At 67.3% G+C, this 57,671-nt stretch carries 45 protein-coding genes, 2 pseudogenes and 1 riboswitch (1 of these 48 running past the window's edge); of the genes and pseudogenes, 22 read left to right on the forward strand and 25 right to left on the reverse strand.

Annotated elements, in window-relative coordinates; translation table 11 throughout:
* Window positions 1–742: DUF1707 SHOCT-like domain-containing protein (locus tag Amac_RS33730; RefSeq protein WP_155358478.1), on the reverse strand; the 742-nt coding region annotated here is incomplete at its 3' end.
* Window positions 743–852: 110 nt separating this feature from the next.
* Between Amac_RS33730 and Amac_RS33735 the strand changes: the two genes are divergently transcribed.
* The 4 genes from Amac_RS33735 to Amac_RS33750 all read left to right on the forward strand — a co-directional run bounded on the left by Amac_RS33735 (window position 853) and on the right by Amac_RS33750 (window position 5,512).
* The gene (locus tag Amac_RS33735; RefSeq protein WP_170322795.1) at window positions 853–2,520 is read left to right on the forward strand and encodes an ankyrin repeat domain-containing protein; all 1,668 of its coding nucleotides are present in this window, start codon (window positions 853–855) and stop codon (window positions 2,518–2,520) included.
* Window positions 2,521–2,787: 267 nt separating this feature from the next.
* Window positions 2,788–3,078, forward strand: a complete 291-nt coding sequence (locus Amac_RS33740) for a hypothetical protein (RefSeq protein ID WP_218041448.1) — start codon at window positions 2,788–2,790, stop codon at window positions 3,076–3,078.
* Window positions 3,079–3,151: 73 nt separating this feature from the next.
* A complete protein-coding gene (locus tag Amac_RS33745; protein WP_155358480.1) occupies window positions 3,152–3,547 on the forward strand; it encodes a hypothetical protein in 396 nt (131 codons plus the stop codon).
* A gap of 438 nt (window positions 3,548–3,985) precedes the next feature.
* Complete coding sequence (locus tag Amac_RS33750) at window positions 3,986–5,512, forward strand: outer membrane protein assembly factor BamB family protein (protein WP_170322796.1); 1,527 nt, start codon at window positions 3,986–3,988, stop codon at window positions 5,510–5,512.
* Window positions 5,513–5,569: 57 nt separating this feature from the next.
* Here Amac_RS33750 and Amac_RS33755 read toward each other — a convergent pair whose 3' ends face one another.
* The 4 genes from Amac_RS33755 to Amac_RS33770 all read right to left on the reverse strand — a co-directional run bounded on the left by Amac_RS33755 (window position 5,570) and on the right by Amac_RS33770 (window position 8,327).
* Complete coding sequence (locus Amac_RS33755; RefSeq protein ID WP_155358482.1) at window positions 5,570–6,229, reverse strand: SRPBCC family protein; 660 nt, start codon at window positions 6,227–6,229, stop codon at window positions 5,570–5,572.
* Window positions 6,226–6,807, reverse strand: a complete 582-nt coding sequence (locus Amac_RS33760) for an ArsR/SmtB family transcription factor (protein ID WP_218041449.1) — start codon at window positions 6,805–6,807, stop codon at window positions 6,226–6,228. Before Amac_RS33760 ends, Amac_RS33755 begins: the two co-directional genes overlap by 4 nt.
* A 73-nt stretch (window positions 6,808–6,880) precedes the next feature.
* Complete coding sequence (locus tag Amac_RS33765; protein WP_170322797.1) at window positions 6,881–7,765, reverse strand: maleylpyruvate isomerase N-terminal domain-containing protein; 885 nt, start codon at window positions 7,763–7,765, stop codon at window positions 6,881–6,883.
* 10 nt (window positions 7,766–7,775) lie between these two features.
* Window positions 7,776–8,327 (reverse strand): sigma-70 family RNA polymerase sigma factor, encoded by a 552-nt coding sequence (locus Amac_RS33770; RefSeq protein ID WP_218041450.1) that lies wholly within the window; start codon window positions 8,325–8,327, stop codon window positions 7,776–7,778.
* Between the two features lie 139 nt (window positions 8,328–8,466).
* Between Amac_RS33770 and Amac_RS33775 the strand changes: the two genes are divergently transcribed.
* Window positions 8,467–10,041 (forward strand): isovaleryl-CoA dehydrogenase, encoded by a 1,575-nt coding sequence (locus tag Amac_RS33775; protein ID WP_246268896.1) that lies wholly within the window; start codon window positions 8,467–8,469, stop codon window positions 10,039–10,041.
* A 36-nt stretch (window positions 10,042–10,077) separates the two neighbouring features.
* Here Amac_RS33775 and Amac_RS33780 read toward each other — a convergent pair whose 3' ends face one another.
* The 7 genes and pseudogenes from Amac_RS33780 to Amac_RS33805 all read right to left on the reverse strand — a co-directional run bounded on the left by Amac_RS33780 (window position 10,078) and on the right by Amac_RS33805 (window position 25,377).
* A complete protein-coding gene (locus Amac_RS33780) occupies window positions 10,078–10,473 on the reverse strand; it encodes a hypothetical protein (RefSeq protein ID WP_155358486.1) in 396 nt (131 codons plus the stop codon).
* Window positions 10,474–11,141: 668 nt separating this feature from the next.
* Window positions 11,142–11,624, reverse strand: a complete 483-nt coding sequence (locus Amac_RS33785) for a hypothetical protein (protein ID WP_155358487.1) — start codon at window positions 11,622–11,624, stop codon at window positions 11,142–11,144.
* A 457-nt stretch (window positions 11,625–12,081) separates the two neighbouring features.
* Window positions 12,082–12,531, reverse strand: coding sequence for a hypothetical protein (locus tag Amac_RS33790; protein WP_155358488.1), 450 nt, complete (start codon window positions 12,529–12,531; stop codon window positions 12,082–12,084).
* A gap of 15 nt (window positions 12,532–12,546) precedes the next feature.
* A pseudogene (locus Amac_RS58415) lies at window positions 12,547–12,900 on the reverse strand (golvesin C-terminal-like domain-containing protein); the annotation flags it as partial.
* Window positions 12,861–13,013 (reverse strand): annotated as a pseudogene (locus Amac_RS58420) (RHS repeat-associated core domain-containing protein); the annotation flags it as partial. The pseudogenes Amac_RS58420 and Amac_RS58415, both read right to left, overlap by 40 nt.
* Before the next feature lie 33 nt (window positions 13,014–13,046).
* On the reverse strand, window positions 13,047–13,595 hold the full coding sequence (locus Amac_RS33800; RefSeq protein ID WP_155358490.1) for a hypothetical protein: 549 nt from the start codon (window positions 13,593–13,595) through the stop codon (window positions 13,047–13,049).
* A 76-nt stretch (window positions 13,596–13,671) separates the two neighbouring features.
* Entirely contained in the window at window positions 13,672–25,377 is an 11,706-nt protein-coding gene (locus Amac_RS33805; RefSeq protein WP_155358491.1) for a DNRLRE domain-containing protein, read from the reverse strand.
* 368 nt (window positions 25,378–25,745) lie between these two features.
* Here Amac_RS33805 and Amac_RS33810 point away from each other — a divergent pair, with 368 nt between their 5' ends.
* Window positions 25,746–26,840: a trypsin-like serine peptidase gene (locus Amac_RS33810; protein ID WP_155358492.1), complete on the forward strand. Its 1,095-nt coding sequence runs from the start codon at window positions 25,746–25,748 to the stop codon at window positions 26,838–26,840.
* 198 nt (window positions 26,841–27,038) lie between these two features.
* Here Amac_RS33810 and Amac_RS33815 read toward each other — a convergent pair whose 3' ends face one another.
* The 3 genes from Amac_RS33815 to Amac_RS33825 all read right to left on the reverse strand — a co-directional run bounded on the left by Amac_RS33815 (window position 27,039) and on the right by Amac_RS33825 (window position 30,606).
* Complete coding sequence (locus tag Amac_RS33815; RefSeq protein ID WP_155358493.1) at window positions 27,039–28,484, reverse strand: ATP-binding protein; 1,446 nt, start codon at window positions 28,482–28,484, stop codon at window positions 27,039–27,041.
* A 99-nt stretch (window positions 28,485–28,583) separates the two neighbouring features.
* A complete protein-coding gene (locus Amac_RS33820) occupies window positions 28,584–30,053 on the reverse strand; it encodes a DUF2207 family protein (RefSeq protein WP_155358494.1) in 1,470 nt (489 codons plus the stop codon).
* A 1-nt stretch (window position 30,054) separates the two neighbouring features.
* Complete coding sequence (locus Amac_RS33825; RefSeq protein WP_155358495.1) at window positions 30,055–30,606, reverse strand: LemA family protein; 552 nt, start codon at window positions 30,604–30,606, stop codon at window positions 30,055–30,057.
* Window positions 30,607–30,789: 183 nt separating this feature from the next.
* A riboswitch (guanidine-I (ykkC/yxkD leader) is annotated at window positions 30,790–30,901 on the forward strand.
* A 50-nt stretch (window positions 30,902–30,951) separates the two neighbouring features.
* On the opposite strand from Amac_RS33825, the gene Amac_RS33830 reads away from it, so the two are divergent.
* Genes Amac_RS33830 through Amac_RS33850 form a run of 5 tightly spaced genes read left to right on the forward strand, consistent with a single transcriptional unit; the run spans window position 30,952 to window position 35,213 of the window.
* On the forward strand, window positions 30,952–32,073 hold the full coding sequence (locus tag Amac_RS33830) for an agmatinase family protein (RefSeq protein WP_218041451.1): 1,122 nt from the start codon (window positions 30,952–30,954) through the stop codon (window positions 32,071–32,073).
* The gene (locus Amac_RS33835) at window positions 32,073–33,062 is read left to right on the forward strand and encodes an ABC transporter substrate-binding protein (RefSeq protein WP_155358496.1); all 990 of its coding nucleotides are present in this window, start codon (window positions 32,073–32,075) and stop codon (window positions 33,060–33,062) included. Before Amac_RS33830 ends, Amac_RS33835 begins: the two co-directional genes overlap by 1 nt.
* Before the next feature lie 49 nt (window positions 33,063–33,111).
* Entirely contained in the window at window positions 33,112–33,936 is an 825-nt protein-coding gene (locus Amac_RS33840; RefSeq protein ID WP_155358497.1) for an ABC transporter permease, read from the forward strand.
* Window positions 33,933–34,724 (forward strand): ABC transporter ATP-binding protein, encoded by a 792-nt coding sequence (locus Amac_RS33845; RefSeq protein ID WP_155358498.1) that lies wholly within the window; start codon window positions 33,933–33,935, stop codon window positions 34,722–34,724. Before Amac_RS33840 ends, Amac_RS33845 begins: the two co-directional genes overlap by 4 nt.
* A gap of 60 nt (window positions 34,725–34,784) precedes the next feature.
* The gene (locus Amac_RS33850) at window positions 34,785–35,213 is read left to right on the forward strand and encodes an OsmC family peroxiredoxin (RefSeq protein ID WP_155349790.1); all 429 of its coding nucleotides are present in this window, start codon (window positions 34,785–34,787) and stop codon (window positions 35,211–35,213) included.
* 44 nt (window positions 35,214–35,257) lie between these two features.
* Here the strand turns inward: Amac_RS33850 and Amac_RS33855 are convergent, their stop codons facing one another.
* Window positions 35,258–36,364 (reverse strand): ATP-dependent DNA ligase, encoded by a 1,107-nt coding sequence (locus Amac_RS33855; RefSeq protein WP_246268888.1) that lies wholly within the window; start codon window positions 36,362–36,364, stop codon window positions 35,258–35,260.
* Window positions 36,361–37,065 (reverse strand): pyrimidine reductase family protein, encoded by a 705-nt coding sequence (locus Amac_RS33860; RefSeq protein WP_246268889.1) that lies wholly within the window; start codon window positions 37,063–37,065, stop codon window positions 36,361–36,363. Before Amac_RS33860 ends, Amac_RS33855 begins: the two co-directional genes overlap by 4 nt.
* Before the next feature lie 173 nt (window positions 37,066–37,238).
* Here Amac_RS33860 and Amac_RS33865 point away from each other — a divergent pair, with 173 nt between their 5' ends.
* Window positions 37,239–37,643 (forward strand): hypothetical protein, encoded by a 405-nt coding sequence (locus Amac_RS33865; RefSeq protein ID WP_155358500.1) that lies wholly within the window; start codon window positions 37,239–37,241, stop codon window positions 37,641–37,643.
* Here Amac_RS33865 and glgX read toward each other — a convergent pair.
* On the reverse strand, window positions 37,640–39,754 hold the full coding sequence (gene glgX / locus Amac_RS33870) for a glycogen debranching protein GlgX (RefSeq protein ID WP_155358501.1): 2,115 nt from the start codon (window positions 39,752–39,754) through the stop codon (window positions 37,640–37,642). The two genes, Amac_RS33865 and glgX, sit on opposite strands and share 4 nt — an antisense overlap.
* Window positions 39,755–39,882: 128 nt before the next feature.
* Between glgX and Amac_RS33875 the strand changes: the two genes are divergently transcribed.
* Window positions 39,883–40,479, forward strand: a complete 597-nt coding sequence (locus Amac_RS33875; RefSeq protein ID WP_170322798.1) for a DUF333 domain-containing protein — start codon at window positions 39,883–39,885, stop codon at window positions 40,477–40,479.
* A 5-nt stretch (window positions 40,480–40,484) separates the two neighbouring features.
* On the opposite strand, the gene Amac_RS33880 is transcribed toward Amac_RS33875, so the two are convergent.
* Both Amac_RS33880 and ligD read right to left on the reverse strand, forming a co-directional pair.
* Window positions 40,485–43,007: a tetratricopeptide repeat protein gene (locus Amac_RS33880; RefSeq protein WP_170322799.1), complete on the reverse strand. Its 2,523-nt coding sequence runs from the start codon at window positions 43,005–43,007 to the stop codon at window positions 40,485–40,487.
* A gap of 149 nt (window positions 43,008–43,156) precedes the next feature.
* Window positions 43,157–44,155, reverse strand: coding sequence for a non-homologous end-joining DNA ligase (gene ligD, locus Amac_RS33885; protein WP_174900254.1), 999 nt, complete (start codon window positions 44,153–44,155; stop codon window positions 43,157–43,159).
* 137 nt (window positions 44,156–44,292) lie between these two features.
* On the opposite strand from ligD, the gene msrB reads away from it, so the two are divergent.
* The gene (gene msrB, locus Amac_RS33890) at window positions 44,293–44,691 is read left to right on the forward strand and encodes a peptide-methionine (R)-S-oxide reductase MsrB (RefSeq protein WP_155358504.1); all 399 of its coding nucleotides are present in this window, start codon (window positions 44,293–44,295) and stop codon (window positions 44,689–44,691) included.
* A 190-nt stretch (window positions 44,692–44,881) separates the two neighbouring features.
* On the opposite strand, the gene Amac_RS33895 is transcribed toward msrB, so the two are convergent.
* Entirely contained in the window at window positions 44,882–45,421 is a 540-nt protein-coding gene (locus tag Amac_RS33895) for a hypothetical protein (RefSeq protein ID WP_155358505.1), read from the reverse strand.
* A gap of 163 nt (window positions 45,422–45,584) precedes the next feature.
* Here Amac_RS33895 and Amac_RS33900 point away from each other — a divergent pair, with 163 nt between their 5' ends.
* The 4 genes from Amac_RS33900 (at window position 45,585) to Amac_RS33910 (ending at window position 49,033) form a co-directional block, all read left to right on the forward strand.
* Window positions 45,585–47,447, forward strand: coding sequence for a sensor histidine kinase (locus Amac_RS33900; RefSeq protein ID WP_155358506.1), 1,863 nt, complete (start codon window positions 45,585–45,587; stop codon window positions 47,445–47,447).
* A complete protein-coding gene (locus Amac_RS57470; RefSeq protein ID WP_281356374.1) occupies window positions 47,444–47,566 on the forward strand; it encodes a hypothetical protein in 123 nt (40 codons plus the stop codon). Before Amac_RS33900 ends, Amac_RS57470 begins: the two co-directional genes overlap by 4 nt.
* Window positions 47,567–47,696: 130 nt before the next feature.
* Window positions 47,697–48,347, forward strand: coding sequence for a response regulator transcription factor (locus Amac_RS33905; RefSeq protein WP_155358507.1), 651 nt, complete (start codon window positions 47,697–47,699; stop codon window positions 48,345–48,347).
* Window positions 48,348–48,538: 191 nt separating this feature from the next.
* Complete coding sequence (locus tag Amac_RS33910; RefSeq protein ID WP_155358508.1) at window positions 48,539–49,033, forward strand: hypothetical protein; 495 nt, start codon at window positions 48,539–48,541, stop codon at window positions 49,031–49,033.
* A 108-nt stretch (window positions 49,034–49,141) separates the two neighbouring features.
* Here Amac_RS33910 and hemQ read toward each other — a convergent pair whose 3' ends face one another.
* Genes hemQ through tnpB form a run of 3 tightly spaced genes read right to left on the reverse strand, consistent with a single transcriptional unit; the run spans window position 49,142 to window position 53,003 of the window.
* Window positions 49,142–49,855 carry a hydrogen peroxide-dependent heme synthase gene (gene hemQ, locus Amac_RS33915; RefSeq protein WP_155358509.1) on the reverse strand — a complete coding sequence of 238 codons (714 nt, stop codon included), beginning with the start codon at window positions 49,853–49,855 and terminating at the stop codon, window positions 49,142–49,144.
* Complete coding sequence (gene hemG, locus Amac_RS56595; RefSeq protein ID WP_246268891.1) at window positions 49,809–51,587, reverse strand: protoporphyrinogen oxidase; 1,779 nt, start codon at window positions 51,585–51,587, stop codon at window positions 49,809–49,811. Before hemG ends, hemQ begins: the two co-directional genes overlap by 47 nt.
* Before the next feature lie 36 nt (window positions 51,588–51,623).
* Window positions 51,624–53,003, reverse strand: a complete 1,380-nt coding sequence (gene tnpB / locus Amac_RS33930) for an IS607 family element RNA-guided endonuclease TnpB (protein WP_218041452.1) — start codon at window positions 53,001–53,003, stop codon at window positions 51,624–51,626.
* Window positions 53,004–53,487: 484 nt separating this feature from the next.
* Here tnpB and Amac_RS33935 point away from each other — a divergent pair, with 484 nt between their 5' ends.
* Window positions 53,488–54,567 (forward strand): DUF4349 domain-containing protein, encoded by a 1,080-nt coding sequence (locus Amac_RS33935; protein WP_155358511.1) that lies wholly within the window; start codon window positions 53,488–53,490, stop codon window positions 54,565–54,567.
* 425 nt (window positions 54,568–54,992) lie between these two features.
* Here Amac_RS33935 and hemE read toward each other — a convergent pair whose 3' ends face one another.
* Window positions 54,993–56,030 carry a uroporphyrinogen decarboxylase gene (gene hemE / locus Amac_RS33940; protein WP_155358512.1) on the reverse strand — a complete coding sequence of 346 codons (1,038 nt, stop codon included), beginning with the start codon at window positions 56,028–56,030 and terminating at the stop codon, window positions 54,993–54,995.
* A 247-nt stretch (window positions 56,031–56,277) separates the two neighbouring features.
* Here hemE and Amac_RS33945 point away from each other — a divergent pair, with 247 nt between their 5' ends.
* From Amac_RS33945 to Amac_RS33955, 3 genes are all read left to right on the forward strand, one after another.
* Window positions 56,278–56,472: a hypothetical protein gene (locus tag Amac_RS33945; RefSeq protein WP_155358513.1), complete on the forward strand. Its 195-nt coding sequence runs from the start codon at window positions 56,278–56,280 to the stop codon at window positions 56,470–56,472.
* Window positions 56,473–56,541: 69 nt separating this feature from the next.
* Window positions 56,542–57,132 (forward strand): DUF3000 domain-containing protein, encoded by a 591-nt coding sequence (locus Amac_RS33950; protein ID WP_155358514.1) that lies wholly within the window; start codon window positions 56,542–56,544, stop codon window positions 57,130–57,132.
* Between the two features lie 181 nt (window positions 57,133–57,313).
* Window positions 57,314–57,671, forward strand: partial view of a ribonuclease D gene (locus Amac_RS33955; RefSeq protein ID WP_155358515.1) — the start only. The gene runs 869 nt beyond the window's last position; 358 of the gene's 1,227 nt are visible here — the first part of the coding sequence; the start codon lies at window positions 57,314–57,316; its stop codon lies off the right edge, out of view.

Consider the following 57,671-nt stretch of genomic DNA (forward strand, 5'->3'; position numbering starts at 1 on the left):
GTGGGGGTGGGGAGGGGGGTGGGGGTGTGCCGCGGTGGAGTTGGCGCCAGGCGGCGTGGGCGTCGCGGAGGGCGCCGTGGGCGGGGTTGCCGAGTTCGTCGTCGGCCTGGCGGCGGCGGTCCAGCCACCATTCGCTCCAGGCGGCCCAGGTGCGTTTGATGGGCTCGGCCCGGGAGTCTCCGATGATCTTGATGTCGCCCATGATGGCGTAGCCGCGGACGCGGACGACGGGGACGTTCTGGCCGGGAGGCGCTTCGACGACCTTGACCTTCTTGTCGCCCATGATGGACATGCCGCTGAGCTCGACGTCCACCCCGTCCGGGACGATGATCTTGATGTCGCCCATCACGCTGGTGGCGACGATGTCGACCTCGTTGGTCCTGACCTCGGCCTCACGCAGATCGAGCACGACGTCGCCCATCACGCAGACGACCCCGATCTCCTGATCGATCCGCCACTTGCCGCGACGCTTGGTGTCGCCCATGACGGCGACGAACCACTTCCTGGCCTTGCCCTTCGACCTGGACACGGCCGGAAAGGCGGGAGCGGGCCGGTCCATGCCAGCGGGAAGGTCCGCGGTGATCTGCGCCAGTTCGGCGTGCGTCTGGGCGAGATAGGCCGCCTCGGTGCGTTCGGTCAGCTCGGCGAGCGTCAGCCGCCCCTCCACCGACGCGTCCCGCAGCCGCTCGACAACGGCTTCGCGCTCCGCGTCCGACGCGCGCATTCCGCCTGGCTCGTTCATACCCTCGAATCTAGCCTCCCGGCGTCCCTCTCTCGATCCTCCGCAGGGACGATTCCGGCGTCACCCCGCCCGTGGCCTGAGGAGGTTCGCGACTGTGTGACGATGGAATGGTGACAGGCAGTGAGCTGATGGCCGCGGTGGCGGAGGACGACCTGGAACGGGCGCGCGAGCTCCTCCGTCCGGGCATGGACCTGAACCCGGCCCGCGGCACGACCCCGCTCTACGAAGCGGCCGTGCACGGCAACGGCGAGATGATCCGCCTGCTGCTGGAATATGGCGCGGATCCCGACCTGCCCAGTCACGGCGAGGACGAGGGCCTCCCGCTGTGCGCCGCCGCCTGCTGGGACCACGACGAAGCCGTCCGCGCCCTGCTGGACGGCGGCGCGAACCCGGACACTGCCGAGGACGGCGGCTGGACGGCGCTGCTCTGGGCCGCGAGTCTCGGCCATCTGGCCACCGCCGACGTCCTGCTGGACGGCGGCGCCACCCCCGACGCGGGCTGCCCGCACACCCCCCTCACCGCCGCCGCCCGATTCGGTGCGTACGGCATCGTCTGGTCCCTCCTCGAACACGGCGCCGACCCCGCCAAACCAGACGAAAGCGGAGCCAGAGCCCTGGAAATCGCCCTAGAGCTATCAGAAGCCGACATCGAGGCCCTACTGACCTCCCAGATCGACACGGGCTCCACGTCCAGCGAGACCCGGAACGAATCCAGCAAGATCGGTGTCAGTGAAGGTGCTCCGGCTGAGCGCGTGCAGCGTGAGGGCGCTCAAGGTGAGCGTGTTCAGCGCGGGCGCATTCACGGTGAGCGCGTTCAGGGTAAGGGCGATCAAGGTGAGCACATTCACGGTGAGCGCGCTCGGGGCGAGAGCGATTCGCGTGGCGTGATCCTTGTGGTCAGCCGGTCGCACGCTGCCGATGGGACCGAGTTGGTAGAGGTGGAGGCCAACGGGACACGATTGGCCATGCAGCGAGGGCATGCCGCGGTGGCCACGATTCTGGAGGATGCGCTGGGCATCCGGACTCCGGTCGCCGAGTTGGTCGCGCGGGCCTTGCCGTACCGGGATCGGGACGCGGATGGGGAGACGTGGTGGGCGGCCGTGCATTCGGTGCAGAACCGGCACGACGATGAGACCTTCAGGGCGGCGGTCGAGTTGTGTGCCTCGTCTGACCCGATGACCAGGGATTTCGGGGTCAATGTGCTGTCGCAGTTCGGCTTCACCGCCGATTCGCGGCCGTATCTGGAGCGCACGCTGCCAACCCTGCAACGGCTGGCCGAGCGTGAGCAGGATCCCCGTGTCGTGGAATCGGTGTTGAGCGCGCTGGGACAGCAGGGCGATCCGCGCGCGCTCCCCGAGGTCCTGGCCATCATCGGCAGACCTGGCCGCGAGCAGTCCGTCCGCGACCCAATCGCCCTGTCCGCAGTCCTGCCGCCCGGCCACGCCGAGGGCCTGGCCACCCTCATCGTGCTCTCCCAGCACCCCTCCCCCGAGATCCGCGACTACGCCACCAACGGCCTTGCCGCACTGAACAGCGACGACTTCGACGACTCGCAGATCCTCGAAGCCCTCTCCGCCCGCCTCACCGATCCCGACCTGAGCACCACCGCCGAGGCCGCAGCGGCCCTGGCCGCCCGCCACGACCGCCGCGCCATCGACGCCATCCACCGAATCCTCTGCGAAACCGACCCCGACGACCCCGACGACGACTACATCCGCGACCTGGCCCTGGAAGCCGCCGCCCACCTCAACCTCGACCTCTCCGACCTGACCCACTAGGACTTCGCGAAGGCCGCGAATACCAGGTCGCTGCGTTGGCGAAACATGGGTTCGGTTGACCTGTCCCGGGGCCTCGCGGATGGCGGTGCTGCTCACCGACCTGGTCAGCTCGGACGGTTCGCGATAGCGGGCAGTGGGCAGGCGACGCCGGTCACCACCGGCCGGACAGCGTGTCCAGATCGACACCACGCCCCTGGACGTGCTCGCGTTGTTCGATGACGGGGGCACGCACGCCGGGTTGAACTGACCGCTGCGGTCGACGTCGCGATGCGCACGATCTGCGCCGCGATCCTTCGGCCAGCGGGCACCAAAGCCGTCGATGCATCGCTGCTGCTGGCCCGGATGCTGGTGCCCGAACCGATGCGGCCAGGATGGGCCGAGGTGCTGCGCATGTCCGCCTCAGTCCTGCCCCACCGCCAACTCGCCGATATCGACGCACGGATCGCCGATGTAGCGGCCAAGCCGGTGGTGGTGCCCGAGACGATCGTGTGTGATCGCGGCAGGGTCTGCGTCTCTCAGCCCCGATCCACCGAGCCGAATCTGATGCGAATGCCTTGAATGAGGGAGAGGGCCCTCCGGCCTGGGATGATCTTCACGCTTCCATCGCCTCGCCCGAGAGGGCATCTCGCAAATGCGATTATTTCATGCCTCCGCCAAGACTCATGCGATCTCCAACGAGGAGCATGTGATCGCCTACGCCGGGCTGGAGCCGGTGATGCGGCTGGCCGAGCGCTGCGGGTTGGCCGCCCTGGTGGCCGGCCACGTAGCCATCGCCGACCCGCTCGGAATGAACGCGCCCGCGAAAATCGGCTCGATCGTGGCCGGGATGGTCGCCGGGGCCGACAGCATCCAGGACCTGGACGCGTTGCGGCACGGCGGGATGGACAAGCTCTTTGAGGGGACCCGCGCCCCGTCCACGCTCGGCCCGTTCCTGCGCTCGTTCGCCTGGGGGAACGTGCGGCACTTCATCTCACCTCACCGGCACCCGGCTGGCCCCACACGCTGCGCGCCATCCGCAGTTGACTGAGCCCCTCCATCACGCTTACACGCGCATGGAGAGCCTGGTCACAGCGCCCCCGCCCGCTGAACTCCACACCCTGATCAACGCCGTCAGCGCAGATCACGGCCTACACCTCTACCTCCCACCTTTATCCAACAAACTTCGCTAGCAGCACTGTATTGAGACACCAAAAAAATACGACACGGTGATATGCGTGAATAAATCGGACTGTGTCGACCGGCGTTATCAAAAAAGCGATAGGTGGCCAGGCAAAAGTCACCGGACTTCGTTTGCTGCTCTGATTGCGTGGCAACTAATGCGATGCAAGATATCCGCAACCGGCGGTCATAGTCGGCATTTTCTGGTCAATTTTGGATATGTCAGACATCCGGGCGGAATTCCTTTCAATGGAGGATTAAGTTGCCTAAACGCAGCAACCTGTTCGGGGTCTTGACCATCGCTACCGTGTTGACCACAGGGGCCATAGACCTGGGCGTCGCCGCCACTTCCGCCAGCGCTGCTACCGACAATGACCAGCAGAATTCTACCGACTGGACATCGGCGGGCCAGAACGCTTACAACACCCGTAATGCCGCCGCTGAGCACATCCTGAACAGCCGGAATGTGAAGAACTTGAAGCCGCGTTGGGTCTACACTGCGGCGGGTTTCATCTCGGCGACGCCGACCGTGGTCCGCGGGATGGTCTACGTGCCGGACTGGGGCGGAAAACTATCGGCCGTGAGCGCCGCCACAGGAAAGGCGCTGTGGTCGAACCCGGTCAGTATGTACAGCAGCGTCGCCGGGGACATTTCGCGGACCAGCCCCGCGTACGCGCGTGGCAGGCTGGTGTTCGGTTCAGGCGTGATAACCACCTCCAGCGTCGAGGGCGCCTACATAATGGCCGCCGAGGCCGCGACCGGCGCCCCGTTGTGGCGCACCAAGGTCGACCAGCACCCGGACGCGATCATCACCAGTTCGCCGGTGATCGACAGAAGGAGCGGCGTCGCCTACGTGGGCGTGTCCTCCAAGGCCGAGCTCCACGAGCCGCCGTACACATTCCGCGGCAGCATCGTCGCGCTGCGCGTGAGCGACGGACAAGTGCTGTGGAAGACCCCTACCATCGCGGCCAACCTGCCCGCCGGCTACACCGGTGGCGCGGTGTGGTCCAGCACCCCGGTGGTGGACCGCCAGACCGGGCTGCTGTACGTCTCCACGGGCAACAACTACACGGTGCCGGACGGTGTCTGCACAAGCCCGGACGAGACCGGGTGCACTCCGCCGTCGCCGGACAACCACGTGGACGCGATCCTGGCTCTCAACCTGAGGACCGGCCGGATCGTCTGGTCCCGTCACACCCTGAGTGCCGACTCCTGGACGCTGCCGATCCCGGATGGACCCGACTACGACTTCGGCTCGGGACCGAACCTCTACACCACCGTCGTCAAGGGCAGGCGCACCCGGCTGCTCGGGGCCGGGCAGAAGAGCGGCGTGTACTGGGCGCTGGACCCGGCCACGGGCAAGGTCGTGTGGCAAACGCAGGTTGGTCCGGGCAGCATCCTGGGCGGCATCCAGTGGGGCTCCGCGACGGACGGCAAGCGCGTCTACGTGGCGATCACCAACCTCGACCGCAAGCCCACCGTCATCACCTCGGTCACCGGCAAGAAGACGACCGTCACGAGCGGTTTCTTCTCTGCGCTCGACGCGGCCACCGGGAAGATCCTCTGGCAGACCGCGGACCCCAGGAACAACCTGGACATGGGCTTCGTCTCCAGCGCCAACGGTGTGGTCTACGCCGGCTCCGTGTCCGGCGACATGTACGCCCTGGACGGCGCCACCGGCATCGTTAAGTGGAGCTTCGCCAGCGGCGGGTCGGTGGTCGGTGGCGCCGCCGTCGTAAACGGTTCGGTCTACTGGGGCTCCGGCTACTACCCTCCCGCTCTCCCCAACAACAAGCTCTACGCCTTCTCTCTCGAAAGAGACTGTACGGATTGATGATGCAGCCGCGCTCCGGCCCGTTGGGGTTCTCGCTACGGGCCGGATCTAGAAGCATCACACGGTGAGCAGGGTGGTCCAGTGGGATTCGAGGGCGGCGAAGGTGTCGTCGTCGAGGTTGTAGGTGGTGAGGACGAGCATCGAGTTGTCGCCGCTGCCCCGGCCGGCGACCAGGAGGCCGTCGCCCCATTCGGCGACGGTTACGCCGATCTGGTTGGGTGAGCGGTACCAGATCTCGCCGGTCAGGCCATTCGCCGCGTACGGAGTGCCCGGCGGGAGGTCGGCGACGGCGGTGAGGCCGGCCAGGCCGAAGATGTCGGCGGAAGCCGTACCAGAGGTGAAGATGGTGCGGCGGTCGGCGGAGGGGTGGCGTTCGAGGGCGAACTTGAGCTGGTGGATGAAGGTGGTCCAGCCCTCGTTGATGTCGTCGTAGTAGGCGTCCCAGTCGGGGTTGCCGCCTTTGGGGGCGCGGGTCAGCCTGAGGCGGGTCGTGTCGCCGAGGTCGGTGAGCTCGAAGCGGTCGTTGCCCAGGTCCAGCCAGCGCTCCTCGGCCGATTCGACCGCGTTCTCCTGATAGATGACCTCGATCTCCTTGTCGAGGCCGTCGAAATGCCAGCCGTGCCAGCGCCGGATCTCCTCCGGCTCGCGCAGCGCCCGCCATACGGCGTCCACCGGCGCGGCGATGGTGACTTCTACGATGAATCCTTCTTCGCTCATTTCTGATCCTCGGGTCGATGCGGCGCCGGATGACCCCCGGCAACCAACCGGTACGGACGCCCGCCGGCGTGGTCGAAACGGGCGACCACTTGCGCCATGGCCGCGGCGAGCTGGTCGGTGAACTCGTGTACGTCGCCCGGTTCGGCGAACCGGACCTCGGCTTCCAGGGTGAAGGTGAGCAACCGTACGCCCTGCCGTTCGGCGTTGGCGTTCATCCGGGCCACATCCCGGACGGTTCCGGCGGCCACCTCGACGAGGTGCTCGGCGGCGTGCCGGTCGGCGATCGCGGTGAACGTGTCCTGGATGAGCATGCCCGGGTCGACCAGGAGGGCGCTGGCGGCGACCTGCATGATCCGCTCCACGCAGCCGCGCCGGGAACGCTCCACGACGAGCTCGATCAGCCCGGCCCGCTCCAGCATCCGGAAGTGATATCCGACCCGCTGGCGCGGCATGCCCAGCTCAGCGGCCACCTGGGCGGCGGACGCGGGTTCACGCAGCCGATCAAGGATCTGGCGGCGTGGCGGCGACAACGCCAACCGCACCCGCTCCGGCTCATCCATGAGCACCATCTCGGCCATGCGGGCATCGAAGCATTAGACAAATAATTCTGTCAATTGCTGCGATGCCCCAGCGACGTCCGGGCTGGGAAGATCAGGGGCCGGACAGCGCGGGGGCGGCCGTGAGGAGGTCGGCGGCGAGGGCGGCGTCGCCGTCGATGTCCCAGGTGAAGTCGTCGCCGCGCCCGCCGAGCAGGAAGCAGAATTCAACGGCGTCACAGGTGAGGGCGACATCGGTGGATTCGCCCTGGTACGGCTCCGCCACGTAGGACACATCCATGGGAATGTGCCAGTCGCCGCCACCGGGTCCGGTGAGCGTCAGCCGTACCGACCGGGACGTAGCGTCGAAGCCGGACAGCAGCATGGTCCACGGGACGAGGCGGGCGCAGAAGTCAGCCGCCGGATGGATGTGTTCGGCGACGGGATGCGGGAGCCGTATCCCGTTGAAGGTGGCGGCGTCGGCGGTGTGGATCCAGGTTTCGAGCATGCGGGCCAGCAGGTGGTCGCGGATCGCGAAAGGCGCGCCGTTGGTGTCCACGACCTGGTCGGGATCCACCTCGGGGAGCCGGGCGCAGACCACGTCGGCCTGCTCGCGCCAGAATTGGCGGGTTTCCACGGGTGTGCGGTCACGCCCGAAGTCCTGGAGTTCCCGGGTCCTGGCCAGAGCCTCGTTGACGCCGATCGGCGGGCCGAGCACCGGCGCGCCGATGGCGGCGGCGAGCAGACCGTCCTTGGCCGCCAGGTGGGCGACCAGTTCCTGGAGCGTCCAGCCTTCGACGATGACCTGGTCCCAGCGTTCGGCCGAGGCCAGGAGCGCGTCCATCGCGGCGACCCGTCCCGCGTACGGCGCGGCCCAGCCGGGAGCCGCGGGTGCCGGGCGGCGGCGGGAGGCCGCCGCGGCCAGGAGCCGAGCCCGGGACGTGGGCAGCTCTTCGGCCGTCTCGGCCAGAGTGTCCAGATAGAGACGTTCGAGGCTCATCGCCACCCCCTCATGGTTGCTCCCCTCCCAGGGATTCGGCGAGTTTTCGCAGGCCAAGCCGGATACGCGACTTCGCGGTGCCCTCCGGGATGCCGAGTTCATCGGCCACTTGACGATAAGTCCTGCCCCGGTAGTACGCGAGTTCGATCACCTCGCGTAACGCGCCGGGCAGCGTGGTGACCGCGTGCCGCACCCGGATCGCCTCGTCGGCGGCGAGCACGGTGTCCTCCAGCTCGTCCGGCCGCTCGTACACGCGCGGCCCGAGCACGCTGACCTTCCGCCGTTCCTCGCTCCTCACATGATCGACCGCGCGCCGATGCGCGATCGTCGCCAGCCAGGCCCGCAGCGAACCCCGTTCGGGATCGTACGCCAGCGGACGTTCCCAGAAGGTGACGAAAACCTCCTGAGCGATGTCCTCGGCGACGACCCGATCACGGGTGACCCGCACGGCCAGACCGAAAATAAGAGCGGCGAAACGGTCGTAGAGCTCGCCGAGAGCCGTCTCGTCTCCACCCACGACGCGCTGGTGGAGCAGACCGTCGTCGACAACCGGTGCCTCCACTGGCACCTCCCCTGCTGAGCATCGGTTCGTCCGCGCGACCCGAGCATCGCACTATTCGCGTGAGATGTTGAGATGGATGAAGAGATTACCCGTATAGGAGGATCAAGTGTCTCATGATGTGATCAATCAGCCCCCGCCGATGATCGGACACGATGTTTCGGCCGATCCTCAACTGCTGGCGGCGCTCGACCGTGAGGGCGCCGGCTGGGCGGGCGGGGAGCTCCGGCAGCTCGGCATCCTCGCGGGCACGGCACGGGCGCAGGAGTGGGGGCGGCTGGCCAACGAGTACCCGCCGGTATTGCGGACGCATGACCGGTACGGGCATCGCATCGATGAGGTGGAGTTCCATCCGGCCTGGCATGAGCTGATGGCGGTCGCCGTCGAGAACGGGCTGCACGCGACGCCGTGGACGTCGGCCCGGCCCGGGGCGCATGTGGCGCGGGCGGCCAAGTTCTATGTGTGGTCCCAGGTGGAGGCCGGGCACGGGTGCCCGATTTCGATGACGTACGCGTCGGTCGCGGCGTTGCGTCACGCGCCCGCGCTGGCGTCCGAGTGGGAGCCACTGCTGGCTTCGCGGTCGTACGACTTCGGGTTGCGTCCGGCGGCCGAGAAGCGGGGCGTGCTGGCCGGAATGGCGATGACGGAGAAGCAGGGCGGCTCCGACGTACGCGCCGGAACCACCGTGGCCGAACCCCTCGGCGACGGAACCTTCGCCTTGACCGGCCACAAATGGTTCAACTCCGCCCCCATGTGCGACGCGTTCCTGGTCCTCGCGCAAGCTCCTGGCGGCTTGTCCTGCTTCCTGCTCCCCCGCGTGCTGCCCGACGGTTCCTTGAACGCGATGCACTTGATGCGCTTGAAGGACAAACTGGGCAACCGCTCCAACGCCTCCGCCGAAGTCGAGTACTCCCGCGCGATCGCCTACCTCGTCGGCGAAGAAGGCCGCGGCGTGCGGACGATCATCGAAATGGTCAACATGACCCGCCTGGACTGCGTGATCGGCTCCGCCGCCGGCATGCGCCTCGGCGTCACCCGCGCGGTCCACCACACCCGCCACCGCCACGCCTTCGGCCGCGCCCTGATCGACCAGCCCCTCATGCGCAACGTCCTGGCCGACCTCATCCTCGAATCCGAAGCCGCCACCATCCTCATGATGCGCCTCGCCGGCGCCACCGACCGCGCCGTCACCGGCTCCGCCCCCGAAGGCCTCTTCCGCCGTACGGCCCTGGCCGCCGCCAAATACTGGATCTGCAAACGCGCCCCCGCCCACGCCGCAGAAGCCCTGGAATGCCTCGGCGGCAACGGCTACGTCGAAGAATCCGGCATGCCCCGCCTCTTCCGCGAATCCCCACTGAACGGCATCTGGGAAGGCTCCGGCAACGTAGCCGCCCTCGACCTGCTGCGCGTCCTCACCCGCCAACCTCCGGCCATCGAAGCCTTCTTCACCGAGGTCTCCCTAGCCGACGACCCCCGCATCACCACCGCCCTCACCGACCTCCAGAAAACCCTCACCACCCCCACCGAATCCAACGCCCGCCACATCGCCCAACAAATGGCCCTACTCCTCCAAGCCTCCCTACTGATCCGCCACGCCCCCGACCCTCTCGCCGACGCCTTCTGCACCTCCCGCCTCTCCGGAAACCACAGCGGAACCTACGGCACCCTCCAGAACACAGACCTGGACGCAATCCTCGAACTCATTCCGCAGCGCTGAGCCTGGATCCGCAGGTCGCAATTTGATGGGAATTGATCAATCTGGCACCACATTCCAAACCCCGAATACCTCAACAAAGTCCGGAGTTCGAATGATCAGATTCGGCGATCCCGCCCTGGCTGACAGGATCCCATCGACGATGCTGCGCACTTCAATCGAGCCGAGCCCACCAGAGACCGGCCAGACATGAGCACCTTGACCGGCCCCTCCGAACTCTTCACAGAGGATCGAGCTATCCGAATCCGGAATCACCCAGAGGCCGAAGAGCCTGTCGTCGAGAATGGAGGTTTCCAAACGCTCCGCGATCAGCTTGAAATACCAGCACGCATTTCCATCCCTACGCCTCACGATCCCTTCAAGTGGCCCATCGCGCCAATCGAAGATGATCAGAACTTCCAGCTGGCCAAGCTTCTCTACCGAATCCTCGCTCACCTTAACTCCGCCCAAACACGGTATTGAACGCTCTTTGAACTACCGAGTCTACCGGTTTTGGCATTATCAGGGTGTGATGCATGGGAAGGTTCCGAGTGGGAGTGAAGATCAGAGAGAACCCGGCCGCCTCTATTTGCCCCTTGGTTGCTATCGACGCACCCTCGACTGGGCCGTCAACCGCTCGCACTGAAACTCCGTGCCCGAATGACTTGGGGTTCTCTTCCGCCTTTTGTGCTTGAGCCGAGAGTCGCCCAGTGCTTTCCTTGCTGGTCCCAAGGCGGGCAAAACCCTCTAACGCCCCCTCATCATGACGGCAACACAAGTGGTCCACCGGCCCCTTACACGCCCTCTGTGGCACCCGCTACACGGATGCAGACGTCGCGATCAGCCGCTCGAAAGTCTCCAACTTTGTCCTGAATGAAAGCATTCGGAAGGTCGTCAAAACCCTCGACAACGAAGTCCGAAAACTCCGAATCTGTCGGTTTGCCGTCAGGCCCGAGACTCCCCGGCTCAGCCTTCCAGGCGATCAAATGGATGACCACCGACTGCCCTTGCCGAAGACCGCTCTCGGCCAGATCCGACGAGCGCGCCCTCAGCCGAGACGTGTAGGGGCATCTCTCTCTGTTGCAGAGCATCTCCGGGCGCGCCCGAAAGCTTGACTGGCTGAACTACGGCCGCAGACGCCCGGCAAGGTCTCCGTCCGAGAGCCAACCATCCTGCTCTTCCTGACTAATCATTTCAGTCAGGCGAGCCCGAAGGTCGGAGTCGAACCGCGAGGTAACCGAGTTGAACTCTCGAACACTGTCTTGGTGCCCGGCGACAGCCGCAAGCACTTCACCACCGTGATCTCTTGGGATCTCCACAAGTGACGGAGCAGCCATCGCCGTCCCTCGTCCAAGATCTGCCACCGGAAACAGCGCCAATGCGCCATGAGTGGCCTGATAGGCACCATAATCCTGCTCCGCACGCATGGAAGAGATCAGAGCGTCGACCACCGGTGGACCTTCGGCCCGGTCGACCATGCCAACCAATTCGGTGTAACGGTTGAAGCGAGCTTCGGCTACATCCACGGGAACCGAGTTGTCGTCATCTTGCACGATGGCGCCCAATTCAACGAGCTCAGCCCGCCACTCATCGATTTCCGAAATCATTACGCTCCCGCCTTCTCGATGGTTCCCATCACCAGTATTTGTTCAGCATCTCGTAAATCGCGCCGTCATATTTATTGCCGAACTTCGTCTGGATATCATGTATACTCATCCGCATCGCGCCGATGAAGTCATTAGAATCGATTGCCGCCCGCTGGGCCGCACGGTAAGCATCAGGCCCAGCACCTCAGCCGATAGTCCGAGGTAGGAGTAGTCGGTGGTCCTGGCGTCTGCGGTGCCGGTCTTTTCGGTCTTGGATGTGGTGCGGTCGAGTGGGTCGTAGGTGTAGGTGGTGATGGTGGAGGGGGTGCCGTCGGCGCCGAGCTTTTCGTGTTTGGTGAGGTGGTCGAACCCGTCGTAGGTGTACTTCTCCCACGCCTTGCCCCGCCGGTGATGGTCCGCAGCCGGTCGTAGGGGTCGTAGTTGTAGGTCGATGTCTGCCCGTCGGTGACCGAGGTCATCAACCGGTTGCGGTCGAAGGTGAACTCGGTGCGCTTGTCCTGGACGGTCTGGTCGTAGACGTTGCTGTTGGCGTCGTGGAGGTAGGTTTCGGTTTCGGCGGCGCCGCCACCGCCACCGAGGGGGGTTTTGACCGTCTTGGCGATCCGGTCCCGGGGTCGTAGGTGTAGGCGTAGGTGTTTTCCAGGTACGCGCCGGGGTTGTCGGCGTTTCGGAGTTTGGCCTGGTCGCTGGCCCGGTTGAGGTTGCCTTGGTAGCCGATGGTGTGCTCGGCCACCACCGTGCCGTTGGACTTCCTTTCCAGGCTGTGGCGGAGCAGGCTGTCGAGGAAGTAGTCGTAGGTGACGGTGTTGCCGTTGGCCTTGGTCTCAGTTTCACGTTCGGCCTTGGGCGTGTAGGTGTAGGCGGCGACCTTCGGGTTGGTGTCGGCCGCGGACTTGGCGTTCGTCACCTTCTCGACCAGGTCGCCGGCGTTCGCGGTCTGGTCGAGTGTGACGACCTCCTGACCGCCGTCACGCTTGATCGCGTACTTGGCGTTGGTCGCCGTCGCCCCCGACGGGTAGCGGACGTAGGCCGTGTAGCTGCCCTGTGCCGGGATGGTCAGGTTCCAGGCAAAGCTGGCCTCACCGCTGCCGGCGGGCGCGGTGGCGTAGTCATACCCGGTGAACTCCGAACCCTCGGCGACAGTGCTGCCAGCGGTGTCGGCGGTCGTGTTGGGGGCGGCGGGTCCCGCGGCCTGCGGCGCGGCGCCGCCACTGGTCCAGGTGCCCTGTTGGTGATGGGATTGCCGCCGGTGAATGCGTAGCGGTTGGCGGTCCAGGGGTCGGTGCCGAGGGACAGGTCTGCGAGAGCACCGTTGTAGGAGTCGAGGGTGAGGAAGCGGTTGAGGCTGGGGTTGTAGTTGCGGAACCCCATGTCGTACATGCCGGTGGAGTTGTCCCAGCGCGGCGCGGACGAGGGCCGGAGCTACTCCAGATCACGGAGCGAGTTGACGATCAACTCCCTGTGTGACTGCATTTCCGGCAGCTCCAGCGCGCTTGACAGAACATGCCTAGCCCGCTCCTTTAGTGCCCGCTCGTAACGCCCACAGGCCGTGATCAAATCAACGCAAGAGGCGCGAATCTGTGAATTACTTGAAGTCTCAAGCAATTCACAGAGGAACGGAAACGTGAGTGAAATTTCCCTCACGCATTCCTCGACGCTAATAGGACCTAGACCCTGCTCTGCGGGTTCATGAACGTACCCGCCGGATATCTGCGCAAGCAGTTCGAGCGCATAAGCAAGAGAAGGCGTGGATAGTCGAGAAAGCGCCTGAACTACAGTGGATGTGACCGCTGCTGCGGACTGAGTAAGACAGCCATCCAGCAGCGCCACATTATCGATACACCAGTACGCGGATCTTGCCGACTCTTTGTCGGTCGCTCCGACGAGGGCGCGGATAGCGTCAGGCAGGGCCGTCGAGTCTGCAAAGCTTCGCAACCCAGCCCAGTCGTGTCTTGCTAGTTCGATCTCCACGCATACCCCCTTGTCGACCACGAGTGGAGCCCGATTACTGCGGGCTCCACTCGGTGGTCAATCTATGGTGTTCTTCCTAGTAGAACCGCGCAAAGAAGTCCGAAAGGAATGTAGTTCCTCGCTGCACAAATGACGATCGCCCGTATCGGACCTCGCAAACCATGCAGACATCAACCGGGTCACCGGTACGAGGTCGGACCGCCGAGGTGAAACGAATCTTACTCGCGTCACCGCCAAGCTGGGAAACCACGCACATTTCCGCGCAGGCGCCCTTGAAACTTCCGCCCGCAGCGTACTGCCCAGTCTCCACGTTGTACCCAGCGGTGACCGTGGCAGGACGCTTGCTGTTGGAGAGCTTGGAAGCCGACTCGGCGAACTCATCCCTGAGACCCGATGCAGCTTCGAGGAGTCCATCCTCGGACAGCCCCGCACCGTCTCTCGCTCCAGATCCGCAGTTGTGGACGAGGACCGGCGTGGTTCCTGCGAGCACATAGTACGTGTGGAGGTCAGCGATTGTGAGGTTGTGAACAGATTTGTGGGGGCTGGTCCATCGGGTGATGGCGGTGACCTGGACGTGGATGCCAGCGCTGGTTCGAATCCAGGCCCGTGGCTGGAGTTGTCCTGCCGGGATCCATTCACGTAGCGCGGGGACCCAGATGGGATGCCCCTCAGTGGCGACCACGCTCGCGGTCGTGCCCTCCTCTGGACCGGCAAGGGCTGAAGCGGCAGAGGCCGTGCCGGGGTTGACGATGTCCTGTCGTGCTCCGGGCGTGGTGTAGCCGCTTAGGAGCCCGCTCTGTCCAGAGAGCGTGATGGTGATCCGGACAAGAGATTTCGTTCCTTCGCCGGGGATGAGGGCGGTGACGGGCTTGGAGGCGGTTTGGCCGGTTTCTGGGTCGGTGGCCAGAACCTTCTCGCCGATACGGATGTTTTCGATGGGTTTGGTGGAGCCATCGGCCATGAGTACGCGGGTGCCGGGAGTGAAGCTGTTTCCAGGGCAGCTGCCGCCTGCCCTTCCGCCGCCTGTGCCGGACCTGGCCTTACCGATGGTTCTGCCGATGGCGCCTGCGGCTTTGGAGACCAGGACGCCGCCGACGACGCTGGTGGCGGCGCCGATGGTCATGGCGCCTAAAGCGCCGAGGAGGCTTTGTTCTTCGGCTGGGGTGTCCATGGTGTAGCCGACCCAGCCGGCGACGGCTCCGCCCAGGGCCATGCAGCCGAGGCTGCCTGCTCCGGCGGTCAGGGCTAAGCATCCAGCGGTGGCGGCTACTCCGGCGACGGTGGAGACGATGGTGCTGGCGTTGTCCTCGATCCAGCCGCCGATGGAGCCCCAGATGCTTTCCTCTTCCTTCTCTTCTTCCTTGGGTTTGGGCGGGGCGATCTTGCGCTGTTGTTCATCCTTGCGGCGCTTGTCTTGGCGCTTGTTGTAGTCCCGGTTCTCGGCCTTCTTCTTGGCGCGGACCTTCTTGTTGGTGATCTTCTTGCCGCTGCCGTCGTAGTCCTCGCCCAGGGTGCGGTTGGCGGCGGCGTTTCCGGCGTCCATGTACAGCCCGGTCGGGTCGGACATGCCTACCGGGTTGTTTCCGGCGTAGGAGAACGGGTTGGCCCACTGGGGTTTACGGAAGTCGAGGAGGGGGTCGGTGGAGATGAATTTGGCGATGGTGGGGTCGTAGTAGCGGGCACCGATGTGGGTGAGGCCGGTGGATTCGTCTTCGATCTTGCCGAGGAAGCCGAGGTCGGTGAAGGGCAGGTCGTCGGCGCCGCGGCGTTGGCCGAAGGGAAGGTAGCGTTCGCGGTTGACGGCACCGGTGGTGTCGTCGATGGCGAGTTGGGCGGTGCCGTGCATGGCGGCGGCCATCCAGCGCACGCCCGGCTGGGTGCTGGTGCGCATGGCGACCAGGGCGCCGTCGGGGCCGGCGTAGTAGCGCTTGCCGGTCAGGCCGCTGCTGGAGAGTTGGATCTCCATCGAGCCGAGGTACAGCGTGGTGGATCCGTCGGGGTCACGGCGCAGGAGGCGGCCGCCGTCGAGGCCGTACACCATGGTGGTGTCTTTGCCGTCGACGGTGGCCTTGGTGAGTTCGCCGAGCTCGTTCCAAGTGAAAGTGCCGGCTTTGCCGCCGGCCATGCGGGTGGCGAGCTGGCCCGCGGCGTCGTAGGTGTAGGAGTCGTTGCCGCCCTGGGAGTGGCTGATCGAACCGACCGCGTCAGGGCGGATGCTGCCGGGACCTGAGGTGGGGTAGTGGTAGGTGTCGATCTGTCCGTTGTGGGTGCGGGTGCTGAGGTTGCCGATGGCGTCGTAGCTGTAGGCCTCCGCGTACGGATCCACGCCCTGACCATCGGCCGAGCCTTCGGAACAGGCGGACGCGGTCGTGGTCCACGCCGAGGACAGCCGGTGCAGGTCGTCGTAGGTGAAACATTCGGCCTGGTCGGTGGTGTCGTCCAGGATTCGGGTGATCTCGCCGGAGATGTCATAGGAGTAGTGGTCGTGCTGGGCGACGGTCGGGTTGGCGGTGTCGGCCCGGGACGTGGTGGCGACCTGGGTGATACGGCCGGTGGTGTCGTCCCAAGCGAGGGTCCGCTTAACCTGACCGTTCACGCCGTACGACCGCTCGAAGAGCTGCCCGATCGCCGTATACGCCGTGGATTTGACGTAGGTGAACCCGCCGCCAAAGTCCGACGTCATGCCATAAGGCAGCCCGAGGTCGGTGTACGACGAGGTCAGGGTTTCCGCCGCGAGGCCTCCGGCCGAGGGCAGGGTCGTGGTGGCGACCGCACCGCCGGCCGTGTACGTGGTGCCGAAGGTGTAGTTACCGCCGAGAAGTCCTTCGCTGGCGGGGATCGTCAGCGTCGACCCGGTCGGGCGGTTCATCACGTCGTAGCCGACGACGCTGGTCGTGTACGCCTGCCCGCCCGTCCAGCGCGTGGCCGACGTCAACTGCCCAGGTGACAGCGTGTCGTACACCCATTCGGCGACCTTCGTCCCGGTTCCAACGTCGCCGATCCACTGCGAGGTCTTCCGGCTGAGGTCGTCATAGCCGTTGGAGACCTTCTTGCCGTTGCCGTCGATCGACCACAGCAGCCGTCCGGCCACGTCGTAGGCCTGCTCGGACGAGCCCGCGTCAGGATCCTGGGCGGTAAGCCGCCGCCCAGCCAGGTCATACGTAAATGTCCGGACATTCCCGTTGGCGTCGGTGTGCTTAACGAGATTGCCGTTGAGGTCGTACTCATATGTCGTGTCGTAGTGAGTCGGACCGCCCTCGGGAACCTGGATGGTGAGGACCTTCCAGTCGCTCCAGGCCGACGTGCCGTTAACGGCGACCGCGCGGGCCCGCCAGCGGACCTTCCAGCCGTCGGACAGCTCCCCGGCGGGGACGGTGATCGACGCCAGCGTCCCGGACAGCACATCGTCCACGCCGCCCGCCCAGATCTGGCCGGTGCCCTGGCCAGGGACGGACAGGTCGTGCTCGACCTCGAACTCGGCACGCAGCGTGCCGCCCGCAGGTCCGGTGACCCGGGCATCCAAGGCCGGGGTGAGCGAAGGCGTGATGCTTCCTCCGCTACCGGACGGAGTGACTCCTAACTGGTCGACCGTGGGCGCGGGCAGCTCAACTGTGAAGGTCTGCCAATCCGACCAGGGCGACGTCGAACCTGTCGCGACCGCGCGAGCCCGCCACCGCACTGTCATGCCGTCTGACAGCTCGCCGCCGGGAACGGTGACGGCCGCGTCTGAACCGCTGGCGACATTGTCGACCGAACCCGCCCAGATCTGGGCGCCTTCGTGTTCAAGTTCGAACTCGCCGCGCAAGTCACCGCCGACCGGGTCGGTGAGGGTGGCGTGCAGGGCGGGCCTGAGCGAGGTCGTGATCACATCGTCGTCGACCGTGTGCGACGGCGTGACCTGAAGTCCCATGACCGTCGCCTTCGGCACCGCGACGCTGAACTCGTGCCAGTCCGACCAGGCCGAGGTCGCTGCGGAGGCAACCGCGCGGACTCGCCAGCGCGCCGTCTCCCCATCGGAAAGCTTCCCGGCCGGTACGGCTACCGCAGCGTCCGACCCAGAGGCGACATTGTCGATGGAACCGGCCCAGATCTGCGCGCCCTCGCGTTCAAGCTCGAACTCGCCGCGCAACGTCCCGCCGTTGGGATCGGTTACGGTCGCATGCAACGTCGGCGTGACCGAGAAGGCCACGGTCGCGCCTTCGACCGTCTCTGCCGGGGTGACCTGGAACTGGCTCAGGATCGGATCGGTGACATCGACCGACAAAGACTGCCAGTCCGACCACGCGGAGGAGGTCGCCCCGGCCAGCACGCGGGCTCGCCAGCGGACCTTGTACCCATCGGCCAGCTTCCCGGCCGGGACGGCCAGCGACGCCGAGGTACCGGAGGGCACATTGTCGACCGCGCCCGCCCAGATCTGCCCGCTCCCCTGCGAGGGCACCGCCGGATCATGCTCGACCTCGTACTCCGCGCGCAGGTTCCCACTCGCCGGGTCGAACACGCGCCCGATCAGCGACGGCGTCGCCGAGGAGGTGACCGTCACCCCCTCGACCACGCTGGACGGGCTGACCTGCAACAGATCGATGCCGAGGTTGCCGCCCGAGGGGAGGGCGACAGTCAGGTTCTGCCACTCCGACCACGCCGACGCCACCGAGGTCGCCACGGTCACCGCGCGGGCACGCCAGCGGACCTTCCACCCGTTGGTCAGCTCCCCAGCCGGTACGGCTACCGCCGCCACCTGCCCCGACGCCACATCCGGCGACGAGCCAGCCCAAATCTGGCCGCTGCCCTGCTCACCGGACACCTCCGGATCGTGCTCGATCTCGAACTCGGCCTTCACCTGACCGGCGGCCGGTTCCGACACCGTGCCGCGCAGGCTCGGCGTCAGCGTCGGCGTGACCGTGTCCTCGCCCACCTGCGCGGACGGAACCGTCTGCAACTGGGCAATGCTCGGCTTGGGCACATCGACGGTGAAGGCATGCCAGCCCGACCAGGCCGAGGCCGACTCCCCGACCGGATTCACCGCCCGGACCCGCCAGCGGGTCCGCCAGCCGTCCATCAGCTCCCCGGCCGGAACCGTGACCGACACCTGCGTGCCCGACGCCGCGCCGGGCACGTTGCCGGCCCAGATCTGCCCGGTGCCCTGGCTTTCGGGGGCGTTCGGGTCGTGGTCGACCTCGAACTCGGCCCGCAACGCCTGCCCGGCCGGGTCGGTGACGGTGGCCGATAGCTGCGGCGTCACCGTCGAGGTGACCGTCACGCCTTCCACCTGCTGGGACGGCGTCAACTGGGGCCCGGTCACACTCGGCTTCGGCACATCCACGGTGAAGCTCTGCCAGGACGTCCAGGCCGAGACCGTGTCGCCGCGCACCGCGCGGGCCCGCCAGCGCACACCCCAGTTGTCCCCGAGCGTTCCGGCGGGGATGGCCAGGGAGGCGGTGCTGCCGGAGGCGATGTTGTTCTGGCTGCCGGCCCAGATGGTGCCGGTTCCGTGCTCGGTGTCGGCCGGGTCGTGCTCGACCTGGAACTCTGCCTTCACCGGCTGGCCGCCCGGTTCGGCGACCCGGGCCGAGAAGGTCGGGGTCAGCGAGGTCACCTTCGCCACCCCGCCCGTGGTCGAGGACGGGGTGACCTGCGGCTGATCGGCGGTCGGCGTACGGTCCGGGGCTGGGCTTCCGGCGGCCAGGGCGGCGATCTCGGTGGGGGTCAGGACCTTCTGGTAGACACGGATGTCGTCCAGCTTGCCGTTGAACACCGCGCCCAGCGTCATCGTCCCGTTGGCGTTCCAGGTGAGAGGGACGGTGTTGGTGCCGATCTGCTGCCCGTTCAGGTACAGGTAGACCCGCCCGGCCGTCCGATCATAGACGCCGGTCAGGTGGAACCAGCGCTTGAGCGGCACCGTCCCCGCCCACACCCCGTACCCGATCGCGCCCGAGGTGTCATTGTTGTAGATCACGAACTCGAGCTGCTTGTTCGGCGGGTTCACCCCCAGGTAGAAGGCCGGCTTGACGCTGCCCATCTGCCGGAACACCTCATACCAGTTGCTGTCGTCCTCCAGGTTCAGCCAGGCCGATACCGTGAAGGACTGGTCGGTGCGCATCACCGGACCCGTGGTGGCCGCCGAGTTGGGGTTGCCGGTGGCCGTCATCGCCCCACCCAGGACGCCCGGCGTCCACGACGCGGTCCCGCCCAAGGTGGCGGAGCGGCCCGCGCCGGTCGCGTCGCCCGCGACCGTGCCGGAGGTCTCGTCCAGCTTCCAGTGCACCACCGGGCTGCTAACCGGAGCGGGCGCCGCCGCCGGGTTCACCCGCAAGCTCTGCCAAGCCGTCCACTCCGAGGAGGTGGACTGTCCGGGATTGACCGCACGGGCCCGCCAGCGCACCAGCCAGCCCGCCTGAAGCTTGACCGGGGCCACCGTCAGAGCCGCCACCGCGCCGGTCGCGACCCCCGTCACCGAACCGGCCCAAATCTGACCGGAGCCCTGGGCGGGAACGGACGGGTCGTGCTCGACCTCGAACTCACCGGTCAGCGGACCGCCCGTCCCGTCGGAGACGGTCACCGCCAGCTGCGGCGTCAGCGAGGTGGCCGTCACCTGCCCGGCGACGGTCGTGACCGGCAGCACTGCCGGCGAGGCGAGCGCCACCGACGGAGCCGAGCCGACCGCGTAGGTGACACTCAGGCTCGGCTTGACCGCGCCTTCATTGGAGTCGAAACCCCGGTCGTAGTACGGCCTCCCGGAGACGGTCTCGTCCACCCCGCGCAGCATCAGCCCATTGTTGGCCGTCCCCGACGCCCACGCCTGGGCGAACGCGGTGGCGTTCCAGCTCATGAGCCCCGGCGTGGGACAGGTGGCGAAATCCCGGGCGATCTGCTCCCCGGCCGTGGTCGTGGCCGGCTTGTTGGCCCAGGTGATCGTGCCCGGATTCCAGGCGGCGGTGATCCGCTGCACTCGAATCCCCGAAGCGGAGTCCCCGCATCCGTCCGACGCCTTGCGCTGCAACGTCAACGTCGCCGACGATACGTTCGCCCCGGCGATCGCGGCGGTGTTGAACATCAGATACGCCCGCTCCACCCCCAGGCTGCCGACGTTGTTGTAGGTGCCCACCCACAACCAGTCGCCGGCCTGCTGCCCCGCACCGTCCACGCCGTAACTGGAGATCCACGTGTCCGACACCACCGGCAACGTCGTGGTCGGGTCCACCGTCACCGGATACCGGGTGGCGGGGTCGGCCAGGAACGCCGCATCCGGGCGAAGCACCAGCACCTGCCGGCCGTTCTCCTCCACCACCCGGGTATCGATCTTCCCGACCTTGCCGCGGCGCCCGCCCGCGACGGAGGCGTCCCACATCACCGGCTTCGGCGCCGACGCCGCAGTCTTCCCCGCCGCGTCGACCAACGCCAGCCCAGCCTCACTCGCCCGCAGATTCAGACCCTCCGCCTGAACCGGCAGCCGATACTCCACCCCGGCGGCAGGCCGCGTCCGCAACACCACATCGTGCCGGAACCCCGCAGACAGCGCCGTCACCACCAGATCCGCGCCCGGACCCGCCGCATCCACATACGTCGCGACATTCCCCTTGACCTGCGGCTTCGGCAGCACACCCGGCCACTCCAGCGCGAACACCGACTTATCCGGACGCGTCATCCGCGCGAACACCCCGGCCCCGCCCGCGGAGAACTCCACCTCGGCCAGCGCGGCCTTCGGCTTCAACACCCCACCAGCGGCCACCAGCGTGGTGTCCACCGCAACCCACGCGTTCCCCTGCCGCACCCGCACCGGCCCAGCGGACAACTCCGTGGTGAACGTCTTGCCATCCGCGTTCGCATACGTCAGCGACGACTCCGTGGTCGCCCCCTCGGCCAGCACCCGCTTACCCTGCTTGACCGCGGCCTGCGAAGCCGCCCGCATCGCCTCAACGCCTACCGCCGGATCAGCGACCGCCGCGGCAGCCGCTTCGCTCCCAGCCGGACCCGAACTGTCCGCCGACTTTTCCGCCGAACCCGACTTGTCCGGGGAGAGTCCCGGGCCCTGCACAGCGGCGGCCTGGCCGTCGGCGTTCAGCCACTCCTCGATCTTGGTGACCTGGTCGTCGACATCGGTGTGGTAGACGGTCTTCCCGCCCAGCGGCGGAACCACCTCATACACATCCGCGCCCAGATAGTTCGTCGTCGTCCGCCGCAACTCCGACGAACCCGACATGTCCACCGCCGCGACCGTGCGCCCGACCCCGTCATAGATCGGCTTCGACCACTGCGGAAGCGACGTCAACGCCGGATTCAGCAGCCCTGTCCCCGGATCCGCAGAGTTGTACGCCGGTCCCGAACTCGCCGCGACATTCCCCCGCGCGTCATACGTGGTCACCGACACAATCCGGCCGCCCGACGGGGACTCGGTCTGCGACTCGCGCTGGCGGCCGAGCCCATCCTGGAAGCTGTGCGAGACCGACCAGGTCGGCTGCCCGCCGATCACCGTGAGCAGCTTCTCGGACGTGGTGCGGGCGGGTGTTGTACCAGTGAGCTGGTAGCTGAACTTCGCCGCCGGAATCGTCCCGGTCCGCGGCTGCGCCGGTGTCCAGACCGTCGTGGTACGGCCCAAGGCGTCATAGTCGATGTTCGTGTCCCGGCCGCTGGTGTCGCGGACGCCGATCGTGCCGCCGTGCAGCGGGCTCTTCCACGTGGTCGCCGTGTGGCCCAGCGTGTTGGTGGTCGTGATGCCGTTGACCGGCCAGTTCGTCGGCGGGTTGTAGGTCAGCGTGGTCGTCTTGCCGAGCGCGTCGGTGGTGACCAGCGAACGGCCGTACTTGTCATAGGTGGTCTTGGCGGTGGCCACGGTGTTAGCGTCCGTCCACGAGCGCGACTCGGTGATGTTGCCGTCCGAGGGCGTGTTCGTGGCCGGGTCGCTGCCGCTGTCGTACAACGTGACCTGGCGCGACAGCAGGGTGCCTGTGCAGTCCGCGCCCACGCGCTTCTCCTGCACGGACGGGAAGTCGATCATCCACTGGGTGGTGTTCCTGGCGTACGTCGTGGTGCTGCACGTGTCGTCATCGGCGTCGCCCAGATCTCCCCGGTCGACGAATTTGGTGACCAGACCGGTGGTGTTGTCATAGGTCGTCGCTGAGGCGGAGCGCCGGAACGAGCCGTCTGCGGTCACCTCGCGGGACTCTTCAGTGCTGGGCTTGACGATGATCGGGTCGTAGATGCCGGGGCCGTTGGCGGTGACATGCTGCCAGTACGTCGTACGGCTGGACGTGACTTCCTGCATGCCGCGTTGCGCGGGCGGCGTCCCCAGCGGGTCGGGCGTGGTGAACCGCCAGGAGCGGGACTCCAGCGTCTGGCCGGAGAGCGTGCGCTGGTCGTTGACGGTGTTGCCGTCGAAGTCGGTCAGCGTGACCTGCTTCTTCGTGCCGTCGGCGTAGACGTCGTCGTACAGGCCGCGGAAGAAGGCGGTGCTGGTGACCGAGAAACCCTCGGGGTCGGTGCCGGTGCCCTTGATGGTGCGCACCAGGCCATAGCCGCGGAAGTCACCCCAGGAGAGGTTGTCCGGGCGGGTATTGTAGTTGATCTCCTTCGCCCAGGCGGGGGTGCCGACGTACTCGTAGTTGGTGACCATGTCGGGCGAGCCGCCGACCAGGTCCTGCTCGGTCACCTTGGTGACCAGGTGTTTGCGGTAGACGGCGAAGCTGGGGCGGCTGAACATGTCGCGGCCGTCGAAGACCGGATAGCAGTCGCTGGTGTTGCGATCCCACGCGATGCGGGTGGCCTGGTAGCCGGTGACGCACGGGTTCAGGTGCGCGTACGTCACCCGGACCTGGGCGCCGAAACCATTGCCGATGATGCCGATACGCGGCCATCGCACCGTGTCGTTGAACTCGCCGTCCGGCATGCGGCCCACGTCCACGCGGTTGGACAGCATCACCGCGCCGAAAGTCTGCGCGGGCATGCTGATCGCGTTGGCGTCATCCCCGATCAGGCCCCTGGTCTTGATCTCGTCCAGCCACAGGACGGGGGTGGGCGAGTCGCCCTCGCTGTAGACGTACTTGTGGGTCAGGCTGGTCTCGGCGATGTTCTCCCAGTCGCCGGCCGCGGCGTTCCAGGTGTACGAGACGGCGCTGGACAGCCGCGCAGAGATGAAGAACGTCGGCGAGGAAGTCGGGAAAGAGCAGGTCACCGGGCCGCCGCCAGGCGCGGGCGAGCAGGTCAAGTCGTCCGGAATGTCGGAGTCCAGGCCCAGGGCACGGCTGGTGGAGTTGAAGACGACCTTGGAAATGTGGCGGCTGCCGGGCACCTGCGTGTTGGTGCCCCACTCGACGCGGTCGAGGTAACCGCCCCGGTCGTAGAGCAGGTTGAGCAGGCCGTGGGTGTAGTTGTTCTGCTCCTTGGTCCAGAAGTAGTCGGTGACGTTCTCGCGCGGGTCGATGGCCTGGTCGAGGTTCCAGCGCCAGATGCCGGAGCAGGTGTTGGCATACTGGCCGGAGGTGTTGTAGCTGCTCCGGCAGGGTTCGCCCGCGTCATCGCCCACGAACGGGACCCGCCACAGCGAGTCGGCGCGATAGCCGAGCCGGTAGACCAGGCCGACCTGTGTGGTGATCTTCCAGTACTCGGCGCCCTGGTCACCGCCGGTGAGCAGCTCGATCTTCCAGCCGAAGTCCTGCTCGGTCTTGTATCCGGCGCTGGTCTTGACCAGGCGGCTGGCCTGCCCGCCGAGGTTGATGAACAGGTCGGAGGCGGTGGCGTCGTTGGTGGCCGGGTCGCCGTCGTTCTCCTCCGGAGACTCCCAGCACAAGTCGCCCCAGCCGCTCTGGTTGGGGTTCTTGCCCGCGGCCGCGTCGGAGCTGCACGAGCGGTAGCGGCGCTCGACGTAGCCAACCGCCATATCCCAGCCTTCACCGACCCAGGACGCCTGGTTGTTGGTGACCTTGGTCAAGCCGTCGGCGCGGGAGGAGTCGTAGCGCAGGCCCAGGCCGAGGCCGCCGCCCGCGATCGAGGGCGGACTGCCGATCGGCACGCTGTAGGAGAAGCTTCCCGAGGTCAGACCCACATTCCAGGTCGACTGCGGGCGCAGGTCGGTGGCGGTGAAGTTACCGGCAGTGGGGCCTGCCGCGGCAGCCGCGAGCGTAAGCAGCGTCCCGGCCGAGGCGGCGTCGGTGTCCAAAGTGATCGTGCCTGCTTTGACGTCGTTGACCGCGGGGACCTCCTCGCCGTCGCGGTCGCAGCTCGCTGCGGCGGCGAGGGCGCAGGCCGGCATCCTGATCACCCGGAGCCGGTCCGCCCAACCACCGCCGTGCGCGTACCGGAAAGCCGAATAGTCCAGCTTGACCTGGGTGCGCGCTGGTTGGTCACCGCCGTCCACGCGGGCGATCCGGACGGCGAGACCGGTGCCGCCGAGCTTCTTCACGCTGTCTTGAGGCAGCGTCTCGACACTGACCCGGGCCGCCTCGCCGCCGGGACCGGCGCCGCCCGCGTTGCCCGTGGCCTTGGCGAGCCGGACGGGGAGGTCACCGACCTGGACGGACTTATCCGCGAGGGTGGCCTCGGCCTTGCCCGCCGAAGGCCAGACCGGGCGTTTCGCCTTCGGCGTGTCGGCACGATCCTCGGCGCCCTTGGCCGGAACCTCGGGCTTCAACTCCCGGCCTTCGATGGGCTCCGGCTCGGGCGTGTCCATGACCGCGGCGGAGGCGGCGGGGATGAGCAGATCGTCGGGGACTCCAACCCCGGAGACCAGCACTGCCGCCGACAGCGTCACGACAATCGTCCTGATCCGAGCACGCCGAAACACAGCGCCCACGCGGCACACCTCCACGAGCGTCGCGAGGTCTAGAGCACGCCTGAGCGCTCCCACCACCCCGTTACGGGATCTTCAACGGCCCCGCCCGGCAGTTGTACATCAGCGCTGTACTAACTAGTCAAGAGCCAGCAAAGAAGAACACTTAGTAAACTTCTTCCTCCATGATCATTAATTGGTCGATATCCGTACATATTTCTGCAGGTAGAGGCTTCGAATGTCAGAATTTGTCAGATATTTCAAACGATCACCAAACAAGATCGCAGTCAAGTCACCGCTTGACTGCTGCCAGCACCGCGAGCGATGATCTCGATTCGATCGCTCAATTCCGGACACGCGACACATTCCCGACAGGGCGTCGAAGGAGACCGATGGCCACCTCAGCACCAAGACTCACGATCACCCTCATCGTGGGTACGGCTGTCGCCGCCCTGTTGACCGCCATCCCGGCACCCGCTTCGGCCCACCGGATCATGGCGGTGACCCAACCGGGTGGCCTCACCCAGTTCCAGGAGAACGCCCTCGAAACCAACCGGAAGCTCACACCCGCCGCCGCCCGCGACGCCAAGCCCCTCGAAGTCGTGAAAAAGAACGCGCCGAAGTCAGCCAAGCGCGGCCCGACAGGACCGGCCGGAGTCGTGCCGGCGGCAGCTGCGGCAACCCCCGCCGGGAAATCCCTCGCCGCGCTCGACGACATTGAATTCCCCATCAACGTCGGCAAGATCTTCATCTACAAGGAAGCCACCGACGAGTGGGTCTACTGCTCGGGCACCGTGCTCACCAGCCAGTTCAAGAACGTTGTCGCCACCGCGGGCCACTGCATCGTCGACCCCGCCACCGGCCAGGTGTACGAACACTGGGCATTCATCCCCGGCTACAACGACGGCCTGCTCAAATGGCCGTACGGGAGTTGGTCGCCGTACATCGGCTGGGTGTTCGAGGACTGGGCCGTGTTCGGGGATCCCGACTCCGACTACGGGTTCGTGAACGTGTCCAAGCTGGACAGCCAGACCGGCCAGCCTTCCGGGGCCCGGATCGGCGACTTCGTGGGTGGGAACGGGCTGGCCTGGAATCAGGGGATCGACAAGACGGGGTACGTGTTCGGGTACCCGCATCATGGGCATCTGGACGGCGACAAGCCGTACAGCGGGTGGACGATGAAGTGGTGTTACGGGACCATCGGGCAGCTGGCTCCGTACCAGGGCGCGGACGCGCACGTCGGATGGGGACCCCCCATCAACGACCAGATCTGCTCGTTCACCCCCGGCGCCGACGGATCACCGTTCCTGTGGAGCTACAACACCGGCGGCGACGACCCGATGTCCCGCGTCGGAAACCTCAACTCCGTCATCAGCCGAGTCCGCGACACCGACGGCAACAACCGCTACGACACCTGGACCGGCCCCTACTTCGACGGATACACGAAGCAGCTGTACGACCTGGCCAACGCGCGCTGGAGTCCCTGAACCGGCCGAAGACCAGGCTCGCCGTGTTCCTCCTCCCCCCGGGCAGGGTTCGCGGCCGACTCATGGAGATCGCCGAGCGAGGTCATGATCACGTCGTCGACTGAGTAGCATGACCCGGCGGCGATGACCCAATATCCCGTGTCGGCAACCATCGGCCGAGTCCGTGACACCTACAAATCGACCACCGGCCCCAGGGTCTCAGGTTCGCCAGGCTTCGATGACATCCTGCGGTCGCCATAGGACATCGACAGATCGGTGGTCGACGTCCTGGTTGAGGCCGTTCAGCGAGGAGACGACCAGGCCGGTGGCCAGTGGGTCGTACCCCGGGATCTGGGTGGCGGCGCGGCGCAGTATGTCGAGGTCATGACCGTCGAAAGGGGTGTTCAGCCACTTGATCGAGCCGGCGAAGAAGATCCGGCCCGCGACCGGTGCGCTGTCGGTGCCGACGAGGTCGATCTCGGGGTCGAACTGGCGATTCCACCAGCCGCCGACGGCCGCCACCTCTGGCCACGGCAGGTCCCCTGCCAGCCCGGCGAATTCCAGCGATTCCCTGATCAACGGCTCGACCGCACGGCCGCGCCACGCCGTCCAGCGCCGTTCGACCACCCGGAATGCCGCCTCGTAACGTCCACGGCGGGCCTGTTCGTGCGTCATCCGCAGTATGCCCAGGTAGAGGCGGAGATTGCTGTCAGCCACCCGATAGAGCGCGGGCTTGCTCGGGCGGGTCGACAACGGTTCATCGAGGGCCAGGATCTGCTTCTCCACGGCCAGCTGTCGTAGCAGGGGCGACAACGTGCCCGAAGGCAGCGCGCCCTCGCGACTGCCCGCGGTGGCGGCGATGTTGGCGTGCGTACGGTCACCGGCCCCGATCGCCTCCATGACTCGCCGGGAGGCGTTCGGATTGGGGAACTCCGCCATCAAAGCCGCCTCAGGCACGCTGAACACGGCGGCGGCGGGGTCGGCGGCCTCCTGCTTCAGGAAATCCATCGCGGGCATGCCATGCGGCCAGGTTCGCACGATGCCGGGCAATCCACCGGAGACCAGAACCGCGTCGATGGCGTCCGGTGCCGCGAGCCCCAGCGCGTCGCCGGTGTCGGCCGGGTTCAACGCCCCCAGGACCAGGTTGTCGGCACGCCCGTAGAAGGGCCGGTCATAGGCGGTCAACCGCTCCATCATGTGCAGATCACTGCCAAGCAGGAGAAGCAGCACCGGCCTCGACGAGAACAGCCGGTCCCAAGCCGTCTGCAAGGCCCCATCGAAGAGACTGTCCTGCTCGGAAAGCCAGGGCAGCTCATCCAGCACGATCACACACGGCGTCGGCGGCAACACCGAGGCCAGCGCACGAAACACGTCAGGCCAGCTTCCTCCGCCAAGCGCGGGCACCAGCGCCGGATCCGTCGGTAGGGATGACTCCCTCAAATCCGCCAAGAACGACGCGACCGCTTCGACGGGCGAGGCTCCCTTCGTCGCGGTCGAGAAGACGTATGGAACCCCCGCCCGATCACAGAACTCCTGCACCAGCCGGGATTTCCCGACCTGACGTCGCCCCCGCACCGCCACGGCGACGCCCGCACCCGAAGCCTCCACCCGCTGAAGCCTCTTGCCGAGCAGCGACAGCTCTGTCTTCCTGCCAATGAACTCCATGCCAACCTTCGTAGATTCAGTCTATGTAGATTCAATCTACCAAGTGCCGAGCCGGGTCACCTGAGAGCTAGGCCTCGCGGAGGTCACACCCGCTAGCGATCAGCTTGGGTGGGCAGGTCCGCGCCAGGGGTCGCCGCCGCTGTTCCCGGTCCATCGATCACGCGTGTTCGCCTGGTTGAAGAGGGGAACCTCCCCCAGGCTCTTCGGGAACTGCGCGGTGTGCTCGCCGGTGTCGTCGTAGCCGGTGCTCCGCAGGCGGGACGGGATGCGGGCCTCGACCTCGTGAATCCAGCCAAGCCTGCGGCCGACCCGGACGCGGACCTGGTCGCCCTCGCCGAGCCGCCCCCAGTCCTGCTCCCCGATCCCAAACGCCTTGACCCTCTGGTCACGGCCCTCGTCGATCGCGCACCAGTGGATGTACTTGGCATTGTCCTCCCCCGAGGAGGTCTGGACCCGGCGAAGCCGTACCACCTGGCCCTCGACCCTCTCCCCGGTGGCCAGGTCGATTGCGGCGGAGGCAAGGGGAAGCGCGGCCACGGCAAGGCCGGCCGTCCACGCGCCGGGCAGCACCAGTCCAGTGGGCCAGGCGTCGAACGCCGAGGCGATCAGCAGCGCGATCCACGTCCAGAACCCGGTGAACGCGCCTGCGGCCAGCCCACGAAGGATCGTGGGACCCACCGGACGCCCCCAAAGGAGCCGCGACGGGTAGCGCACGTGCACCACATGCCACAGACCGCCGTAATCAGACCAGGCGCGGCGATCGTCGGCCGGAGTGCTGACCGGCAGCCCGGCCACGGCGCGCGGGGCCAGGCCGAGCACCGCCGCGAACGCCAGATGGCGCCCCCAGATCGTGACCGAGGCGGCGGGCTGCTCGGCGAACCGGCCGCCGGACAAGTGCTCGCGGACTCCCAGCCAGTATCTGGCGCGCTGCGCGCCCAGCGCCGTGCCGCGCTCGCCGTTCAACCGGCCCATCAGGGTGACGAGCAGGAAGAACAGCACGACGGCCGCACCGATACCCGCGTCGCCCTCAGGGTCGGAGACAGCGGTCGCGATACCGGCCGCCGCCGCGGGCACCCCGGCCGCTGCGGTGAGCAGCACGGCGTGCGCCCGGCTCCAGCGAGCCTGCGACAGGCCGCGCGACCGGGCGTCGGCGATCACCTTCCGCCGGAAGCTCCGCCACCAGCGGCCCAGGTCCCGCGCTCCCTCGGCGAGGGCCCCCGTCGCCACCACGCCGTCGACCGCCAGGCCGCGCACGTGATCGTAGACGAGCTTCTCGTACGGCCGCAGGTTGCCGGGATCACGGCGGAGCCGTACCAGGGAGAGTTCGGGGCCGACGTCCTCGATCCCGACCACGCCCCTGGCGGCGAGGTCGAGCAGGGTGGCGGCGGAGGCCTCGTCGCACAGCCGCCAGCCTCCGGTGATGAGGTCGACGACCGCTGGAGGCTCATCGGCCAGTTCGGCGGTGGCCGGTCCCGCGGCGACATCGGGGTTGCGGGTGGTGTAGGCCAGCGCGAGCAGGAGCAGGAGCCACAGGCCGGTGGCGACGGCCGCGGCAAGCCACAGAGCCATGTCAGAACCGGACCCGCACTGGGCCGCGCTCCTCGTCGGGAGCCCGGAAGTACTCGCGCCGCCTGAACCCGGCCGCCGCCGCGACGATGTTGGCCGGGATGGTCTCGACCGCGTTGTTGTACGCCAGGACGGCGTCGTTGTAGTACTGCCGCGAGTAAGCGATCCGGTTCTCGGTCACCGACAGTTCCTCGGCGAGTTCGCTGAAGTTCTGGCTGGCCTTGAGGTCCGGGTACGCCTCGGCCAGCGCGAACAGGTTCTTGAGGGCGCCGGTCAACAGGTCCTCCGCCGCCGCGTGCTCCCGCGGGGTGCTCGCGCCGACGGCGCGGCCTCGGGCCGCGACCACCGCCTCCAGCGCGCCCCGCTCGTGCGCGGCGTACCCCTTGACGGTCTCCACCAGGTTGGGCACGAGGTCGTGTCGCCGTTTGAGCTGGACGTCAACCTGCGCCCAGGCGTTGTCCACGGCGTTGCGCTTGCGGACCAAGCCGTTGTACACCCCGATGAACAGGACGGCGACGAGGACGACAAGTGCGACGAGGACGATGAGGGGGGTCATTGGGGCTCCTCGCTGTGGAACATTGAGGACGGTAGAGCGTCCGGTCCCATATGACCAACACGTGCTTGCACAGCACTTGCATCGCCGGACGCACCGATGCTGACGGGAGTCATCTGACCGCTACTCGGGGGAAACACGGGTGAAACAGGGCGGCGCTGTCATGAAGGGGACTCACTCCGATGGGTGGGGCGCACCTAGGGTTCCGTTCTGGCCGGTGGGCTGGGGGCTGGTCCGAGAGGTGCAGGCGGGCGCCTGAGCGGCGGCCGTTCCACGGCGGGAGAAAAGCCCGGGAGACAGTCATTCCGGCTGCCTCTGTGTATGAGGCTTTCCCGATGAGGAGTGCCCGTGGGACACCTTCACCACAACTACGGACCCGAGGCGCGGAACGCGGTCGAGCGTGAGGCGATGCTGCCCACGACGATGCACGAGCGGGAGATCGCGCGCGGGCTCGAATACGGCCTGCCGGGGGCGGATTCCATTGTGGATCGCAGCATCCCGACGTTCTCCCGGGGAGAGTTGCCGCATTTCGCGGGCATCAACACCTTCCTCAAAGCACCATATGTCGAAGATGTCAGGAAATGCGGCGAGTTCGATGTAGCCATTCTGGGGGCGCCCTTCGATGGGGGCACCACCTATCGGTCGGGGACTCGTTTCGGACCGCAGGGGATTCGGAAGATATCCGCGTTGTACGGGCCGTACAGCTTCGAGCTGGGGGTTGACCTGCGGGAATCCATTACGATGTGTGATTTGGGGGATATTTTCACCATCCCCGCGAACATCGAGAAGACCTTCGACCAGATCTCGAAGGGCGTCTCGCATGTGTACGGCTCGGGCGCGTTTCCCGTCATTCTCGGGGGCGACCACTCGATCGGCTACCCCACCGTGCGCGGCATCGCCGAACACCATTCCGGAAATATCGGAATCATCCATTTCGATCGGCATGTGGACACCCAGGAAACCGACCTGGACGAGCGCATGCACACCACGCCCTGGTTCCACGCCACCGATATCCCGAATGTCCCCGCCAAGAACCTCGTACAGATCGGGATCGGCGGCTGGCAGGCGCCCCGGCCGGGAGTGAAGGTCGGTCGCGAGCGCGGGACCACGATCATGACGGTGACCGACTGCGTGGAAATGGGGATCGATCGGGCGGCCGAGCGCGCGCTGGAGGTCGCCTGGGACGGCGCGGAGGCGGTGTGGCTGTCGTTCGACGTGGACTGCCTGGACGCCGCGTTCGTGCCGGGCACCGGCTGGCCCGAGCCGGGCGGGTTCCTGCCGCGTGAGGTGCTGAAGTTCATCCAGCTCATCGCGGACGCCCGGCCGCTGGCCGGGATCGAGGTGGTGGAGTGCTCCCCGCCGTACGACAACGCCGATATCACCTCTCTTATCGCCACCCGCGTGATTTGCGACACCCTCGGGTGCTTGGTCCGCGCGGGCCACCTCCCCAAGAAGAAGGGAGCGGCGTGATGTTCCGTCGCTTACTGCCCGCCCTGGCCGCCCTCGCCCTGTTCGGTACGGCATGCGCCAGCGAACCCGAAGCCACCCCCTCGGCCGCCCCGGCCGCCACGGAGAAGATCACCCTGGGCTTCAGCGCCTGGCCGGGCTGGTTCCCCTGGCAGGTGGCCGCCGAGCAGGGCCTGTTCGAGAAGAACGGCGTGCAGGTGGAGCTGAAGTATTTCGACAGCTACACCGACTCGCTGAACGCGCTGGCCACGGGGACGATCGACGCCAACAGCCAGACCTTGAACGACACGCTGGCCTCGGTCGCGGGCGGCGCCAAGCAGAGCATCGTGCTGGTGAACGACAACTCCACCGGCAACGACCAGATCATCGCGGCGCCCGAGATCAAGACGCTGGCCGACCTCAAGGGGAAGACGGTCGCGGCCGAGCAGGGCACGGTCGATCATTACCTGCTGCTGCTCGCGTTGCGCAAGGCGGGGCTGACCGAGGCGGATGTGCAGTTCACCCCGATGCTGACCGACGCCGCGGCGGCCGCGTTCGTGGCGGGGCAGGTGGACGCGGTGGGCGCGTTCGCGCCGTTCACCTCGACCGCGCTGCAGCGGGAGGGCAGCAAGGCGATCGCCACCTCGGCGGACTTCCCGGGCGCGATTCCCGATCATCTGGTGGTGACGAAGGATCTGCTGGGCCGGGACGAGAAGGCGGTGCAGGGCCTGGTCGCGACCTGGTTCGACACGATCGAGTGGATCGCCGCGAACCGGCCGAAAGCGCTGGAGATCATGGCCAAGCGGGGCGGGGTGAGCGTGGCCGACTACGAGACGTACGACAAGGGGACGACGATCTTCAGTTTGGAGCAGAACCGGGAGGCGTTCACGACCGACCTGCCCGCTCAGGCCAAGCTGATCTCCGACTTCCTGGTGTCGACCAAGCTGGTGGACAGCGCGCCGCCGCTGGACGGCCTGTTCGAGCCCAAGTTCGTCCAGGCAGTCCAGCCGTGACCGGGATCCGCCCGCCCGACATTTCCCGAAATTTCGTCAGGCGTTCGGGATGGTGAGCGTGCGGTCGGCTCCGCCGGAAATACGGGCGACGCCACGGCGGGTCAAGCTGCTCAAGACCGACGTGTCGCGCCGGACCGCGTGGATCCTGCGGGCGGCCTCGATTCTGGTGCCGCTCGCGGGCTGGTGGGCGCTGAGCGTGAGCGGCCTGGTCGAGGACACGTTCCTGCCGTCCCCGCCCGACGTGTGGGCGGCGGGCCTGACCATGGTCGAGAGCGGCGATCTGCCCGCCGACCTGCTGGCCAGCCTGGGCCGGATCGGCGCGGGCTTCGGCGCGGCCGTGCTGATCGCGGTGCCGCTCGGGTTCGCGATGGGCACGCTGGGGTGGGCGCAGCCGCTGCTGGAGCCGGTGATCGGCATCCTGCGCTACCTGCCCGCCTCGGCGTTCATCCCGCTGCTGATCATCTGGCTCGGCATCGGCGAGACCTCGAAGATCGCCCTGCTCGTGCTCGGGGTGGTCTTCTTCAACACGCTGATGACCGCCGACGTGGTCCGCCAGGTGCCGGCCCGGTTGCTGGAGGTCTCGGCCATCCTCGGCGCCGGCCGGGCCCGGGTGGCCGCGCGGGTCGTCTTCCCGTACGCGCTGCCGGGCATTCTGGACGCGATGCGGGTCAACGCGGCGGCGGCCTGGAACTTCGTGGTCGTGGCCGAACTGATCGCGGCGACGTCCGGGCTCGGCTACCGGATCACCCGGGCGCAGCGATTCCTGCAGACCGATCGTATTTTCGCCATCCTCATCGTGATCGGGCTGATCGGCCTGACCATCGACATCACGCTCCGGCTCGTCCGGGCCCGCGTCGGACGGTGGGCGCAATGAGCAATGGTCTGCAACTGGTCGATGTGAGCCGGGAGTACGTCGCCGGGATCCCGGTGCTTTCGGGCATCGACCTGGCCATCGAGCCAGGCGAGTTGGTCACCGTCGTCGGCGCCAGCGGGTCGGGAAAGTCCACGCTGCTCTGCCTGATCGCCGGCCTGGCGCGCCCGACGACCGGGCAGGTGCTGCTGGACGGCCAGGAAGTGCTGGGCCCCGGACCGGATCGTGGCATGGCCTTCCAGACGGCCTCGCTCTACCCGTGGCGGAGCGTCGCCCGCAATGTCGCCTTCGGCCTGGAGGCGCTGGGCGTGCCCCGGGCCGAGCGGGACGAGCGGGTGCGGTGGCTGCTGGACGAGGTCGGCCTGACCGCGTTCGCCGGGACGTTGCCGGGCAAGCTGTCCGGCGGCCAGCAGCAGCGGGTGTCGATCGCCAGGGCGCTGGCCTGCCAGCCGAGGGTGCTCCTGCTCGACGAACCCTTCGGCGCACTCGACGTCCAGACGAAAGAAGATATGCAGCTGTTCATCCGGCAGATCTGGCAGGACGTCGGCACCACGATCGTCATGGTCACCCACGACGTCGAGGAGGCCGTCTTCCTCGGCCAGCGGGTGCTCGTGCTGTCCAGCGACCCCGGCCGGATCAGCCAGGACATCCCGGTCGACCTCCCCGAACCCCGCACCCTGGAGGTACGGCGAAGCGCCGAGTTCCTGTCCCTGCGGGCCCGCGTGGAGGACCTGGTCCGGGCCGAGCATCGGGCACACCAGGCCCTCAAGAGGCATGCCGGTTCGTCATAGCCGACGCCTTCGGCATTAGGGTCGGCGGTGACAGTCTCTGAACTGAAAGGGATATCGACCATGGCGACCACGCGTACCGCGACGACCCAGTGGAAGGGCGCGCTTCTCGACGGCTCCGGCACGGTATCGCTCGACACCTCGGGGGTCGGCACCTTCGATGTGACGTGGGCCTCCCGCTCCCAGGAGGCGAACGGCAAGACCAGCCCAGAGGAGCTGATCGCGGCTGCGCACTCCTCCTGCTTCTCGATGGCGCTGTCGCACGGGCTGGCTCAGGCGGGGACCCCGCCGCAGTCGGTCGAGACCAAGGCGGACGTGACGTTCCAGCCGGGTGAGGGCATCACCGGCATCGTCATCTCCGTCCGGGCACACGTCCCCGGCATCACCGCCGAGGACTTCCAGGCCGCCGCCGAAACGGCGAAGGCCAACTGCCCGGTCAGCAAGGCCCTCGCCGGAACCACGATCAGCCTTAACGCCGAATTGCTCAGCTAGGACCAGTTCGGCCCCCGTCGCGAGTGACGGGGGCCGTTTCGGTTCTACCGGGCGAGAATGTCGTCCAGGTTGTACGCGATCGGCTTCTCCAGCTGGTCATAGGTGCACGACTCCGGCGAACGGTCCGTCCGCCAGCGCCGGAACTGGGCGGTGTGGCGGAAGCGCTCGCCCTCCATGTGGTCGTAGGCCACCTCGATCACCAGCTCGGGCCGCAGCGGAATGAACGACAGATCCTTCTTGGCGTTCCACCGCGACACCGCGCCCGGCAGCCGCTGCCCCTCCGGGCCGCCACCGACGCCGTTGACCGCCCAGGCCGCCCACTCCCCCCACGGATGCTCCGACATCTCCGTGATCCGGTAGGGCGCCAGCTCGGCCACCAACTCCTCCCGCCGTTTCATCGGGAACGACGCGGAGACGCCGACATGGTGCAGCTTCCCGTCGTCGGAATACAGCCCCAGCAGCAGCGACCCCACGATCGGCCCGCTCTTGTGCTCCCGATACCCGGCGACCACGCAGTCGGCGGTGCGCTCGTGCTTGACCTTGAACATCGTCCGTTTATCCGGCTCGTACGGCAGGCTCCCCGGTTTCACGATGATCCCGTCAAGCCCGGCGCCCTCGAACATCTCAAACCACTCGTTGGCGCGTTCTTCGACGGTGGTGATCGGCGTGAGCCGTACCGAATCGCCGGCCTTGGCGGTGACCTCTTCCAGGCGGGCGCGGCGCTCGGCGAACGGGTGGGCCATCAGGTTCTCCTCGCCCACGGCGAGCAGGTCGAAGGCGATGAAGGACGCGGGGGTGTTCTCGGCGAGCAGTTTCACCCGGGAGGCGGCGGGGTGGATGCGCTGCTGGAGGGAGTCGAAGTCGAGGATCTGCCCGCGCATGATGACGATCTCGCCGTCCACCACGCAGCGGTCGGGCAGCTCGCGCTTGATGGCTTCGACCAGTTCGGGGAAGTAGCGGGTGAACGGGCGCTCGTTGCGGCTGCCCAGGAAGACCTGGTCGCCGTCGCGGAACACGATGCACCGGAAGCCATCCCATTTGGGCTCGTAGAAGAGCGAGCCGTTCTGCGGCGGCATGCCTTTGACCGCTTTGGCGAGCATCGGCGAGACCGGCGGCAGCACCGGCAGCGTCAAATCCGAAATTTCCGTCATGATGCGCCCTCCCGGACGTAGCGGCAGAAGAGGAAGCCGTCCTCCTCCAGCACGTGCGCCAAGCCCAGCGCGTGCTGGGTGGCGATGCCGTTGGAGATCCGGGCCGCGTCGCCGCCGATCAGCAGCGGACTGACGGTCAGGCACAGTTCGTCCACCAGACCGGCCGCGGACAGCTGGGCGTTCAGCCGGGGCCCGCCCTCGCACAGGATCCGGCCGAGCCCGCGAGCGCGTAATTCCCTCGTCGCCCGAACCAGGTCCACCCGCTCGTCCCCGGCCACCACGACCTCGGCGGAGCGGGCCGCCTCGCGCCGCCGGTCCTTGGGCGCGGCCTCGGTGGTGAACACGATCGTGCGCGCGGACGGCTCGGTGTCGGCGAACAGCGGGCCGCCGAGATCGAGGTCGAGCCTGCGGGTGACGACCGCGATCGGCGGCGCGGCCGAGCGGCCGACGCGGAGCGCGCGCCAGGATTCGCGCGGCTCGACCGGCCCGTAGCCCTCCACCCGCACGGTCGCCGCGCCCGCCAGGATCACGTCGGCCAGGCCACGCAGCAACCCGAAGATCCGCTTGTCCCCCGCGCCGGACAGCCCGCCGGAGACGCCCTTCAGCCAGGCTCCGCCGTCGGCGCTGGACACCATGTTGAGGCGCAGCCACGCGGCTCGCGGATAGCCGTACGCGGCGACGAGATCCGGCTCCTCCGTCACGTGAGGATGTATCTGACGCACGTTTCTACAGTGGCACAGCGCACTGACAGTCTGGGAGCCCGGCCACCCCCCGAGTAACGGTTTAATCTCTCCTGATGCCCGAATGTCAAGATCGGTGTTGGATCGAGGCAGATGTTACCGATGGGTGGGGAGACTTGTCGGAGGGGGCATTCGTGCCGCTTGTCGCTTTGGCGGCGTGGCTCTTGGCCGCGATCGTCGGAATCTACTTACTGTTCATCTGGCTCGGCGGCGGCGGCTTCCGCCGGCAGGCCACCAAGGTCACCCGCTTCCCGACCACGCTGATCTTCAGCCATCCGCTGCTGGCGGTCACCGGGCTCGGCCTGTGGGGCGCATTCCTGATCACCGGGCAGCACTGGTACGCGTGGGTCGCCTTCTTCGTGCTCACCGTGGTCGCGCTGCTCGGTTTCACCATGTTCACCCGATGGCTGGGAGGAGAGGGGCGGCACGCCCGGGGTTCGGAACGGCGGTTCCAGCGGCTGGCCGTGCTGCTGCACGGTGTGGCCGGAGTGTCGGCGTTCGTCCTGGTCCTGCTGACGGCCACGCAGATCACGCGCTAGACCGAGCGCAGGATCCGCAGGGATCGGCCGGCGACGTGGACCTCGGAGCCGTAGGTCCACGCCTGGCCGGAGAACGGGTCGTCGCTGACCCGCTCCTCGGCCGTGTCGATCGTGGCCTGCCAGCTGACGCCGTACTCCGCGCCCGGCAGGGTGAACGTCACCGATTCGTGGTGGGCGTTGATCAGCAGCAGGAAGGACTGGTCGGCGATCTTCTCGCCGCGCGGCCCGGGTTCGGTGATCGCGTCGCCGTTGACGAAGACGCCGATGGATTTGGCGTATCCGGCGTGCCAGTCGCCGTGGTCCATCTCCCGGCCCGCGGGGGTGAGCCAGACGATGTCCCGCATGCCCTCGGAGTCCTTGCGGCCGGAGAAGAACCGGCGGCGGCGGAAGACCGGGTGGTCGCGGCGGAAGGCGGCGAGGGCCCGGACGAATTCCAGCAGGTCGCTTTCGGTCCTGGCCAGCGACCAGTCCACCCAGGAGAGCTCGTTGTCCTGGCAGTAGGCGTTGTTGTTGCCGTGCTGGGTGCGGCCGAACTCGTCCCCCGCCGTGAGCATCGGCACGCCCTGGGAGACGAACAGGGTGGCCAGGAAGTTACGCCGCTGCCGGCGGCGCAGCCGCACGATCTCCGGGTCCTCGACCGGGCCTTCGGCCCCGCAGTTCCAGGACCGGTTGTCGTCGGATCCGTCCCGGTTCTGCTCGGTGTTCGCCTCGTTGTGCTTCCGGTCGTACGACACGAGGTCGTTGAGCGTGAAGCCGTCGTGCGCGGTGACGAAGTTGATCGAGGCGATCGGGCGGCGGCCGCCGGTGGCGTACAGGTCGCTGGAGCCGGTGAGGCGGGAGGCGAACTCCGGCATGGTGGCCGAGGCGCCCCGCCAGTAGTCCCGGACCGTGTCCCGATATTTCCCGTTCCATTCGGTCCAGAGCGGGGGGAAATTTCCGACCTGATACCCGCCGGGCCCGACATCCCACGGTTCGGCGATCAGCTTCACCTGGGAGATCACCGGGTCCTGCTGGATCAGGTCGAAGAACGCCGACAGCCGGTCCACGTCATGCAGTTCCCTGGCCAGCGCGGCGGCCAGGTCGAACCGGAAACCGTCCACGTGCATCTCCAGGACCCAGTACCGCAGCGAGTCCATGATCAGCTGAAGCGCGTGCGGCGAGCGTACGTTGAGCGAGTTCCCGCATCCGGTGTAATCCAGGTGATACCGCTTGTCCGCGTCCAGCAGCCGGTAGTACGCCGCGTTGTCGATCCCGCGGAACCCGATCGTGGGCCCCATATGGTCGCCCTCGGCCGTGTGGTTGTAGACCACGTCGAGGATGACCTCGATGCCCGCTTCGTGCAGGGCGCGCACCATGCTCTTGAACTCCAGCACCTGCTCGCCGCGCTGCCCCGCGCTCGAATACCCGTTGTGCGGGGCCAGAAAGGCCATCGTGTTGTAGCCCCAATAGTTGGTCAGCCCGCGCGCCACCAGGAAGTGCTCCGGGACGAACTGGTGCACCGGCATCAGCTCGACGGCCGTCACCCCGATCGACAGCAGATGCTCGATCACCGCCGGATGCGCGAGCCCCGCGTAGGTCCCCCGCTCCCGCTCGGGCACCTGGGGATGCCGCATGGTGAGACCCTTCACATGCGCTTCGTAGATCACCGTCTCGTGGTACGGCGTGCGCGGCGGCCGATCGTGCCCCCAGTCGAAGAACGGGTTCACCACGATGTTCTTCGGCATGTACGGCGCCGAATCGTCGCTGTTCAGCCGCCCTGGATCGGCGAGATAGTAGGAAAAGAGCGACTCGTTCCAGCGCACCTCGCCCTCGATCGCCTTCGCGTACGGATCGAGCAGCAGCTTCGCCGGGTTGCACCGATGCCCGCGCCGCGGATCGTAGGGGCCGTGCACGCGATAGCCGTACCGCTGGCCGGGCATGACCCCGGGCAGGTAGCCGTGCCAGACGAAGCCATCCATCTCCGGCAGATCCACCCGTGTCTCGGTGAGATCGTCGTCGTAGAGGCACAACTCCACCCGGTCGGCGATTTCGGAGAACACCGAAAATCCCGTGCCCACCCCATCCCAGGTGGCGCCGAGTGGGTACGGCTCTCCAGGCCAGACGTCGCGCATGTATCCCCATTGTCCACTGATGAGCCCCCTTCTGCACCCCGTGAATTTCCCGGTCGATAGTCTGTTTTGGTAGGCCGTATCGTGGAGCATCGGGGGAGCTCATGAGGTACGTGGGGTTTCATACCCTATTGCCGAGCATCGTCCTCCTGGCCGGATGTACCCACGCGGCGCCCGCCCTGGCCCTCGCGGCCGCGGGCGGACCGTCCACCCCCGAGGACTGGTGCCAGGCCCAGGGCGGGACAGTGCAGTCCTACGTGCCGAAGAACCCCGAAGCGCCCACCATCGAACAACCCATGTGCGTCTTCCGCAATCCCGACGGCACCAAGATCCTCATCAGCACCACCACGCTGGCGGCCCCGCACGCCACGCTGGCCGCCGTCGCCTACGTCAACAGCCCACCCGCGCCCGACCTCGACGGCGCCATCAACCCCGCCGCCGCCTACTGCCTGGCCATGGGCGGCAAGACCGATCCGAAGGGCTGGGTCCCCACCGACAACCAGTCGACCCGCCCGATCCCGCTGTGCGTCTTCACCGACAATTCCATCATCGACAACTGGGGGCTGGCCTCTCGCGCGTCCAGCCCGCCCGTGGGCCCTGACCTGACCTACAAGTTCCGCTATCGGAGCCCGAGCCCTTCGCCCTCGCCGACCGGGACCAACACCGTCCAGATGCCGCCGAAACCGGCGCCCCCTGCTACGGCCACGCCCCCTCTTCCCCTTCCATGATCGGCTCAGGACTCATCTTGAGGCGTGTTCGCCTCCTCAGGTCCCCTCGCGTCCAGGAACTGATCCAATACGAATATCCCATCGCTGTTGCCCGTCTCGTATAAGGAACGGTCCATGCGCTCCGGGACGGCCTCATGCAGATTGCTGAGCATCCCGCGTAGGCGGTATTGGGTTACGGCACGGCCAGAGGGATCGGCCAGCCGGAACCAATTCTCGGCCTCCTGGTCTCTGCCGCTCTTCTCGAGCAGAGCGGCCAGCAGGTACATCGCCTGGTCGTGTTTCATCTCAGCGGCCCGGCGAAGCCAGCGTTCAGCCTCCTCGAGATTGTCAGTCATCATCAACTGGAAAGCGTGCTGATACATCGCCTCATCCTGGCCCGCCTCCGCCGCTCGGAGAAACCAGTACTCGGCCTCTTCGTTCCTGCGCCGCTTCATCAGCAGCGCGCCGAGCTCGTACATCGCCTGGCCATGGCCGGCCTTCGCCGCCTTGGCGAACCAGAGTTCGGCCTCGTCCCGATCGACTACGGCGTGGCGTAGCCCAAGGGCGTACATGGCCTTGCTCTGACCGGCTTTGGCCGCCTGGAGGAACCAGGTTTCGGCTTCTGTCTCCCGATTGTTCTGGGTCAGGAGAGTGGCGAGGTTGTAGGCGGCTGTCGCATTCCCGGCTTCGGTCGCCCGCCGGTACCATTCCTCGGCCTCCTCGGTCAGGCCCCTGTTGTGCAGGCTGAGACCCAGATTGTTCATGGCGCTGCCATGATTGGCCTCGGCCGCGCGCCGATACCATGCCTCGGCTTCCTCGCTCTTCGCGCGATCCTCAAGGACGGATCCCAGATTGCACATGGCGTCCACGTTTCCGGCCTCGGCCGCCGAGCGGAACCAGTCCAGGGCTGCTTTCCGCCGACCGGAGTTGACCAGCAGGACGCCGAGGTTGTTCATCGCGCCCGGATGACCTGCTTCGGCCGCCTGCCGATACCACTGTTCGGCCTCATCCTGGCCCTTGAGCAATTTCGCCAGATTGTAGGCGGCGCTCCTGTGCCCGTCATCGGCTGCGCGGCGATACCACTGTTCGGCCTGCTCCTGATCGCCGAGTTCCTTGTGCAGTTTGGCCAGGTTGAACATGGCGGAGGTCTGCCCGCTTTCGGCGGCCCGCCGATACGAGGTATCCGCCTCCTCTACCCGTCCGGCCTCCTGCTGGAGGAATCCAAGAATGCCGTTGGCCCATTCCTCGCCGCTCTCGGCAATGCGGAGGAACGCCTCCTCGCTGATGTCGGATCGGCCTGCCCGATAAGCGGACAGGCCGATGGGCGTCAGATCCGCGATGTCCACCGTCGAAATCAGTTCGGACCAGAGCGCGCCCGGGATCGTGTCGATGCCCTCGGTACGCTGGACATGATCGACCAGATAGTCGAATGGCTCGAAATTCTCCGTGCCTACGGGCACGAGGCAGGAACTCGCCCCTTTCACCGGCTGAATCGCCCATTCGATCCCAAGATCGAACGCGTCGTCGCTCTGCCGTTCACGGCTCCGGTGGTCCAGATAGAGGGGAACGCTGCTCGCCAGCATGGAACGGCTGATCGGCCCTGGTAACCCCGCACGCCGTACGTCGATCGCGGCGCTGATAATCGCCCCGGCCACCACGTTCTGCCCGTGGTGTGCGGACTGCCAGCGTTCGAGCGCCGCCGGACCGGCCGCCAGATATTCGGCGAATCCCGCGTCGCCCGACTGGTCGAGGGCGGCGGCGATGCGCAGGTCGCTCCTCAGGTCCGCCGCCCGGGTGCGCTCCTGCTCGGTCAGCTTCAGATCCAGATAGAGCACCCGAGCGCGTCGCATGACGTCGTCGACGGCTCGGGAAATGGCCGTCTCCAGCTGCACGTCCGTCAATTCGTTGCGTGCCTCCGCCCGCAGCGTGGCCAGCATGAGGACATCTTTCGAGTCCTGCGGACAGAGCGCGTCGAGAACGCTGCCGTCGAGGCCGCCGCCGATCAGATGCCGGTCGATGTCGTCGAGCCAGACCACCGCGTTTCCGATCGGAACTCCGGCCAGGGCGATGTCCCTCAGCGAGGTGGGTCCCGCGGGCACGACCAGCCATCGGTCCGCTAAGAATTCTCGAACGAACTCGTAGGCGAGCCTGCTCTTTCCCGCGGTCGACGCGCCCTCGATGATGACCAGACCGCCCTCATCCGCCGCTTCCTTCAGGCGTTCCTGTAAATCGCGTTCGACATATGGGGGCTGACCGGCGTCGCCGTCGGCGGTCTCCGCCCGAGCGGCCGGATGCACGCCAAGCGCCATGGCATTGGCGCAGTTACGGACTCGCTGGAGCCGGCCCGAGCGGCTGTGCATCCGGGTATGCGCCAGCAGGGCGGCGTGTTGCTGGCGCGGTTGCTCGATCCATTCGCCGCTGAGTTTCTTGAAAGGGTCCGCGGCGAGCCCGACGCAGAAAGCGACTCCCGCGATCAGCACCGCCAGCCAGGTGGGCGGTTGGGGAATCCGGGAGAGCGCGACGAGCGCGATTGTCGCCGTGGCCGCCACCGCCAGCGCGAGCCCCGAGACCAATCGCCGCCATCTGCCCATGCCCGCTCCGCCGCTAGCCCAGCCCCCTGACCACCCATGGCGGTCCATGGATGTATCGAATTGTCACTTCCACCCGTTTCAGCACCAAGCAAGCGTGCGCTTGGCACCTAGTCGTCGTGTCGTGCCTTCGAGGGCTGGACTCGCTTCGGCTCGCCCGGCATCTTCGGATAGTTCGGTGGGTACGGCATATCGCCGCGATCGTCCTCCTGGTACATCCGGAGCAGTTGCTCCAGCGAGAACGACTGGTCGTCGATCGTGCGGTGCACGTCCCCGAGCTTGGCGAATCGCTCCGGCATCGTCCGGATGTCGAAGTCGCGGGGGTCGCAGTCGGTCAGTTCCTCCCAGGTCACGGGGGCGGAGACCGGCGCTTCTGGTCTGGCGCGGACCGAGTAGGCGCTGGCGACCGTACGATCTTGGGCGTTCTGGTTGAAGTCGATGAAGACCTTCTCGCCGCGCTCCTCCTTCCACCAGGCGGTGGTGGCCAGGTCGGGCGCCCGGCGTTCGACCTCGCGGGCGAAGGTGATCGCCGCGTACCGGACTTCGGTGAAGGTCCAGCGCGGCTCGATCCGTACGGCGATGTGGATGCCGCGGTTTCCGGAGGTCTTCGGGAAACCGGTCAGGCCGAGGTCGTCGAGGACGGTCTTGGCCGTGAACGCCACCTTTCTGGCCTGGTCGAAGCCGGTGCCCGGCTGGGGGTCGATGTCGATGCGGAGTTCGTCCGGATGGTCGAGGTTGCCGCGCCGGGAGTGCCATGGGTGGAAGTCGATCGTGCCCAGGTTGGCGCACCATGCGATGCCGGCGACTTCGGTGGGGCAGAAGGCGTCAGCCGTACGACCGCTGGGAAAGCGGACGTTCACCGTTTCGATCCAGTCGGGGTGTTTGGGCATGCGTTTCTGGTAGATCGCATCGGTTTCGATGCCGTCGGGGTGGCGTTTGATGTAGGTGGGGCGCTCGCGCACCGCCCGCAGGACGCCGTCACCGACGCTCACGTAGTACTCCACCAGCTCGCGCTTGGTCGCGCCGATGCCCGGGAAGTAGACCTTGTCCGGGTTGCTGACCTTGACGGTCCGACCCTCGACGTCGAGTTCTATGTACGGCGATGCCATAGCTCGGACGATACCCACTTATGGCCAGCGGGATGGCCGCCCTCCCCCACCCGGATATGTGCGGAAATGTCGCCCGGGAAGTTTCCGGCGGGGGATCGGGTTGACTCCAGCGAACCCGACGAACAAGGCTGGTGAGCATGGACAAGGTGGTCAAGAGCGAGGCCGAGTGGCGTGTGCAGCTGTCCCCGGAGGAGTTCCGGGTGCTGCGGCAGGCGGGCACCGAGCGGCCCTTCACGGGGGAGTATGTCGACACCAAGACCGTGGGCGTCTACAGTTGCCGGGCGTGCGGGACGGAGCTGTTCCGTTCGGAGACCAAGTTCGAGTCGCACTGCGGCTGGCCGTCCTTCTTCGAGCCGACCGAATCAGACGCCGTCACCCTGATCGAGGACCGCACCCTGGGCATGACCCGCGTCGAGGTCCGCTGCGCGACCTGCGACTCCCACCTGGGCCACGTCTTCCACGGCGAGGGCTACCCCACCCCCACCGACGACCGATACTGCATCAATTCAGTAAGCCTGACCCTCAAGCCCGCCTAAGCCCCAGGTCGAATGCGCTGAGCAGTCGTGTGTTGCGCAAGCGCCTAAGCCCGGTTCGGGAGATCTGGTGAGATGCCCTGTGCCCATCACGCGGCCGCTCTTGGGCGCCGGTGCGGCGAGAACCACCACCTGCGTGAACGGCGCCGGATAACGGCGAGCAAGCCGACGACCTGCTCATTGCGTTGAGCGTTCAAGCCTCAGGTTCGGGGTGGGTGACGCGGCAGTCGGTGTCGTCCGGGCCGAGGATGTTGGCGAGGACGGGGTTGCCGTTCTCGCCGAACTGGGCCTGGACGAAGACGACGGGGTTACGCTCGCCGATCGAGGCGAGGTAGAGCAGGCCGCGTTCGCAGAGCCGGAGGGCGGTCTTGGAGTTGTTGGCGCTCTCCGGCAGGTCGGTGTATATCCGCAGGTAGCGGCCGGTGGCTCGGATGTCGGTCACCCGGCCGTTCGTTTTGTCGGCCCAGCGGTTGTTGAAGTAGGCCACGGCGGAGTCGCTCGTGTATTCGGACTTGCCGGAGGCCTTCTTTTCGTCGCCTTTGTCGGTGTTGACCACGGGAAGCTCGCCCGTGGCCGTCGGAGTGGCGGAGGCGGCCGCCGGGGCGGGGGGCGGGTCGGATCGCAGCAGGTGGGTGCCGATGGCCGCACCGCCGAGGATCAGGCAGGCCACCCCGATGCTGATCTCGACGACCCGCGATCGTGGCCGCCGTCGTTTTCCCCTGGAACGTGCCACCCCGACCGACATCGCCCCTCGCAAATGACATGGAATTTGCCCGAGTATCGCAATAGAGGCGAGATCGTGACCGGCAAACATGCGGAACAGGCATACGCGTTCCCGGGATGCCGGGCATATCGTCCCGTGACAGCGGGAACGGGATTATGGGGAAATGAGTCCCGTGAGCGTACGATCGGCTCTGGCCTGGGGTGTTTTTGGGCTGTCCTGCGCATTGGTAGCCGTGGGCAGTGTGATCCGACCGGGTGATCCGGTCGACGCGGCGCTGGCGCTGGGATTCACGCCGCTGGGGGCATACCTGGTCAGCCATCGCAAAGGCGGCGCGGTCGGACCTCTCTGCCTGCTGGCCGGACTCAGCGCGGTCACCTACGCCGCCGGTGCGTATGGCTCACGCGCGGACTGGCCCGCGGCCGACTGGGCGGTCGGGCTCGCCGCACTGACCTGGGCGCCGCCGCTGCTGGCCGGATGCACGCTGCTGCTGTTACTGGTACCCGACGGGAAACTGCCCGGCCCTCGCTGGCGGCCGGTGGCGGCGGTCGCGATCATCGCGATCGTGCTGTTCACGGTCACCGCCGCGCTGATCCCGGCCGATGACGGACGCAGCCCCATCGCGATCGAGGCGCTGCGCCCGCTCCAGCTGTTCACGCTGCCGATCGTCGGCACCCTGGCGGCGATCGCGGCCGTCTCCGCGGTCGGCCTGGTGGTGCGAACGGCTCGCGCCCGTGGCCCCCTCCGCCTGCAACTGCTGTGGATCTGCGTCGGCGCGGTACTGGCCGTGCTGGGCGCGTTCCTCCCCGCCCTCGTCCCCCTGCCCGGAGCCGGCGTCCCCTTCATCCTCGCCCTACCGATCTGCGTCGCCGTCGCGATGCTCCGCCACGACCTGTACGACACCAGCCTCCCCCTCCGCCGCTTCCTGACCTTGGCCCTACTCGCCGGCGCACTCGTCCTGCTCTACCTCCTGGTCGTACGGCTAACCGGCACCACCATCCCCGCCACCGTCGCTGTGGCCGTGGCCGTCGAACCCCTGCACCACTGGCTCGGCCGCGCCGCCGGGCGCATCCTGTACGGCGGGCGTTCCGACCCCCAGGAAGTCCACGCCCGCCTGGCCCGCCGCCTCGCCGACACCTCGGACCCGGCCGGAATCCTGGCCGCCGTCGGGGACGCCGTGGTGGAAGCCGTCAGGACTCCGTACGCGCGAATCGAGCTCGGCGGCCACGACGAGCCCTTGAAGATCGTCGAAAGGGGTCGTCCCGCGCCCGTCACGCTGACGGTTCCGCTCCGGTTCCAGGGCGAGGAGCTCGGCGCCGTCCTAGTCTCGCGGGAATCGTCGGGCGACCGGCGGGCCCTCGACCAGCTCGCCCTGCAGGCGGGCGCCGCGCTCGCCGCCGCCCACCGCGCGGCCGCGCTGCAACGCTCCCGGCTGCTGCTGGTCACCGCCAGGGAGGAGGAGCGCCGGCGCATCAGCAGAGACCTGCACGACGGGCTCGGCCCCGTCCTGGCCGGAATCGGCTTCACCGTCGACGCGGCCGGAAACGCGCTCGCGGCCAATCCGGACCAGGCACGCGGCCTGCTCACCCAGATCCGCACCCAGGTCCACGAGGCCGGCACCAGCGTACGCGGCGTGGTCCGCGGCCTTCGTCCCCCCGAACTCGCCCAACTCGGCCTGGCCAGGGCGATCGAACAATCCGTCGCCGAACTCCGCGCGGGCGGCCTCCCCATCGACGTCACGATCACCGACACGTCGACCCTCACCGCCGCCGCCGAAGTGGCCCTCTACCTCGTCGCCCGCGAAGCCCTCACCAACGCGGTACGCCACGCCACCCCCACCCACTGCACAATCCATCTACACCCAGCCCAAAAGGGATTCGAAATCACGGTGACCGACAACGGCTCCGGCCTTCCACCCCACACCCACCCAGGCACCGGCCTCACCTCCATGCGCGAACGCATCGAAGAACTCGACGGCACCCTCACCATCCAGTCGGCCCCATCCGGAACGACCGTACGCGCCTGGATCCCCCAATGACCCACCTCCCGACCACCGACGATCACCCGCTCATCCAGTGGAACCCATTGATCCGGCTCCTGGCCACTGACAATCACCCGCTCATCCAGCACGGCCCGCACACCTGGATCCCCCGATGATCCGCCTCCTGATCACCGACGATCACTCGGTCGTCCAAGACGGCTTAAACACCCGGAACCCAGTGATCCAGCTCCTGGTCGCTGACAATTACCCGCTCAGCCAGGACGATCTGCATGCCTGGAACCCCCGATGATCCGCCTCCTGGTCGCCGACGATCACCCAGTCGTCAGGGATGGCCTGCGCGCCCTGATGTCCACTGTCGAGGGAATCGAGGTCGTTGCTGTCGCCGGAGACGGTGTCCAGGCCCTGCGCGCGGTTCGAGAGCAGCCGGTGGATGTGGTCCTGATGGACATCGCCATGCCGGTCATGGACGGCATTGAGGCCACCCGCCGCCTGACCAGGGAACCATCCCCGCCGACGGTGATCATGCTCACCATGTCCGACGACGACCTGTCCCTGCTGGCCGCCGTACGCGCCGGAGCCCGCGGCTACCTCCTCAAGGACTCCGGCCAGGACGACGTCATCGCCGCCGTCCGCGCCGCCGCGCGAGGCCAGGCCGTCTTCGGCCCCGGCACGGCCGAGTCGTTGATCGCCCTCCTGCACGCTCCCCCCAGGACGGCCGCTCCCCCGTTCCCGCAGCTCACCCACCGGGAACGCGAAGTCCTCGACCTCCTGGCGAGGGGCCTGGGCAACCAGGCGATCGCCCAGAAACTCCACCTGAGCCCCAAGACCGTAGCCAACACGATCTCCGCGATCCTCCCCAGAATCGGCGCCCACGACCGCGCCCACGCCATCGAGTCCGCCCGATCCGCCGGTCTTGGCCTCCCAGACAATCCGTAACTACCGGGATGCTTTTCCCTGGTGATCAGGAAAGCACCAGTTCGACGCTGGACAGAAAATCGATCCTCGTTAAGGAGGGCGAAATGTCCAGGCTCGCTAGGTTGTTCAAGCTCTCTCGGTTGTTCAAGCTCTCTCGGTTGTTCAAGCTCTCTCGGTTGTCCAGGCTCTCTGGATTGTCCAGGCTCTCTGGCTTGGGGCCATGGCCGCCGCTGGTGGCCACCGCCTCGGCAGTGCTGGGCGTCGCCCAGCTGGTTCACACACAGGTGGTGCCGTTCGCCAGCGCGGGCGACTACCTGATCGAGGCGGCATACATGCTCTATCTGGCCAGCGCCATCCCAGGCGTGCTCACGATCCGCCGACTAAATCCGAAATGGGGCCTCCCCGGAAACATCGGCACCGCGCTGTACGCGCTGGCCCACGCCCTGATCGCCATCCCCGTCAGCATGACCCTGCTCCTAACCAACCAACCGCCCCCACAACTATCCATGCTGTTCCTACCGGGCCTAGCCCTATGGCTAGCCGGAGCAGCACTGATGGGAATAGCCATGTTCCGCCAGAACCAGCCAATTCTCGGCATCGCACTCCCAGCAGCACTACCGCTCGCCATGCTGCTCGGAGCAGCGGGCCCCCTGGTGGAAGCGGCTCTGTGGGTGACACTGTCCACATCAGGAGACCACCGACGGTAATCACCGCACGCAGGGCCCGCCCAGACCGGGCTGCCACCGTGCTCGGCACCGGACTGAGCCCACCGTTTGACCGGACCCGTTTGCGGTGGGGGTTCGGCTCGCGGGGCGTTACGGGAGAGCGGCGATCAGTTCGCTGATGGGTTTGCGGGTGCCGGTGTAGAAGGGGATCTCGATGCGGGTGTGGCGGCGGGCCTCGGCGCCTCTGAGGTGGCGCATCAGGTCGACGATGCGGTGGAGTTCGTCGGCTTCGAAGGCGAGCATCCATTCGTAGTCGTTCAACGCGAAGCAGGCGACCGTGTTCGCGCGCACGTCGGGGTAGTCGCGGGCCATCTTGCCGTGTTCGGCGAGCATGGTCCGGCGCTCCGACTCGTCCAGGAGATACCAGTCCAAGGAACGGACGAACGGGTAGACGCAGACGAAACCCTTCGGCTCTTCCTCGGCGAGGAAGGCGGGAATGTGCGACTTGTTGAACTCGGCCGGGCGGTGCAGCGCCATCGCCGACCAGACCGGCTCGCTGGCCCTGCCCAGACCGGTACGGCGGAACCGCCCGTACACCTCCTGGAGGTCCTCGGCCGAAGGGGCGTGCCACCACAGCATGAAGTCCGCGTCAGCGCGGAACCCGGCCACGTCGTAGACGCCACGGGTCACCACGTCTTTCTGCGCCGACTGCCCCAGCAGCTCCGCCACTTCCTCGGCCAGGGTCTCACGGTTACCAGGCAGGACGTCGCGCAGCCGGAAGACCGACCACATCGTGTAACGGATCACGTTGTTGAGATCACGTGCCTTGAGCCGCGGGCTGGTTTCCTGGGTGTCTTCCGTCATGAGGCCATTCTCCCCCTGGATCGAGGTGCTCCAGAATCCGGGATGCTGCTCTCCTCGCCGTCCCCACACAGGCGGGAATTCCAAGACCGTCGTAAGCGGCCCCGCAGACCGCCAGCCCAGGATGAACATCGACGGCGGCACGAACACGGGCAATCCGCTCATTGTGACCAACGTTGTACTGCGGCAGCCCGCCACCCCACCGACTGACCCGCGAGTCGACCGGCCGCCCCCGCACGCCGACCGTCTCGACCAACTCAGCCATAGCGAGAGCGACCAGGTCAGCGTCATCACGCTGAAGCACATGCTCTTCACCGATCCGCCCGATCGAACAACGAACCAGAACGAGATCGGAACCAGAAACACGCCGTGTTCCAGGAACAAAGCCAGCGACGGAGCCGCGAGCACCAGCGGAGCTGCGACCAGATCCGCTAGGAGATACACCAGCGGATTCCGCAGCATCTCCAGCAGTAGATCGGCTGCCAGATCCAGCGACAGTCCCCGTAACCGAGTCGACCCCATGGTCCGGAGCGGAGTGGGCAACGAAACCGCCCGCCGAATCGGAAGCGGAACGGCCTGCGAAACTGCCCGTCGAGTCGGCATCGGAGCGGGTTGGGAAACTGCCCATCGAGTCGGCATCGGAGCGGGTTGGGAAACTGCCCGTGGAGTTGGCAGTGGAGTCGGCGAGATGCGGCCACTTGGACGTGCTGAACGTGACGGCCTTGACCGCGCGGCCTTCGATTGGCGGGACGAGGTATCCGGTGCCCTCGGGTAGGGCGGAGAACGCGTCCCGGGGGTAAGCGAGGGTGACGATGGCCATGCTCGCGTATTCGATCTGAGCGAGTTCGCTGGCAGCGGTGGGCACGTCGTGGCTGAGCAAGCGGGATGCGGCTGGGCCGGGGACGGCGAGGATGACGGCGTCGGCCTCGATCATCGCCTCTTCCCTGGTCGGACCGGTCACGAGCCGCCAGCCCGTCTGGGTACGGCTCAGCCCGCGCACCATCACCCCGGTCCTGATCTGCGCACCCGAGGCCTCAGCCAGAGCGGCCGGGAGGCTGCCCAGGCCGCCCCTGAGGGTGGTGAACACCGGCCCGGCGTCTTTCGGCGCGGCGGCCACGATGTCTTTGGCCGCCCGGAGCAGTGATCGTTCCGTCCGCGCGGCCGCCGCGATCGCGGGCATGGTGGCGGCCAGCGACAGGTGATCGGCTCGTCCCGCGTAGACCCCGCCCAGCAGCGGCTCGACCAGCCGGTCGACGATCTCGTCGCCCATCCGGGCCTTGATGTATTCCGCGACGGATATGTCGTCATTCACCAGCGTGGGCGGCAGCACCTGATCCATGGGCACCCGGGCCAGACCGCCCGGCGACAGGATGCCCGATCGCGCCAGCGCGGCCAGATCGGACGGCACGCCCATCACCTGACCGGCGGGCATCGGACGCAACTCGCCCCGCGAAAGAATCAACGACCGCGTGGTGCCGGGATCCACAAGCTGGTCACCCAGCCCGATGGCCTCGACCAGCTCCTTGCCTTCGGGCCGCCGCGCCAACATGGACTCGGCTCCCGAGTCGATCAGCACACCCGCGACCTCGGACGCGTGCAACTTCCCGCCGATCCGGGACGCGCCTTCCAACACCGTGATCCGCAACCGCGGCCCACCCGCCGATCGCAGGAACCACGCCGCAGCCAGACCAGCGATCCCCGCCCCCACGATCACAACGTGCCTGTCCATCCCCATGCCGCTCAACGCTACTCGGCACCACCGACAGTCCGTTCACTGAGTTGCATTTCCCAGTGATCCGTCCATTACTGGGCGGAGGTCCCCGTCTGACCCGGACGGTGCCCGGTGCGGGGTAGACGTTTCACAGCCACCAGCCCCGGCAGGCGGGGTCTTATGGTCGGCTCCACATCCGTTTATCGTCTCCGGGCCACTCCCGGCGACGGTCTGCTTCACCAGGGAAGCCAGATTGAGCGCAGCGTTCACGTCCCGGTCCAAGACCAAGCCGCAATCCGCGCAGGTGAAGGTGCGCTCGGAGAGGGCGAGTTTGACTTTCACCGCGCCGCACCCGGAACACGTCTTGCTGGAGGCGAACCAGCGGCCGGCCACCATCAACCGACCGCCGCCCCATTCGGTCTTATAGGCGAGTTGGCGGCGGATCTCGGCGAACCCGGAGTCGGAGATCGCGCGGGCCAGCCGCCGGTTCTTCACCATCCCGGCGATGTGGAGATCTTCGACCACCAGCGTGCCGTACTCGCCCGCCAGCGTCGTGGTGAGCTTGTGAATGGCATCGCGGCGCAGCGCGGCCACCCGGTAGTGGACCCGGTTACGGGCGGCGTCGGCTTGACGCCACCGGCCGGACGGTTGCTGCCCGCTGCGCCGGTCCGGGCCCTGCTTGCGGGAGACCGCCCGGGACAGACGGCGGAGCTTTCGGGCTGCAGCGGCCAGGTGCCGGGGGTTGGCGGCGGCGGGGCGGCCGTCGGAGTAGACGGCGAGGGTCTTGACGCCCAAGTCCACCCCGACCACCGTCTCCGGCCGTGAGGGCGCCCTGGCCGCGCGTTCGATCTGGACGGAGAACGAAACGAGCCATCGCCCGGCTTCGAGCCGGACGGTTGCCGAGCGGATCCGCGCGGTGCCCGCCTCGATCCGGCGGGCCAGCTTGCGGGTGGACTCGTGGGTTTTCATACGCCCGAGTACCGGCAGCACCACGTGGGTGCGGCCGTCCAGGCGGATCGTTCCGGTGGTGAACCGTACCGACATGGCCTTCTTGCGTTTGGTCCGGAATCGGGGAAAGCCGACCTTCGGGCCTTTACGGGTGCCTTTCCTGGACTCGCTCCAGTTCGTCAGCGCGGTGGCGAGCCGCTCCAGGCCGCAGGCGTAGGCCTCTTTGGAGTTCTCCGCCCACCACGGCGCCACCTCCTGCTTGGCCCCGTTCCAGGCTTTACGCAGCGAATACATCGACCACGACAGGGACGGGGTCAGCTGGGCGTCCGGGATGCCGTAGGAACGTTCGGCCTCCCGCTGGCCCAGGTTGGCTTTAACCCGGGCTAGGCCCCAGTTGAAGGCCAGGCGGGCGGCGCCGCAATGGGAACGGAGCATGCGTTCCTGGCGCGGGGTGGGGTCGAGCGCGTACCGGTAGGCGTGGACGACCTGCATCAACCCTCCCAACCATGGCTAACCCACGTAAACCCATGGTGAACAAGTGACTACAGTTTATCAGGGTGTCGTAATGAGCGGCCATCTGAGCAGCGAAGACGCGTGCGCCCGGCTGGGGATCACCTGACGCGTCCTCGGCAACTGGTCCAAACGATCCAAAGGGTTCCCGCTGCCCATCAAGGTCGGCCCAGCCCTACTGCGGCCCGCCGACCAACTCGACGCCTGGCGAGCCAGTCACGCCACCAGACCCAGGAAACCGAAACGACCTGATAAACGCTGACGAACCGCGCAGCAGTTCGTACCCCACCTCGCCCATGTTCACCAACTCGTCCAGGATCGCCGGATCCGGCAGAGGGTCGCCGTGACGCAACAGAGCCAAGCCGAGGTGGCGAGATGCGAACAGTGACGGAGTGGGAGGTTAGCCGTGACAGCATCGTGACGACCCGGGCAAAACCGGTGATGCGCATGAAGCGTCTTCAAGGGCATGAAGAGATTGCGGCTCACGGCCGGCAGGGCGCGAGGAGCCCGGTGGGCATCCTCGCTGATGGGATACCTGGTGATTCCGCTCGCGATGGCGGCGTTCCTGCTCGCGGGGTGCGCGGGTGGCGCCGAAACGTCGTCGGGGAACTCCGCTCCGATGCCCGCGGTCGGCACCGCCGCCGACGGGGCGGCGCAGAGCAAGGCGATGCCGGAAGCACCAGCTTTGGCAGAGTCTGCCGCCGACGACGCTTCTCGTTCCGGGGGCGGGAGCGAACCCGTCCAGGCGATCAAGATCGAGACCGTGGATCGGTCGATCATCTACACGGCCGAGCTGACCGTGCAGGCACAGGACGTGGCGAAGGCGAGTGACAGCGCCAAGCAGATCGTGCTCGGCGCGGGCGGTTATGTCGCGGACGAGAAGAGCACGGCTTTCAGCGGGAGCAGCAGCGAGGCCGTGGTCACGTTCAAGATCCCCCCGGCGCGTTACGCGGAGGTGCTGGTCAAGCTAGGCCGCGATCTCGGTGAGCGGCGGTCGCTGCACCAGGGCGCGCAGGATGTCACCGGTGAGGTAGCCGACGTCGCGGCCCGGGTGAAGTCGGCGGAGGCGGCACTGGACCAGTTCCGGCTGCTGCTCACCAAGGCCGACAAGATCGGGGAGATCCTGGAGATCGAGCGGGAGATCCAGAACCGGACCGCCGAGCTGGAATCACTTCAGGCCCGGCAGAAGGCACTCGCCGAGCAGACCGGCATGGCCACGGTCACGCTGACCTTGATCGGCCCCAACATCGTGGTCGACATCCCCGAGGAGGAGCCGAGCGGCTTCCTCGGCGGCCTGGAGGTCGGCTGGAACGCCCTGGTCGACGCGGTCGAGATCGGCCTCACCCTACTCGGCACCCTGCTCCCCTGGCTCATCGTCCTCGCCGTCCTGTGGTTCGCCACCTGGCGCATCCTCCGCCGCGTACGCCCCGCGCGCCCGGCCCCGACTCCTGCCCCCGCATTCACGGCAGCCGAGAAGGCCCCCGAAACGGAAGCCCCTCCCGCCCCCGTTGAAGCGTCTTCGACTAGCGCCAAATCCGAGAGCTGACAACCACACGACACGGCGATCACCAGGGTTGCTCGCCGTTCCCCGGCGCCGATCACCCCTGATCCACGTCCCGCCGTACCGGCGCCAAGAGGGGTTGCCCACATGTGGGCAACCCCTCTTCTAATTCGCAGCGTCCAGGACCGGTGGCCGGGATCTTTGCGCCACCTCTCCCGCGTTCGCCCTGTCCGCAGTGGCTGGCCCGCAACTTTGTGCCGCTTCCGCATTCGCGGTTGCTGGCCCGCATCTTGCGCCACCTCTCCCGCGTTCGCCCTGTCCGCAGTGGCTGGCCCGCAACTTTGTGCCGCTTCTTCCGCATTCGCGGTTGCTGGCCCGCATCTTGCGCCACCTCTCCCGCGTTCGCTCTGTCCACGGTTGCTGGCCTGGATCTCGTGGCAAGTCGGGCGGGGGCGTGGTGGGTTTCGGGGTCAGCGGATGGTGGTGGTGTGGATGTGGTTGGTGAGGCGGGCTAGTTGGTCGGGGTTGGTGGAGGGGAGGACGCCGTGGCCCAGGTTGAAGATGTGGCCTTCGGCGACGCGGCCGGATTCGAGGATGGTGGTGGCGCGGTCGGCGACGATGGGCCAGGGGGCGAGGAGGACGGCGGGGTCCAGGTTGCCCTGGAGGGCTTTGCCGGCACCGACGCGGAGGGCGGCCTCGTCTAGGGGGACGCGCCAGTCGACGCCGACCACGTCGGCGCCGGCCTCGCCCATGATGCCGAGGAGTTCGCCGGTGCCGACGCCGAAGTGGATGCGGGGCACGTCGAGGTCGGCCAGGCCCGCGAAGATCCGGCTGGTGTAGGGGAGCACGTAGGTGCGGTAGTCGCCGGGGGCGACCGCGCCGACCCAGGAGTCGAACAGTTGCAGGGCGGAGGCGCCCGCTTCGGCCTGGATGCGGAGGAAGCCGAGGGTGATGGTGGTGAGGCGGTCCATGAGCTCGTGCCACAGGTCGGGATCGCCGTACATCATGGCTTTGGTGCGGTCGTGGTTCTTGGAGGGGCCGCCCTCGATGAGGTAGGAGGCCAGGGTGAAGGGGCCGCCGGCGAAGCCGATCAGCGGCACCCGGTCCAGCTCCTTGACCAGCGCGCCGATGGCCTCGGTGACGTAGGGCACGTCGTCGGGTTCGATCGGACGCAGGCGGGCGGCGGCCGCGGCGTCCCTGATCGGGTCGGCCACGACAGGGCCGACGCCGGGCTTGATGTCGAGGTCGACGCCGATGGCCTTGAGCGGGACCACGATGTCGCTGAAGAAGATCGCGGCGTCGACGCCGTAGCGGCGGACCGGCTGCATGGTGATCTCGACGACCAGGTCGGGGGTGGCGCAGGCGTCCAGCATGGCCGTGCCCGCGCGAAGCTCGCGGTATTCGGGCAGGGACCGGCCCGCCTGGCGCATGTACCACACTGGTGTGTACGGAACGGGCCTGCGGCGGCACGCCAGAAGGAACGCGGAGTCGGCAAGCTGGGGATTCACCCGTCAAGCGTGCCATGCCCGGCGGCCGGTCGGTGCGGCAACCCCAAGCCGATCATGAAATCCGGCAATCCCGAAGACATCAGTCACCAGTCGATCACAACGGCCCGGCAAAGTGTTCGCCAAACAGGCCTCCCGCATCGATTCCATTACCACTTTCGAGACACGCCGAGCGCGATGCGGGGAAATGTCGGCGAGACATGTCAACGTCGGACCGAGTTCCGGGTTCCGACGAAAGGCGATTACTTCGATGTGGAGTTCCCCCGAACACCGCACTGAGCGCTGTGCCGCCTGCGCCACCGAGCGCACGTTCGAGCAGCCGCCCGGCAGCGAAACCGGCCGCGAAACCAGCACCCAGACCGGTCACGACGGCCATGACACCTGGAGCGAATGGTTCTGCGTCGATTGTGGCAGCGCCCTGTTCCTTGCGCAGGCAGCGGCTTGATCATCAAATATGGCGACGACGACCTCCCCTCTGCTTCGCGCGCTCCCGAATCCGGCCTACGCTTCGGTCATGACCTTCGGTGACCCACCGGCGGCGCCGGCCGCCTTCCGGCGCGCGCTGGAGACGCTGCGCCCCGCCGAGGTCCGCCCTGAGATCGAGCTGGAGGACATTCCGGCTCCGCAGCGGCTGGCGCCGTACTCGGGCGCGGTGGGCGCGTCGGTCTACCGGGACGACGACGAGCTGGCGATCGGCCGCCTGATCATGCTCTTCGACCCGGACGGCCAGCGCGGCTGGGAGGGCCCGTTTCGGTTAGTGGCCTATGTCCGGGCGGACATGGAGCCGGAGATCACCTCCGATCCCCTGCTCGGCCCGGTCGCGTGGAGCTGGCTGACCGAGGCGCTGGAGGCGCACGGGGCGGCGTTCGCGGCGGCGGGCGGCACGGTCACCCGCGCGGTTTCCGAGGGATTCGGTAACAAGGACAACGATCCCGTCACAACCGAGCTGGAATTGCGTGCGTCCTGGTCGCCGCTGGACGAAGATCTGTCCGCCCACGTGGCCGCGTGGTGCGACTTGATGTGCCTGGCAGCGGGTATTCCCCCGCTGCCCCCTGATGTCGCGGCGCTCAAGCCGCGACGCGCCGACCAACCGAAAGTGCTCTGAAAGGCTCTTTCTCCGCCCTACCGAGAGGAGGCTCGGTTGATCGTCTCGGTCGCCGCCTCCCCATGCGGTCGCGGCATGCCATAGCTTGAGACATCAACCGATACCCGGAGCACACCGTGCCGGACCGTTCCAAAATTCCCGAATCAGCTACGGGACGAGGTAGTCACCCCGAAGGTGTTCAGTGACCGATGAGAAAGACGTCCAGCCGCTGCTGGAACCGCGTGAGGGCATCCCGTCCGTAGTGGAGAGCGACGCGGCGCTGGCCGCGACCGTGCAGGCGTTCGCGATGGGCGCCGGGCCGGTCGCGGTGGACGCCGAGCGGGCGTCGGGCTATCGGTACAGCGGGCGCGCGTATCTGGTGCAGTTGCGCCGGGCGGGCGCGGGCAGCGCGCTGATCGACCCGATCCAGTGCCCGGATCTGACCGGTCTGGACGCCGCGCTGGACGGCGCCGAGGTGGTGCTGCACGCGGCGACCCAGGATCTGCCGTGCCTGGCCGAGCTGGGTTTCCGGCCGAAGCTGCTGTTCGACACCGAGCTGG

The organism is Acrocarpospora macrocephala (genome assembly GCF_009687865.1).
GTDB lineage: Bacteria > Actinomycetota > Actinomycetes > Streptosporangiales > Streptosporangiaceae > Acrocarpospora > Acrocarpospora macrocephala.

What these genes read in the sequence shown, in the direction of transcription:
- Amac_RS33740 (WP_218041448.1), top strand. Translation starts at nt 2,788, where the DNA reads ATGCGCACGATCTGCGCCGCGATCCTTCGGCCAGCGGGCACCAAAGCC.
- Amac_RS33745 (WP_155358480.1), top strand. Translation starts at nt 3,152, where the DNA reads ATGCGATTATTTCATGCCTCCGCCAAGACTCATGCGATCTCCAACGAG.
- Amac_RS33755 (WP_155358482.1), bottom strand. Translation starts at nt 6,229, where the DNA reads ATGAGCGAAGAAGGATTCATCGTAGAAGTCACCATCGCCGCGCCGGTG.
- Amac_RS33760 (WP_218041449.1), bottom strand. Translation starts at nt 6,807, where the DNA reads ATGGCCGAGATGGTGCTCATGGATGAGCCGGAGCGGGTGCGGTTGGCG.
- Amac_RS33765 (WP_170322797.1), bottom strand. Translation starts at nt 7,765, where the DNA reads ATGAGCCTCGAACGTCTCTATCTGGACACTCTGGCCGAGACGGCCGAA.
- Amac_RS33775 (WP_246268896.1), top strand. Translation starts at nt 8,467, where the DNA reads ATGATCGGACACGATGTTTCGGCCGATCCTCAACTGCTGGCGGCGCTC.
- Amac_RS33785 (WP_155358487.1), bottom strand. Translation starts at nt 11,624, where the DNA reads ATGATTTCGGAAATCGATGAGTGGCGGGCTGAGCTCGTTGAATTGGGC.
- Amac_RS33810 (WP_155358492.1), top strand. Translation starts at nt 25,746, where the DNA reads ATGGCCACCTCAGCACCAAGACTCACGATCACCCTCATCGTGGGTACG.
- Amac_RS33815 (WP_155358493.1), bottom strand. Translation starts at nt 28,484, where the DNA reads ATGGAGTTCATTGGCAGGAAGACAGAGCTGTCGCTGCTCGGCAAGAGG.
- Amac_RS33820 (WP_155358494.1), bottom strand. Translation starts at nt 30,053, where the DNA reads ATGGCTCTGTGGCTTGCCGCGGCCGTCGCCACCGGCCTGTGGCTCCTG.
- Amac_RS33825 (WP_155358495.1), bottom strand. Translation starts at nt 30,606, where the DNA reads ATGACCCCCCTCATCGTCCTCGTCGCACTTGTCGTCCTCGTCGCCGTC.
- Amac_RS33835 (WP_155358496.1), top strand. Translation starts at nt 32,073, where the DNA reads ATGTTCCGTCGCTTACTGCCCGCCCTGGCCGCCCTCGCCCTGTTCGGT.
- Amac_RS33840 (WP_155358497.1), top strand. Translation starts at nt 33,112, where the DNA reads ATGGTGAGCGTGCGGTCGGCTCCGCCGGAAATACGGGCGACGCCACGG.
- Amac_RS33845 (WP_155358498.1), top strand. Translation starts at nt 33,933, where the DNA reads ATGAGCAATGGTCTGCAACTGGTCGATGTGAGCCGGGAGTACGTCGCC.
- Amac_RS33850 (WP_155349790.1), top strand. Translation starts at nt 34,785, where the DNA reads ATGGCGACCACGCGTACCGCGACGACCCAGTGGAAGGGCGCGCTTCTC.
- Amac_RS33855 (WP_246268888.1), bottom strand. Translation starts at nt 36,364, where the DNA reads ATGACGGAAATTTCGGATTTGACGCTGCCGGTGCTGCCGCCGGTCTCG.
- glgX (WP_155358501.1), bottom strand. Translation starts at nt 39,754, where the DNA reads ATGCGCGACGTCTGGCCTGGAGAGCCGTACCCACTCGGCGCCACCTGG.
- ligD (WP_174900254.1), bottom strand. Translation starts at nt 44,155, where the DNA reads ATGGCATCGCCGTACATAGAACTCGACGTCGAGGGTCGGACCGTCAAG.
- msrB (WP_155358504.1), top strand. Translation starts at nt 44,293, where the DNA reads ATGGACAAGGTGGTCAAGAGCGAGGCCGAGTGGCGTGTGCAGCTGTCC.
- Amac_RS57470 (WP_281356374.1), top strand. Translation starts at nt 47,444, where the DNA reads ATGACCCACCTCCCGACCACCGACGATCACCCGCTCATCCAGTGGAAC.
- Amac_RS33905 (WP_155358507.1), top strand. Translation starts at nt 47,697, where the DNA reads ATGATCCGCCTCCTGGTCGCCGACGATCACCCAGTCGTCAGGGATGGC.
- hemQ (WP_155358509.1), bottom strand. Translation starts at nt 49,855, where the DNA reads ATGACGGAAGACACCCAGGAAACCAGCCCGCGGCTCAAGGCACGTGAT.
- hemG (WP_246268891.1), bottom strand. Translation starts at nt 51,587, where the DNA reads ATGGGGATGGACAGGCACGTTGTGATCGTGGGGGCGGGGATCGCTGGT.
- tnpB (WP_218041452.1), bottom strand. Translation starts at nt 53,003, where the DNA reads ATGCAGGTCGTCCACGCCTACCGGTACGCGCTCGACCCCACCCCGCGC.
- Amac_RS33935 (WP_155358511.1), top strand. Translation starts at nt 53,488, where the DNA reads ATGAAGAGATTGCGGCTCACGGCCGGCAGGGCGCGAGGAGCCCGGTGG.
- Amac_RS33945 (WP_155358513.1), top strand. Translation starts at nt 56,278, where the DNA reads ATGTGGAGTTCCCCCGAACACCGCACTGAGCGCTGTGCCGCCTGCGCC.
- Amac_RS33950 (WP_155358514.1), top strand. Translation starts at nt 56,542, where the DNA reads ATGACCTTCGGTGACCCACCGGCGGCGCCGGCCGCCTTCCGGCGCGCG.